At 41.0% G+C, this 57,671-nt stretch carries 47 protein-coding genes and 1 CRISPR repeat array; of the genes, 35 read left to right on the plus strand and 12 right to left on the minus strand.

The window, feature by feature from the left end; all coding sequences use genetic code 11:
- Positions 1 to 27 precede the first annotated feature (27 nt).
- Complete coding sequence (gene ssuD / locus ACYTXL_RS31870; RefSeq protein WP_461928096.1) at positions 28 to 1,155, minus strand: FMNH2-dependent alkanesulfonate monooxygenase; 1,128 nt, start codon at positions 1,153 to 1,155, stop codon at positions 28 to 30.
- 301 nt (positions 1,156 to 1,456) lie between these two features.
- Between ssuD and ACYTXL_RS31875 the strand changes: the two genes are divergently transcribed.
- The 5 genes from ACYTXL_RS31875 to ACYTXL_RS31895 all read left to right on the plus strand — a co-directional run bounded on the left by ACYTXL_RS31875 (position 1,457) and on the right by ACYTXL_RS31895 (position 7,530).
- Positions 1,457 to 1,630 (plus strand): hypothetical protein, encoded by a 174-nt coding sequence (locus ACYTXL_RS31875; protein ID WP_461928097.1) that lies wholly within the window; start codon positions 1,457 to 1,459, stop codon positions 1,628 to 1,630.
- A gap of 589 nt (positions 1,631 to 2,219) precedes the next feature.
- A complete protein-coding gene (locus tag ACYTXL_RS31880) occupies positions 2,220 to 4,034 on the plus strand; it encodes an iron uptake porin (protein ID WP_461928098.1) in 1,815 nt (604 codons plus the stop codon).
- A gap of 469 nt (positions 4,035 to 4,503) precedes the next feature.
- Positions 4,504 to 6,129 (plus strand): FAD-dependent oxidoreductase, encoded by a 1,626-nt coding sequence (locus ACYTXL_RS31885; RefSeq protein WP_461928099.1) that lies wholly within the window; start codon positions 4,504 to 4,506, stop codon positions 6,127 to 6,129.
- On the plus strand, positions 6,126 to 6,455 hold the full coding sequence (locus ACYTXL_RS31890; protein WP_461928100.1) for a 4Fe-4S binding protein: 330 nt from the start codon (positions 6,126 to 6,128) through the stop codon (positions 6,453 to 6,455). The genes ACYTXL_RS31885 and ACYTXL_RS31890 overlap by 4 nt, the downstream gene beginning before the upstream one ends.
- A gap of 19 nt (positions 6,456 to 6,474) precedes the next feature.
- Entirely contained in the window at positions 6,475 to 7,530 is a 1,056-nt protein-coding gene (locus tag ACYTXL_RS31895; RefSeq protein WP_461928101.1) for an ABC transporter substrate-binding protein, read from the plus strand.
- On the opposite strand, the gene ACYTXL_RS31900 is transcribed toward ACYTXL_RS31895, so the two are convergent.
- Positions 7,504 to 7,842, minus strand: coding sequence for a hypothetical protein (locus ACYTXL_RS31900; RefSeq protein WP_461928102.1), 339 nt, complete (start codon positions 7,840 to 7,842; stop codon positions 7,504 to 7,506). The two genes, ACYTXL_RS31895 and ACYTXL_RS31900, sit on opposite strands and share 27 nt — an antisense overlap.
- 60 nt (positions 7,843 to 7,902) lie before the next feature.
- Between ACYTXL_RS31900 and ACYTXL_RS31905 the strand changes: the two genes are divergently transcribed.
- From ACYTXL_RS31905 to ACYTXL_RS31955, 11 genes are all read left to right on the plus strand, one after another.
- On the plus strand, positions 7,903 to 9,384 hold the full coding sequence (locus ACYTXL_RS31905) for an amidohydrolase family protein (protein WP_461928103.1): 1,482 nt from the start codon (positions 7,903 to 7,905) through the stop codon (positions 9,382 to 9,384).
- Between the two features lie 101 nt (positions 9,385 to 9,485).
- A complete protein-coding gene (locus ACYTXL_RS31910) occupies positions 9,486 to 10,964 on the plus strand; it encodes an amidohydrolase family protein (RefSeq protein WP_461922349.1) in 1,479 nt (492 codons plus the stop codon).
- A 193-nt stretch (positions 10,965 to 11,157) separates the two neighbouring features.
- Complete coding sequence (locus ACYTXL_RS31915; RefSeq protein WP_461922350.1) at positions 11,158 to 12,339, plus strand: acyl-CoA dehydrogenase family protein; 1,182 nt, start codon at positions 11,158 to 11,160, stop codon at positions 12,337 to 12,339.
- A gap of 269 nt (positions 12,340 to 12,608) precedes the next feature.
- Positions 12,609 to 13,430 (plus strand): class I SAM-dependent methyltransferase, encoded by an 822-nt coding sequence (locus ACYTXL_RS31920; RefSeq protein WP_461928104.1) that lies wholly within the window; start codon positions 12,609 to 12,611, stop codon positions 13,428 to 13,430.
- A gap of 321 nt (positions 13,431 to 13,751) precedes the next feature.
- Positions 13,752 to 14,861, plus strand: coding sequence for an aliphatic sulfonate ABC transporter substrate-binding protein (locus tag ACYTXL_RS31925; RefSeq protein WP_461928105.1), 1,110 nt, complete (start codon positions 13,752 to 13,754; stop codon positions 14,859 to 14,861).
- Between the two features lie 41 nt (positions 14,862 to 14,902).
- Positions 14,903 to 15,766, plus strand: a complete 864-nt coding sequence (locus ACYTXL_RS31930) for a TauD/TfdA dioxygenase family protein (RefSeq protein ID WP_461928106.1) — start codon at positions 14,903 to 14,905, stop codon at positions 15,764 to 15,766.
- 832 nt (positions 15,767 to 16,598) lie between these two features.
- On the plus strand, positions 16,599 to 17,789 hold the full coding sequence (locus ACYTXL_RS31935; RefSeq protein ID WP_461928107.1) for an aliphatic sulfonate ABC transporter substrate-binding protein: 1,191 nt from the start codon (positions 16,599 to 16,601) through the stop codon (positions 17,787 to 17,789).
- A gap of 88 nt (positions 17,790 to 17,877) precedes the next feature.
- A complete protein-coding gene (locus tag ACYTXL_RS31940; RefSeq protein ID WP_461928108.1) occupies positions 17,878 to 18,966 on the plus strand; it encodes a sulfonate ABC transporter substrate-binding protein in 1,089 nt (362 codons plus the stop codon).
- A gap of 371 nt (positions 18,967 to 19,337) precedes the next feature.
- On the plus strand, positions 19,338 to 20,381 hold the full coding sequence (locus ACYTXL_RS31945) for an aliphatic sulfonate ABC transporter substrate-binding protein (RefSeq protein ID WP_461928109.1): 1,044 nt from the start codon (positions 19,338 to 19,340) through the stop codon (positions 20,379 to 20,381).
- Positions 20,382 to 20,706: 325 nt separating this feature from the next.
- Complete coding sequence (locus tag ACYTXL_RS31950; protein WP_461928110.1) at positions 20,707 to 20,991, plus strand: hypothetical protein; 285 nt, start codon at positions 20,707 to 20,709, stop codon at positions 20,989 to 20,991.
- 11 nt (positions 20,992 to 21,002) lie between these two features.
- Positions 21,003 to 21,173: a hypothetical protein gene (locus ACYTXL_RS31955; RefSeq protein ID WP_461928111.1), complete on the plus strand. Its 171-nt coding sequence runs from the start codon at positions 21,003 to 21,005 to the stop codon at positions 21,171 to 21,173.
- 58 nt (positions 21,174 to 21,231) lie between these two features.
- Here the strand turns inward: ACYTXL_RS31955 and ACYTXL_RS31960 are convergent, their stop codons facing one another.
- Complete coding sequence (locus ACYTXL_RS31960) at positions 21,232 to 21,339, minus strand: PKD domain-containing protein (protein ID WP_461928143.1); 108 nt, start codon at positions 21,337 to 21,339, stop codon at positions 21,232 to 21,234.
- On the opposite strand from ACYTXL_RS31960, the gene ACYTXL_RS31965 reads away from it, so the two are divergent.
- Entirely contained in the window at positions 21,290 to 21,460 is a 171-nt protein-coding gene (locus tag ACYTXL_RS31965) for a hypothetical protein (protein ID WP_461928112.1), read from the plus strand. The two genes, ACYTXL_RS31960 and ACYTXL_RS31965, sit on opposite strands and share 50 nt — an antisense overlap.
- Before the next feature lie 312 nt (positions 21,461 to 21,772).
- The gene (gene rnhA / locus ACYTXL_RS31970) at positions 21,773 to 22,681 is read left to right on the plus strand and encodes a ribonuclease HI (protein WP_461928113.1); all 909 of its coding nucleotides are present in this window, start codon (positions 21,773 to 21,775) and stop codon (positions 22,679 to 22,681) included.
- 50 nt (positions 22,682 to 22,731) lie between these two features.
- Here rnhA and cruG read toward each other — a convergent pair whose 3' ends face one another.
- Positions 22,732 to 23,961, minus strand: a complete 1,230-nt coding sequence (cruG, locus tag ACYTXL_RS31975; protein WP_461928114.1) for a 2'-O-glycosyltransferase CruG — start codon at positions 23,959 to 23,961, stop codon at positions 22,732 to 22,734.
- Between the two features lie 178 nt (positions 23,962 to 24,139).
- Positions 24,140 to 25,048 (minus strand): gamma-carotene 1'-hydroxylase CruF, encoded by a 909-nt coding sequence (gene cruF / locus ACYTXL_RS31980; protein ID WP_461928115.1) that lies wholly within the window; start codon positions 25,046 to 25,048, stop codon positions 24,140 to 24,142.
- 795 nt (positions 25,049 to 25,843) lie between these two features.
- Between cruF and ACYTXL_RS31985 the strand changes: the two genes are divergently transcribed.
- The 4 genes from ACYTXL_RS31985 to ACYTXL_RS32000 all read left to right on the plus strand — a co-directional run bounded on the left by ACYTXL_RS31985 (position 25,844) and on the right by ACYTXL_RS32000 (position 29,324).
- Positions 25,844 to 26,332: an RRXRR domain-containing protein gene (locus ACYTXL_RS31985; protein WP_461928116.1), complete on the plus strand. Its 489-nt coding sequence runs from the start codon at positions 25,844 to 25,846 to the stop codon at positions 26,330 to 26,332.
- Positions 26,333 to 26,498: 166 nt separating this feature from the next.
- Positions 26,499 to 27,584 (plus strand): ABC transporter substrate-binding protein, encoded by a 1,086-nt coding sequence (locus ACYTXL_RS31990; protein WP_461928117.1) that lies wholly within the window; start codon positions 26,499 to 26,501, stop codon positions 27,582 to 27,584.
- Between the two features lie 84 nt (positions 27,585 to 27,668).
- Positions 27,669 to 28,562 carry an ABC transporter permease gene (locus ACYTXL_RS31995; RefSeq protein ID WP_461928118.1) on the plus strand — a complete coding sequence of 298 codons (894 nt, stop codon included), beginning with the start codon at positions 27,669 to 27,671 and terminating at the stop codon, positions 28,560 to 28,562.
- 54 nt (positions 28,563 to 28,616) lie between these two features.
- Positions 28,617 to 29,324 (plus strand): Uma2 family endonuclease, encoded by a 708-nt coding sequence (locus tag ACYTXL_RS32000; protein WP_461928119.1) that lies wholly within the window; start codon positions 28,617 to 28,619, stop codon positions 29,322 to 29,324.
- Positions 29,325 to 29,341: 17 nt separating this feature from the next.
- On the opposite strand, the gene ACYTXL_RS32005 is transcribed toward ACYTXL_RS32000, so the two are convergent.
- The 6 genes from ACYTXL_RS32005 to ACYTXL_RS32030 form a co-directional block, all read right to left on the minus strand.
- The gene (locus ACYTXL_RS32005; RefSeq protein WP_461928120.1) at positions 29,342 to 32,962 is read right to left on the minus strand and encodes a hybrid sensor histidine kinase/response regulator; all 3,621 of its coding nucleotides are present in this window, start codon (positions 32,960 to 32,962) and stop codon (positions 29,342 to 29,344) included.
- Positions 32,963 to 33,142: 180 nt separating this feature from the next.
- On the minus strand, positions 33,143 to 36,451 hold the full coding sequence (locus ACYTXL_RS32010; RefSeq protein WP_461928121.1) for a GAF domain-containing protein: 3,309 nt from the start codon (positions 36,449 to 36,451) through the stop codon (positions 33,143 to 33,145).
- Between the two features lie 122 nt (positions 36,452 to 36,573).
- Positions 36,574 to 37,047, minus strand: a complete 474-nt coding sequence (locus ACYTXL_RS32015; protein ID WP_461928122.1) for a chemotaxis protein CheW — start codon at positions 37,045 to 37,047, stop codon at positions 36,574 to 36,576.
- A gap of 104 nt (positions 37,048 to 37,151) precedes the next feature.
- On the minus strand, positions 37,152 to 37,517 hold the full coding sequence (locus ACYTXL_RS32020) for a response regulator transcription factor (RefSeq protein WP_461928123.1): 366 nt from the start codon (positions 37,515 to 37,517) through the stop codon (positions 37,152 to 37,154).
- 648 nt (positions 37,518 to 38,165) lie between these two features.
- A complete protein-coding gene (locus tag ACYTXL_RS32025; RefSeq protein ID WP_461928124.1) occupies positions 38,166 to 39,386 on the minus strand; it encodes a response regulator in 1,221 nt (406 codons plus the stop codon).
- Between the two features lie 476 nt (positions 39,387 to 39,862).
- Positions 39,863 to 40,726 carry a WCX domain-containing protein gene (locus ACYTXL_RS32030; protein WP_461928125.1) on the minus strand — a complete coding sequence of 288 codons (864 nt, stop codon included), beginning with the start codon at positions 40,724 to 40,726 and terminating at the stop codon, positions 39,863 to 39,865.
- A gap of 265 nt (positions 40,727 to 40,991) precedes the next feature.
- Between ACYTXL_RS32030 and ACYTXL_RS32035 the strand changes: the two genes are divergently transcribed.
- From ACYTXL_RS32035 to ACYTXL_RS32095, 13 genes are all read left to right on the plus strand, one after another.
- Entirely contained in the window at positions 40,992 to 41,243 is a 252-nt protein-coding gene (locus ACYTXL_RS32035; RefSeq protein WP_461928126.1) for a DUF433 domain-containing protein, read from the plus strand.
- Complete coding sequence (locus ACYTXL_RS32040) at positions 41,240 to 41,599, plus strand: DUF5615 family PIN-like protein (RefSeq protein WP_461928127.1); 360 nt, start codon at positions 41,240 to 41,242, stop codon at positions 41,597 to 41,599. The genes ACYTXL_RS32035 and ACYTXL_RS32040 overlap by 4 nt, the downstream gene beginning before the upstream one ends.
- 111 nt (positions 41,600 to 41,710) lie before the next feature.
- On the plus strand, positions 41,711 to 44,404 hold the full coding sequence (locus ACYTXL_RS32045; RefSeq protein ID WP_461928128.1) for a CRISPR-associated protein Csc3: 2,694 nt from the start codon (positions 41,711 to 41,713) through the stop codon (positions 44,402 to 44,404).
- Between the two features lie 17 nt (positions 44,405 to 44,421).
- Positions 44,422 to 45,450, plus strand: coding sequence for a type I-D CRISPR-associated protein Cas7/Csc2 (cas7d, locus tag ACYTXL_RS32050; RefSeq protein ID WP_461928129.1), 1,029 nt, complete (start codon positions 44,422 to 44,424; stop codon positions 45,448 to 45,450).
- Between the two features lie 3 nt (positions 45,451 to 45,453).
- Positions 45,454 to 46,212: a type I-D CRISPR-associated protein Cas5/Csc1 gene (gene cas5d, locus ACYTXL_RS32055; protein WP_461928130.1), complete on the plus strand. Its 759-nt coding sequence runs from the start codon at positions 45,454 to 45,456 to the stop codon at positions 46,210 to 46,212.
- Positions 46,205 to 48,481, plus strand: a complete 2,277-nt coding sequence (gene cas3, locus ACYTXL_RS32060; protein WP_461928131.1) for a type I-D CRISPR-associated helicase Cas3' — start codon at positions 46,205 to 46,207, stop codon at positions 48,479 to 48,481. Before cas5d ends, cas3 begins: the two co-directional genes overlap by 8 nt.
- An 80-nt stretch (positions 48,482 to 48,561) precedes the next feature.
- A complete protein-coding gene (locus ACYTXL_RS32065; protein WP_461928132.1) occupies positions 48,562 to 49,182 on the plus strand; it encodes a 2OG-Fe(II) oxygenase in 621 nt (206 codons plus the stop codon).
- A complete protein-coding gene (gene cas6, locus ACYTXL_RS32070) occupies positions 49,172 to 50,017 on the plus strand; it encodes a CRISPR-associated endoribonuclease Cas6 (protein ID WP_461928133.1) in 846 nt (281 codons plus the stop codon). The genes ACYTXL_RS32065 and cas6 overlap by 11 nt, the downstream gene beginning before the upstream one ends.
- A 31-nt stretch (positions 50,018 to 50,048) precedes the next feature.
- A complete protein-coding gene (gene cas4 / locus ACYTXL_RS32075) occupies positions 50,049 to 50,642 on the plus strand; it encodes a CRISPR-associated protein Cas4 (RefSeq protein WP_461928134.1) in 594 nt (197 codons plus the stop codon).
- Between the two features lie 205 nt (positions 50,643 to 50,847).
- Entirely contained in the window at positions 50,848 to 51,852 is a 1,005-nt protein-coding gene (cas1d, locus tag ACYTXL_RS32080) for a type I-D CRISPR-associated endonuclease Cas1d (RefSeq protein ID WP_461928135.1), read from the plus strand.
- A 31-nt stretch (positions 51,853 to 51,883) separates the two neighbouring features.
- Positions 51,884 to 52,171 (plus strand): CRISPR-associated endonuclease Cas2, encoded by a 288-nt coding sequence (gene cas2, locus ACYTXL_RS32085; RefSeq protein WP_334905467.1) that lies wholly within the window; start codon positions 51,884 to 51,886, stop codon positions 52,169 to 52,171.
- 268 nt (positions 52,172 to 52,439) lie between these two features.
- A CRISPR array of direct repeats spans positions 52,440 to 54,491; the repeat unit is 37 nt; unit sequence ATTGCAATTCATCAAAATCCCTATCAGGGATTGAAAC.
- Positions 54,492 to 54,634: 143 nt separating this feature from the next.
- Positions 54,635 to 54,871 carry a UPF0175 family protein gene (locus tag ACYTXL_RS32090; RefSeq protein WP_461928136.1) on the plus strand — a complete coding sequence of 79 codons (237 nt, stop codon included), beginning with the start codon at positions 54,635 to 54,637 and terminating at the stop codon, positions 54,869 to 54,871.
- Positions 54,868 to 55,365, plus strand: a complete 498-nt coding sequence (locus ACYTXL_RS32095; protein ID WP_461928137.1) for a DUF3368 domain-containing protein — start codon at positions 54,868 to 54,870, stop codon at positions 55,363 to 55,365. Before ACYTXL_RS32090 ends, ACYTXL_RS32095 begins: the two co-directional genes overlap by 4 nt.
- 189 nt (positions 55,366 to 55,554) lie before the next feature.
- On the opposite strand, the gene nifH is transcribed toward ACYTXL_RS32095, so the two are convergent.
- Positions 55,555 to 56,445, minus strand: a complete 891-nt coding sequence (nifH, locus tag ACYTXL_RS32100; RefSeq protein WP_300423145.1) for a nitrogenase iron protein — start codon at positions 56,443 to 56,445, stop codon at positions 55,555 to 55,557.
- Between the last annotated feature and the right edge of the window lie 1,226 nt (positions 56,446 to 57,671).

Genomic DNA, 57,671 nt, shown 5'->3' on the forward strand with positions numbered 1-57,671 from the left:
TAGCTTAGGGATAGAGGGTATTGCAGTTTACCCATTCCGAGTAACACCGGGAAAAGTGGCTTGAGGACATTTGTCCATAAAGTTACTAACTGTAGGTTCGCTCTGCAAAGGTAGGCGTGGAAATAATAATTCAGCAGTGCGATACGCTTCTTCTAAATGCGGATATCCAGAGAAAATGAAAGTTTCTATGCCCAAATTGCGATATTCCAGCATCCTAGCGGCCACGGTGTCGGGATCTCCAACTAAAGCCGTAGCAGCACCTTCGCGCACTAATCCAATTCCTGTCCACAGGTTGGGGCTAATCTCTAAGGTTTTTCGACTACCACTATGTAGTTGACTCATGCGCCGTTGTCCTTCAGAATCAGAACTAGCAAAGTTTTTCTGAGCTTTTGCGATCGCATTCTCATCCACATATTTAATTAACTCATTGGCAGCATCCCAAGCAGCAGATTCGGTTTCTCGCACAATTACATGCAAGCGAATCCCAAAACGTACTGTTCTACCTTGTTGGGCCGCCAGTTGCCGAACTTCAGCAATCTTTTGGGCTACTTGCTGTGGTGGTTCGCCCCACGTCAGGTAAACATCTATGTGTTTGGCAGCAACTCGCTTGGCAGCAGCCGATGAACCACCAAACCATAAGGGTGGATAGGGTTTTTGAACTGGTGGAAATAAGAGTTTACCGCCTTTGATATCGAGGTAGTTTCCTTTAAAATCGACTGTTTCCCCACTGACAATACCCCGCCAAACTGTGAGAAATTCATCGGTTAAATCATAGCGATCGTCATGACTAAGATGCAAACCATCCCCAGCCAGTTGCACCGGATCTCCACCTGTCACGACATTAATCAACAATCTTCCTTTAGAAATTCGGTCAAATGTTGCTGCCATCCGTGCAGCCGCACCTGGGGAAGTAATTCCTGGGCGAATTGCCACGAGAAATTTCATCTGCTTGGTGACAGAGATAAAAGCGGCGGCGGTAATCCAAGCATCTTCACAAGAACTCCCTGTGGGTAACAATGCGCCCGTATACCCCAAATTATCTACAGCTTGGGCAATTTGCTGTAAATAATCAGGTGTTACCACACGAGAGCCAATATCTGTGGCTAAATAGCGTCCGTCATGAGATCCAGTAGGAATAAACCAGAGAATTTGCATATTTATCAGGGTATAAGGTTAAAATCTACGATTCTCCGACCGAATTACCGTGGTTTATAGTCAAGATTTTACCTGATATTACATAAAAATCAAGCTTAATTTAAGCATTAGTAAAAAATGGCTGCCTGAACAACTAACCCCTTAGTCACCAATTTTGATACTATTGTAACGGAATGACTGTGTTGGAAAATATAAGTTTTCACCCAGTAAACCACATTTCAGGAGTTCTGAGTAACCCATAGATAAATCTAGGGGATTGAAATAAGGACGCTTTCTCTTGAAAAGTTTGGATCTAAGGAAGGTGAAAAATCCAGAGCTTCGGAAACCCTCCGCTCCGGTTTTTCGCTCCGCCCAGACTTCTCTTCGTCCACGTACTGATTATCTGCGGCGATCGCCTACGGCACACTACGCGATCGCAGTTGGTGAATTGATACCATTTCTTTGTAAAACTGCGCCAAGGAGACGCTGCGCGTAGTTTGCTTGGACGTAGGAGTATGCGGTTCGTTTTCTTTCTTGTACTTAAATATCCTTTAGCGTATTTTCATACAGAATTGGTATGACTTACCCAATAATTTTGACATATTTTCATATTTTCACCTCATAAAAAAATACTGGGTCTTGCATTGTACCAAGCTCTATGCAAAGATAATTCTACACAAAATACGGTAATTCTATCGATTTATCGTATTTAGCTGACAATTGATGCTGTCAAAATCTAGCTGATTGCAAATTAGCGTTTTCAGCTAATGTTGATTGGCAGATAATAAATCGAATCCAAATCAAGCTCTAGTCAATGTCAGTAATCATTGATTAAGTTTGTGCAGTATAACCAATAAAAACAGGATTTCAAAGGTGGTTTTACTGCGGCTTTTGGATTCTAGATTCAACTGCTTAGTACTGGTTTCTATATCTATAGGAGATTGCTACTTTTCTCCCTAGTGAAACCTTTGCTCAGGTTATTCTCTAATGGTTGAGCAGCGACATTGCATCAAGTATTCCCACTGGTTTATCTGTCCAAATTAGAGCTAGTTTATTCATCATTAAGGTTGAGGAGTTGAAGAGTCATGTCTAATTTTCGCTGGAATTATAGATGCGTAATGTTCCTGTTTTCGTTGCTAGATATTCTAATTATCCTAGTTTTTTCTCCGGCAAAAAGTAAAGCTGAACTGCCTAAAACTGATGCATCTACTGTCCAAATAGAAGTGAATCAAGCTCCAGAAGCAGTTATCAATCAAACAGTAGAAAATTCAAATGCACCATTAAGTGCTAAAAAGGCTAGAAATAATCTTACCGAACGAGTAACACCTGTATCGCAATTGTTGGAAGTTGCACCGCCAACTAATAAAAAAGCTACAAATAATGTAGCAGGGCAAGTGACATCTGTCTCACAACTGTCAGATGTTAAGCCGACAGATTGGGCATTTCAAGCATTACAGTCTTTAGTTGAGCGCTACGGTGTAATTACAGGATATACAGATGGCACATTTAAAGGGAATCATCCCCTAACGCGCTATGAATTTGCGGCTGGGTTGAATGCAGCTTTAAATCGCCTCAACGAACTAATAGCAACTTCAACGACAGATTTAGTTAAACGGGAAGACTTGGATACTATCAAAAAACTACAAGAACAATTTTCTCCAGAACTTGCTCAACTTCGGGGACGCTTAGATACCTTAGAAGTGCGAAGTGCGAAGTTAGAATCAACTCAGTTTTCGACCACAACCCAACTTGTCGGTCGAGCCCAGATTGTTCTTGGCTCAGTTCTGGCGGGCAATAACGTCGTCACCAAGACACCCGTACCTCACAATCCCACACTTCAAGGTTTAACTTCTTTACGGTTAAACACCAGTTTTAACGGTAAAGATTCACTAGGTATAACGCTGGCAGGTGGAAGTATTCAATCATTGGGACAAACAAGAGCTGGATTATTCGGAACTTATGAGGGGAGAAGTGCTGATAACGCCAGTATTACTTTTCCACTTAACACTATTACTCTCGGTGGTGTCCGCTATCGGTTTCTACCTTATCCAAATACCCAAGTCAACATTTATGCCCTGTCTGATGGAGCTAGTGAGATAGGTCTTTCTGGTCCGATTAACCCATATTTTGAATCGTCTTCTGCGACTGGTGCTAATGGGATTTCACGATTTTCACGGCGGTCTTTGGTCTATAACTATGGAGATAGCGGTGCCGGAATTGCCATACTCCAGGGATTAGGCAAACAGGTTCAATTAGGATTAGCATACAGTGCACCAAACGGTAACAATCCGACAGCTAATAATGGCTTCTTTAAAGGTAGGTATTTAGCTTTAGGACAGTTAATATACTACTCTTCTGATCGGAATTTTCGGGTGGCGGCAACTTACGTTAATACCTATAGCCCACCAAATACCATAGGTTTTAGTGGAACAAACTTCGGTCCAGCAGACGGGAGTAACCTGATAAATAGCACCGTGGCCGGAGCGGGAACTCTGGGCAATCTTTATGGTCTACAGACGTTCTATCAAGTTAATCCCAAGTTGGCAATCGATGCGTGGGTAAGTTATGCAGCACACCGCTATTTGGGACACGGAGATGGCGAAGGCATGGATTGGGCGGTAGGACTGGCATTCCCCGATCTTTTTAAGAAAGGTGCTCTAGGGGGGGTTTTAGTTGGTATGGAGCCGAAAATGATCAGTCTCAGCAAGAATGTAGATTTGGGAGCAGGTGCCGGACAAGCGGACAAAGATACTTCTCTGCACATTGAGGCATTCTACCAATATAAAATCGGAGATAATATTGAGATTACGCCGGGTTTGATCTGGATTACTGCACCGAATTCTGATTCTAGCAATCCTGATAGTTTATTTGCTTGGGTTCGTACTCTGTTTAGGTTTTAAAACCTCACCCTTGCTTTACCCAAGGGTAAATCTTTCCCTCTCCTTACTAAGGAGAGGGACAGCTTTTGCGTAGCATAACCAGGGTGAGGTTTTTCAAGATTTTTGGGGATGACTTATGTGTACACCATAGGCAAGCGAGAAGCTGGCTCTGATGTACCTTATGTGATTAGGAAACGCTATAGTTTCCCCACTCCCCATTCATATAAATTTACGTTTGAATTTGTTTGTTAAAATGCTTGCTTTTTGTCGGAAACTGTGAAAGACTTTGTTATATTACAAACTACGGTTCATCGGTCAAGATAAAGTAGTTGACGAGTGCCAATCTAGTGGCAACCTGTCTTAAGGAGCCACAATTTAAGGCAACTAGTAAGCCGTCAAGTAGATAGACAAACAGGTTTATAAATATTTTGCAGCATTGATGGGGTGAAGACTTGATGCTTAAGACTTTATCGATGGGGGGAAATTGTAGATGCTGAAGACGTTAACAACCGATTTTGAACTCGACTTAGAAGCAGATGTGCTTGTGATTGGAGGTGGGCCAGCTGGAACTTGGGCGGCGTGGAGTGCTGCATCAAGTGGAGCGAGAGTAATTCTCGTAGATAAAGGATATTGTGGCACAACTGGTTGTGCTGCGGCATCTGGTAATGGTGTGTGGTATGTGCCACCCGATCCAGAAGCACGAGAAACAGCAAAGGCGAGTCGGGAATCGTTGGGTGGGTTTTTATCCGATCGCAATTGGATGGATCGGGTACTGAATCAGACTTATATAAACGTCAATCAGTTAGCAGAGTGGGGTTATCCCTTTCCTACCGACGATGAAGGTAAACCCTATCGGCGATCGCTACAAGGGCCGGAGTATATGCGGCTGATGCGGCGACAAATTCAACGGGCAGGAGTCAAAATTTTAGACAACAGCCCCGCCTTAGAATTACTGGTTGATGATGATGGTGCCGTTGCAGGTGCATCAGGTGTGAACCGTCAGACTGGTGAGAAATGGGTAGTGCGATCGCAGTCCACAATTATCGCAACAGGTGGCTGTGCATTTCTCAGTAAAGCGTTAGGATGCAACGTCCTGACAGGGGATGGTTATTTAATGGCAGCCGAAGCAGGTGCCGAGATGTCGGGTATGGAATTTTCCAATGCTTACGGCATCTCTCCCGCTTTTTCTTCAGTTACCAAAACCCTGTTCTATAATTGGGCAACCTTCACCTACGAAGATGGTACTGTGATTCCGGGGGCAAGTTCTCATAGACGTTCAGTAATTGCCGAGACATTACTGCAACAGCCAGTTTACGCCATCATAGACAAAGCGGCGGAATGGATGCGACCATCTATGCGTTTAGCACAGCCCAACTTCTTTTTACCCTTTGACCGTGCAGGAATTGATCCATTTACTCAACGTTTCCCTGTGACTCTGCGCCTAGAAGGAACTGTGCGCGGTACGGGGGGAATTCGGATTGTAGATGAGAGTTGTGCCAGTTCTGTACGGGGACTTTATGCGGCTGGAGATGCGGCTACACGCGAACTGATTTGTGGCGGATTTACTGGTGGTGGTAGTCACAATGCAGCTTGGGCAATATCTTCTGGCTATTGGTCGGGGAAATCGGCTGCTGAATATACCCGCAGTTTGGGAGAAAATAAAACTCAACGCCGCCTTCATGGTGTTGGAGAGGTAGGATTACAGAGTGGGAGCGATCGCTCCCAAACATTAGCAACTGATGAAGTGATTCAGGCAGTTCAAGCTGAAGTATTCCCCTACGAAAAGAATTATTTCCGTACAGAACAAGGCTTAACCGAGTCTTTGGGTAGGCTAAATCATCTTTGGCAAGAACTCCGCAGTAGCCAGGTAAGATCCGATAAAGAGCTAATCCGGGCGCGAGAAGCTGCGGCGATGGTAGCCACAGCGCGATGGATGTATAGCAGTGCGATTGAACGTAAAGAAACTCGTGGTATGCACAGACACTTAGATTATCCTGAACTTGATGCTAACCAGCAACATCACCTGATTAGTGGCGGATTAGATCAAGTCTGGGTGAAGAGTCAGCCTTTACAGAGTACAGAAAAGTCTTTATCTAAAATAGGAGCGTTAGTATGATTGAGTTGGTCAGCGATTCGCGGTGCATAAAATGTAATATCTGCGTGAACATTTGCCCGACCAACGTGTTTGACCGTGTGCCAGATGCGCCGCCAACCATTGCGCGACAGAGTGACTGCCAAACCTGTTATATGTGCGAATTGTATTGTCCAGTTGATGCTCTTTATGTTGCACCAGAAAGTGATATGAAGACTTCAGTCAACGAGGCAGAATTGGCAGAAGTCGGGCTACTGGGTAGTTACCGTGAAAACCTCGGTTGGGGACATAAACGTACATCAACAGCAAAAACAGATCAAACATTCCAAATTCTCAAGCAGATGAAATAGTAATGCGGAGAAAATAGTCATGCTGTCGATCGCAGTAGGAACAGGTTGTATGAGTAAAAATAAACTTCCTTCAAGATTATCAACCTCAGTGGCTTGTGTCCTACTGCTACTGACTACAGCGTGTAGCCAAGGCGAAACTAAATCAGCTCAATCCATTGATGCCAATAAAGCCAGTAATGCTAGCGTTGTAGCTGCATCTAATAACATTTCTACCCTACGAATAGGTTATGTAGGTAGTTCAGAACCTACAGGTCCACTTGGTTGGGCAAAGAAAAAGGGAATTTTAGATCGTGAGTTGCAAAAAGCGGGATTTAAAGACGTTACTTTTGCACGATTTCCTAATGGGCCGGATCTAAATGAAGCTCTTGTTGCAGGTCAATTAGATGTTGGTTCTTTAGGCGATACACCAGCCATAGTTTTGAGAGCTAGGGGTGTTGAAACCCGACTGCTGCGGATTACTCAGTTTAATACAACCGCGTGGTTAGTGGCGAAAAAGAATGGCGCGCGATCGCTCGCTGAACTGAAAGGTCAGACAATAGCTACCCAAAAAGGCTCTTATATGCACAGATACCTGTTGGGTCTGTTAGCTGAAGCTAAAATTGCCAAGGATGTAAAAGTTGTCCACTTGATGACTACTGAGGCAAAAGCAGCTTTAGAACGTGGCGATGTCGCAGCTTATGCAGCTTCAAGTGATCTGGGGCCTTTTCTGAAATCGCAAGGGTTTCCAGTGCTTGATTCTTCGGCGAATCATAAAGGTTTGTCAGGGACATCATTAGTTATAGCAACCGAAAACTTTCTGGCGAAACAGCCTGATTTTCCGCAGAAATTTAATGCAATTCTCACAGAAGCAACCAAGGATTTAAAAGCTAATTCTGAAGAATATTATCAGTATCACGCCCAAATTACTAAATATCCCATCGATATTATCAAAGTATCGTTACCACTCAAACAGATATCAGAAGAACCATTACCAGCCGAAGGTGTGAAACTTTTAGAGGGGACAAAGAAATTTTTAGTCTCGCAGGGTTTAGCAAAGTCCGACTTTAAATTAACTGATTGGGCTGTTGGAAAATAGGGAGTGGGGAGATGAGGGAGCAGAAAAGGCGGGAATTAGTAACTTTTCTGAGCAAGAGAAACAGATTTTTCTAATCAAGTCTTTCAAAAGCGCAACTTTCAGGCTCAAAGGTGCAACTTCCATGCTCAGAGGCTCAACTTCCATGCTCAGAGGCTCAACTTCCATGCTCAGAGGCTCAACTTCCATGCTCAGAGGCTCAACTTCCATACTCAAAGGCTCAACTTCCATGCTCAAAGGCTCAACTTCCATGCTCAAAGGCTCAACTTCCATGCTCAAAGGCTCAACTTCCATGCTCAAAGGCTCAACTTCCATGCTCAGAGGCTTGCTGCTTCCCTCCTGACCAATCCATTTGAAAATTCCAGGTAAAATGCTATGACTGTTGCGTTAGACCGTCCCCAAAAAACTAAGTCTGCTCAAATTCGGGAAAAACTGGGTTATCCGATCATTGACACCGATGTACATACCCAAGAATTTCCCCCAGCATTCTTGGACTATTTAGAGCAAGTTGCTGGAACTGCGATCGCAGAGCGTTTCCAAGAACACTTACCCGGTGCATCTCGCTCTAAATGGTTCAAGCAATCTTGGGATGAACGCCGCGCTAACCGCACCGCCCGCCCTCCTTTTTGGACTCGTCCCACTAACGACGCTTTAAATTTAGCTACCGTTAGCTTACCAAAGTTGTTGCATGAGCGCTTACAAGAAGCAGGTACAGACTTTGCCGTTGTGTACCCCAACTTGGCAACTTTGGCGCCACACATTGGAAATGAAGAAATGCGGCGGGCTGTTTGTCGTGCGGCTAATACTTATCACGCTGAGATTTTCCGCCCTTATAGCGATCGCTTAACACCCATTGCTTCCATCCCCATGAATACGCCCGAAGAGGCGATCAAAGAGTTGGAATATGCAGTGAAAGTGTTGGGACTCAAAGCCATTCAAATCCCCGGCCATATCCGCCGCCCGATTCCCGCCTTTGAGAAGTATGGCGAAGAAGTAGCCAACGAAGCCATCTGGATTGACACCTTTGGCTTGGATAGTAAATATGATTACGATCCCTTCTGGGCGAAGTGCGTAGAACTGAAAGTTGTACCCACCACCCACTCTTCCGGTATGGGCTGGATCAATCGGCGTTCCATTAGCAATTACCAATACAACCATATTGGTCACTTTGCATCGGCTGCGGAAGCATTATGTAAATCTTTATTTTTTGGTGGTGTAACTCACCGCTTCCCCACACTCAAGTTTGCTTTCTTAGAAGGAGGTTCAGCTTGGGGTGCTAGTTTGTACACCGATTTAATTTGGCACTGGGACACCCGCAATAAAGACCATTTGGTGGAAAATAATAATCCTGGCAATGTTAATTATGAAGAACTGCTAGAATTCTATACCCGCTATGGTGGTGAATTAGTACATGGTCGGTTGGATCAACTAGGCAGTGCTTTAGGTTTCCACGCCGACTTAGTATCTCCCCTAGAACCAGGTGATTTGGATGAATTCGCCGTTGCAGGAGTTACGAAACCAGAGGATATCCGCGATCGCTTCTTGAATCATTTCTACTTCGGGACAGAATCAGATGATACCCGTGTAGCCCAAGCCTTTAACCGCAAAGCTAATCCCTATGGCGATCGCGTTAAAGCATTCTTGGGTTCCGATTCTGGTCATTGGGACGTACCTGATATTACTGCGATCGCAGCTAATACGTATTCAATGGTAGAACGCAAAATTATCACCGAAGAAGATTTGCAATATTTCCTGTCAATTCATCCCTTGGAGTTGTACACCAGCCTGAATCGTGACTTCTTCAAAGGTACGGCTGTCGAGAAAACCGCAGATGAATTTTTGGCTAACAAAGTTTAGTGATTATTGTTCGTAGTAAGCACTTTAGTGCTGAAAAAAGCGCTGAAGCGCTTACTACATACCCAAATACCAATCTTTTGAATAATTTAGGGTAAAATATTATGACGATCGCTTTAGACCGCCCCCAAAAAACCAGGTCTGCTCAGATTCGGGAAAAACTTGGTTATCCGATCATTGACACCGATGTACATACCCAGGAATTTGAACCAGCAGTCTTGGATTATTTAGAGCAAGTTGGTGGAACTGCACTTGTTGAGCGTTTCAAAGAGAATTTACCAGGAGCTTCCCGCTTTAAGTGGTACAAGCAAAGTTGGGAAGAACGTTTTGCTTATCGCACCAATCGCCCTAACTGGTGGGGTCGTCCCACAAAAAATACTTTGAATTTGGCTACCATTAGCTTACCCAAGTTACTGCATGAGCGCTTGCAAGAAGCAGGTACAGACTTTGCCGTTGTGTACCCCAACTTGGCAACGATGGCTCCGAATATCGGTAACGAAGAAATGCGGCGGGCTGTTTGTCGAGCAGTTAACACCTACCATGCTGACATTTTTCGCCCTTATAGCGATCGCTTAACACCCATTGCCGCCATTCCCCTGCACACTCCCGAAGAAGGGATTGAAGAGTTGGAATATGCGGTGAATGTTCTCGGACTCAAAGCAATTCAAATCCCTGGTTACGTCCGTCGTCCAATTCCTGCCTTTGAAAAGTATGGCAAAGAAGTGGCTAACGAAGTGGTTTGGATTGATAACTTTGGCTTAGATAGCCAGTATGATTATGATCCATTCTGGGCTAAGTGCGTAGAACTGAAAGTTGTACCCACAACTCACGCTTCTAGCCAAGGTTGGACAACTCAGCGATCTGTCACCAACGCCCAGTATAATCACATTAATCACTTTGCCTTTGCAGCCGAAGCATTATGTAAATCGCTGTTCTTTGGGGGAGTTACCCGCCGCTTCCCACAATTAAAGTTTGCCTTCTTAGAAGGTGGTTCAGCTTGGGGCGCTAGTCTATACGCTGATATTATTTGGCATTGGGAAACCCGTAATAAACAACATTTGTTGACAAATAACAATCCTGCGATTATCGATAAGGAAGCCCTTGTAGAGTTGTACACCCGCTACGGTGGCGAACTTGTAGATGGACGCTTAGATAAAATTGGTGACGGTTTAGGATTCCACCATCAACTATTGGCTCCAGAAGATCCAGGCGAACTCGACGAATTTGAGCTAGCAGGAATTGAGAAACCAGAAGATGTGCGCGATCGCTTCTTGAATCATTTCTACTTCGGTACAGAATCAGACGATACCCGTGTATCCCAAGCTTTTAATCGTGCCGCTAATCCCTTTGGCGACAGAGTTAAAGCCTTCTTGGGTTCAGATTCTGGTCACTGGGATGTGCCTGATATCACCGCCGTTACTGCCAACGCCTACTCAATGACAGAACACGAAATCATTACTGAAGAAGACCTCCGCTACTTCCTCTCAATCCATCCTTTGGAGTTGTACACCAGTCTCAATCAAGACTTCTTCAAAGGTACAGGTGTTGAGAAAGCCGCAAACGAATATTTAGCTGGGAAATAGGGAATGGAGAATGGGGAGTAGGGAAAGAATGACTATGCCCCATATCCAATGCCCAATACCCATCTTTGCAACGTTCCATGTTCCATTTCCTCTGTTCGCTTGTAGGGTGGGCCTTGCCCACTCTACATTTCTCTTAAATAACGTTTATTTGGATAATTTATTGCTTTGAAATTCCTAAAAGGATGATTTGACTATGGTGCTAGATATTACAAAACTAAAGGATTACATTGACCTAGCAACTTCACTATCCAAGGAACTTGCTAAATCCGCAGTTGAAAGGGATGCCCAAGCCGGAATTCCAGAAGAAGAAATTAATAAACTGCGTGAGAGTGGACTGCTACCACTGATTGTACCCAAGCAATATGGTGGCATTGGCGCAACTTGGATTGATGCCTTAAAAATCGTCAGAAAACTGTCAAAAGCTGATGGTTCAATTGGTCAATTGTATGGTAATCATCTCAATTTGACAGCTTTGGGTCACGTTTCCGGCACACCAACCCAAAAGGAAAAATATTATAGAGAAACTGCTAAGAAGAACTTATTTTGGGCAAATGCCATTAATACGCGGGATACTAGGCTGAAAATTAACCCAGAAGGCGAAAATTTTCGTGTTAATGGTGTTAAAAGCTTTGGTACGGGTATTTCCGTTGCAGATTTCCGGGTATTCTCTGCTTTAGAAGATGGCGTAGAATTGCCTTTTATATTCATAATTCCCAAAGAGAGGGAAGGGTTAATTTCCAATCAAGATTGGGACAACATCGGGCAACGTCGCACTGATAGCGGTAGTTATACATTTAACAATGTTCTAGTAGAGAAAGATGAGATTTTGGGGCCAGCAAATCCTCCTGATAGTGCCTTCTCAACTTTTCTTGGTATTATTGCCCAGCTAACAAAAACCAACGTTTATCTGGGAATTACTAAAGGAGCTTTCGCCGCCGCTCGTGAGTACACTAAAACTACTACTAAACCGTGGATTACATCAGGGGTAGATAGTGCTACTCAAGACCCATATATTCTGCATCATTACGGAGACTTTTGGATTGAAATTCAAGCTGCGATCGCTCTAGCTGACCAAGCCGCCGAAAAAGTGCAAGCAGCATGGGACAAGGATGCAGAACTCACTTATCAAGAAAGGGGAGAAGTAGCGATCGCAGTTTCCGCAGCGAAGGCATTAGCTACCCGTGTAGGTATAGATATTACCAACCGCATCTTTGAAGTTACCGGAACCCGCGCCACAGCAACCAAATATGGATTTGACCGTTACTGGCGGGATTTACGAACCTTTACCCTCCATGATCCTGTGGACTACAAATTGCGAGCGATCGGCGATTGGTTACTCAACGATCAGCTACCCGTGATCACACAATATTCTTAAAACATTGGGAATGGGGCATTGGGCACTTGTACTGACTTGTACTGAGCGGCGTCGTTGGCGCAGCCTAAGAAGAGAAGTAGCGTTCGCGTAGCGTCTCGTAGAGAAGTCGTTGGCGTAGCCTAAGAAGAGAAGTATTGGGCATTAGTTATTAATTATTCTCTTCTACTCCCTCATCCTCCTCATCCCCCACTCTTCCATTCGTAAATCCAAAATCTAAAATCGTTCGACTGAGCGAAGTCGAAGTCCAAAATCCAAAATCCAAAATTGATATGACTCAACTAAAAACACTTCCTACCTACGACCCAAGTTTATTTGAGGGAGCTGCTGAGGCCTACGCTCAATATAGAACCAAATACCCACCTGTTGTATTCGATAAACTAGCCGAAATCTTTAATCTCAATGGTCAAGGACGACTCCTTGATTTGGGTACTGGCCCTGGATTAATTTCAATTGCTCTGCGAACCAGATTTCAGGAAGTTGTGGCGATCGATCCCGATCCCGATATGATTGCCGAAGCTAAACGGCAAGCAGCAGCAGTCGGAGCAAATAATATTACTTGGTTAGAACAAGGAGCAGAATTCATTGACTCTAGTTTAGGGACATTTAAGTTAGCCACTATTGGTAGAGCCTTCCACTGGATGGAACGCGAACTAGTACTTGAACGCCTTTATGAATTGCTCACTGATGATGGTGGACTAGCACTGCTTCAGACTGGTGACAGCCCTTGGGAAAGCAATCTACCTTGGAAACAGGCTGCTGTTGGAGTAGTGAAGAAATGGTTAGGTGAAGAGCGGCGGACTGGACAAAGAGGACAAGGCATTCGTAAGCCAGTCGATCCTCCCCATGAAGTCGTAATTGGCAATTCGGCTTTTACTCATCAAGAAGTCTATGAAGTGCCATTTGAAAAATCTTGGACTGTCGATAGCTATCTCGGTTACTTATACACTACAGCCTTCTCTCTCAAAATTTTCTATGGTGATAACGCCCCAGCATTTGAAAAGGATCTCAAAGAAGCACTACTAGCAGTTGAGCCGTCTGGACATTTTACAGAAGAACTCAAAGCTACAATCCTAGTCGCTTGGAAGCACTAACAAAATTGAACAGGAACAAGCCAGAGTTTCACTCACAAATTTCAATCTTCCACTAGCAGGACATTGGAGTGAGAAAGGCTCACTCCACTTCCTAAATTTTCCCCTCCTCACTATTAAATTTTCAGTTCATCGAGTCGTTGCAGGGTGGGTTATACCCACTCTATTTCCTAATTTAATAAGTAAAGTTTTGAAAACTACAAAAAAATAATTATTGTCGTTTTCAAATAAATTAGTAGATAAGATTTTTTGGTTTTTATATTGCAATTAATCATATAATCATAATTGTTATAACCACCTAGAAGAGAATAAATAAAACAACCCATGTCAGCTTTAAAAGGAAAGTTTGAATTCAGGAAAAGCCAGAGAACAACACGTCGTTCCTTGTTGTTTGCTCTGGGCTACTGCTTAATGCTATCGACAGCCTTATCGAGTTGTAGTGAACCCAAAAATAACACTCAGCAGTCGGCAGCTTCACCTGAATCGGTAGCTTCATCTAGCACTACAGAGAAATCAACTCAAAAGCAGCAAGTAGTGCGGATTGTGCGTTCCAAACAACTTGCAGCTCTAGCAGTTTTAGAAAAGCAAGGTTCCTTGGAAAAGCGATTAGAGCCTCTGGGTTTTAAAGTACAGTGGCCTGAGTTTGCGGCTGGGCCACAACAGCTAGAAGCCCTGAATGCAAATGGATTGGATATCGCATCTACAGCCGAATCACCTCCTGTATTTTCACAATCAGCAGGAGTGCCCATTGTTTATTTAGCTACTACATATCCCAGTGGGAAAGCTATTTCACTTTTAGTTCCTGTAAACTCTCCGATTAAAAGTGTTGCCGATTTGAAGGGCAAAAAAGTGGCTTTCCAGAAAGCCTCCATCGGTCACTACTTATTAGTTAAGGCATTAGAAGATGCGGGGCTGAAACTGAGCGATGTCAAATCAGTTTTTTTAGCACCTGCAGATGCAAATGCGGCCTTCAGTCAGAACAAGGTGGATGCTTGGTATATTTGGGAGCCATTCGTTACCAGAAATGTACAAAATAAAATAGCTCGTGTTTTAGCAGATGGTGGTAAGTTGCGAGATACTGGCAACTTTTACTCAACCTCACGCCAGTTTTATCAGGCTCATCCTGACGTGATCAAAGTGTTTCTAGAGGAGCTACAAAAGACAGAAATCTGGACTAAGGATCATCCCAAAGAAGTAGCACAACTGCTTGCTCCTGTAACTCAGCTAGATCCACCGACTCTAGAAATAATGCATGATAAATATGACTATGGACTGGTACCAATTACCGAGAAAGTCATCATCAAACAACAGGAAGTTGCAGACAAATGGTACAGCTTGGGACTTATCCCCAAGAAGGTGAATGTTAGAGACGGGTTTTTGACACCTGAAGAGTACGCCAAAATTACTCCCTCAGATGTGTTAGCGAAGAAGTAGTTATCCCCAAGAAGAAACAAACTAAAACACAGGAAAATGTTATGTCTACCTCGACTTTAAGAAAAGTTCAAATTAGGTCTATTGATGCCCCTTTGGGAGCCATAGTTACTGATCTTGAAGCCAGTCAACCGATCGCACCTGAAGTCATATTACAACTTAAAGAAGCTCTGCGCGATCGCCATATCTTGGTCTTCAAAGACCAAAAGCTTTCTGATCAAGAACTTTTGAACTTTTCGTTATACTTTGGCGCACTCTTTGTACCATCTGATCAGACTCCAGTATTGGCTTCTAAACCAGGAGAAACTCCGGTGGTGATTCCGATTTCCAACGTCGATGGTGGCTATACCGGTACTGGAGAACTCACTTTCCATTCTGATCACAAATGGACTCCCACCCCATCTAGTGGTTCGCTTCTTTATGCCTTGGAAATACCATCTCAAGGTGGAGATACTTATTGGTTAAATACCAATTTGGCCTATGAGGCGTTAGATGAAACTACCAAAGAACGAATTACAGATTTACAGTTAATTACCTACAACCCATTTTTGCAAGACCGGAATGCACCCCGCTCTTTGTATCGTTTAGATAAGAGTATTCCTTTAATAAGTCCGATCTTTCCCCATCCTTTAGTTAGGACACATCCAGAGAGTGGTAAAAAGCATCTTTATTTAGATATTGCTACGGAAGTGGAAATTGTTGGGCTAGAGCCGGAAGAAGGATCTAAACTGATTGAACAGTTGCGTCAGCATTTGAATCAGCCCCGATTCTACTACCAACATAAATGGTCTGTAGGTGATATTGTCTACTGGGATAATCAAGCTACCCTGCATTACCGTCAAGCATTCAATCCAAATGAGCGACGAGTATTGAAGCGGGTTAGCCTTGCAGGTAGTCGTCCCTTTTAGGCTTTATCGCTCAGAAAATTAAGCTCATAGGTGTTTAGATTCTACATTTTCTTAAGGCAGTCAAGAGTCAAGAGTTATTCTGGACTCTTGACCCTAGACACAGATCACGAATAAGTTTGCATTTTAAAGACATATAGGATGTAGGACTCGTATTTGATTTTTGAAATGCACGTAGTGGACCCTCTAGGCTAAAATAGGCAATTAGACCTAGACGTAGGTTGGGTGGAGCGGAGCGCAACCCAACTGATTATCAGGATGTTGGGTTACGCAAAGCCTCCACCCAACCTACAATTTTTTTGCAACATTACTACCGAGATTTTTTCAGAAATCAAATATGATTCCTATAGGACTCGTATTTGATTTTTTAAAAAAATCAGTACACCCCGAAAAGGCTTCTTCCCATTCGGCTACGCTCACGGCAAGCCCCCTCCTTACTCCCTGTCTACGCAAATAATTATAGCTACGCCACGCTGCGCGAACAAAAATCAAAGCAGACTGCTATAGGAATACTGAATCATTCGTGAAAAACAAGATCCCCGACTTCTTTGAGAAGTCGGGGATCTTGGGCTGCAATTCTCACAAATCGAATAGGATTGGTATAGATATCTTTATTTATATAAACAAATAAAAACCTAATAAAACTTGTCTAATTTTCACATTATATGCTTATAAAAATATAAGCAACTCAATGTATTATTTTTTTAAACTAGTGTTGATGAATACTTTATTTTAAAAATAAATCCGATAAAATCTAGACTGAAATTGATTGTTGTTGTCACTCATTAAAAACGCTGCGACAAAAATTTTTAAATTTAAATATAGAAAAAATGTTATGGCATTTTTCAAATCTTTGCATAGCCTCAAGTTGTCTATTAAGAAGCCGCTACAACCAAATAGAAAAAAGACAAAATCGGTATATGAATATAGCCTAAATACTAAATCTATAGAAGCAAAATATAAAATTGATCGTAAACATATATCTTTACTGATGGCTACTTGCTTCCTCACAATACCAATGGCCATATTTGGTTGCAGCCAAGAAACTAAAACTACTCAAAACGAACCAGCCCCAATTAGTACACAATCTCAAAGTCAAACAGTTTCTAATATTGCACAAAAGCAAGAGCTACGAGTTGTTTATTCTAAGCTTGGTTCTCTTGCAGTGATGAGAAACCAAGGAACTCTAGAAAAGCGTTTAGCAGCAAAGAATTTTACTGTAAAGTGGCTAGAGTTTGCTGCTGGACCGCAAGCTTTAGAAGCGTTAAACGCTGGTTCTCTTGATATCGCAGCCACAGCTGAGTCACCACCTATATTCGCTCAAGCCGCAGGCACACCTCTTGTGTATGTTGCAACGACCCCATTTAATGGTAAAGGAGTTTCTTTTTTAGTACCAAAAAACTCTCCAATTAAAAGTGTTGCTGACTTTAAGGGCAAAAAAGTTTCCTTTCAAAAAGCCTCTATTGCCCACTATGTTTTACTAAAAGCGCTACAAAAAGAGGGACTAAAGCTGAGTGATATAAAATCTCTTTTTCTGCCACCTCAAGATGCAAATGTGGCTTTTAGCCAAGGAGGAATTGATGTTTGGGTAATTTGGGAACCTTACATTACTAGAAATGTCCAAAAAAATCTTGGACGTGTATTAATAGATGGGCAAGGACTCCAGGATCTTGGTGGCTTTTATACCACCTCACGTCAATTTGCCAAAGAGCATCCTGAGATTCTCAAAGTTTTTCTAGAGGAGTTTATCAAAGCCGAAGATTGGTCACAGAAAAATATTGATAAGTTAGCAGAACTTGAGACAGGTAATGTTGGTATTGATGTACCTACTCTGAAAGCAATTCATAGTAAAGCAGTATATGGTCTGCTACCAATAACTGATGAAGTTGTTAATAAACAACAACAAATAGCTGATTTATGGTATGCACAAGGACTTCTACCAAAAAAGGTTAATGTCAAAGATGGAGTACTTACTCCAGAAGAATATGCAGCATTCACACCTGATTCCATTAAATCTAATAAGTAAATAATTGTAATCAATTAAAAAAATGGAGGATTTACGTTGTTAGCTGATGTTTTTCTATCAGTAGTTAATCAAAAGTTGGGGTGCAAAAATGTTTAATAATTTCGTGAGAACTCAGACAACAATAATCGGTAAATTAGCCTTATTTGTAATGCCTGGTTTTCTAGCTTTGTCTACTACTTTAATCAGCTGTACGTCAACTGTATCTAATACAAATACAGGAGCTGATCCGAAAGCAGATCCAGCCGGGCCAAGGACTATAACTTTTAAAACAAAAGTGCTGCGAGTTGGGTATCAAAGCTCTGGTGATTTAGTTAGAGTGACAGGAGTTTTAGAAAAACGTTTGGAACCCTTGGGTGTGAAAGTTGAGTGGGCACAATTTGCTCAAGGGCCGCAACTAATGGAAGCGATGAATGTGGACAAAATTGATATTGGATCAGTTGGAGAAACTCCTCCCATTTTTGCTCAAGCTGCTGGTGCGAGAATCGTCTATCTTGCTGGTAGACGAATTACTGCTACTTCAGGTAAAGGGAGTGCGATCGCAGTTCCTAAAGGTTCTCAAATTAAGACTTTAGCTGATATTAAAGGACAAAAAGTGGTCTTTCAAAAAGGTTCTGCTTCTCACTATTTTATCATCAAAGCTTTAGAAGAAGTCGGGTTGAAATACAGTGATATTAAAGTCTTGAGTATGCCCAATGTCGAAGCTCGTGGTGCATTTATTCAGGGCACTATTCCAGTTTGGGTAACTGGTGATCCTCACTTAGCTTTAGTGGAAAAACTCCACGGTGCGCGTGTGCTGAGAGATGCGACAAATATTGGTACTCCAGGTGGATATTATGTAGGAACACGTCAGTTTGCTAAGGAAAATCCCGAATTACTTCGGATTATCCTGGAAGAGATTGATAAAAACGGTCAATGGGCAGAAGCAAATCGTAAAGAGGTAGCCAAACTAATAGCACCGGTACTTAAAATTGATCTCCCCATTCAAGAAATAATTTCTGGACGCGCTAATTATCGACTTAAAGGAATTACTCCAGAATTGATGAAAGCTCAACAAAGTGTTGCAGATTTATTTTATCAGCAAAAAATATTACCCAAAAAGATTGATGTTCAAGAAGCTTTACTTACATCCAAAGAATATGCAGCTATTACTCCACCAACACTTATAAGTGAAAAGTAGAAAATAATCAGATATGAAGACTGGGGATTAGGAAATAGTTTTCCAATATCAAATCTCGAATCCCTTGAAATGCTTCATGCTAAACAAGCCTAATTGAGGAAAAGCCACTTTTTGCAAATCTCCAGACTTGATTCTTTAATAAATGCGAATCGTTTTAGAAATAGCTAAAAAGATCGCTAATTTTTTTCAAACCAACTAGAATACCAATTTACTAAAGCGAAAAACAGATTTGTTCAATTAGTGCAATCTCGAGTTTTAATACTAAATTGGTGTTCTAGGAGGTTGAGAAAACAACTTCTGATTATCTTACTTGCTTTTGAAAGTAAGACTTACAACTTAAAAGCTAAAACTTACGAGGACAATCACAACTGATGAATAAGCCATTTCAGCCACAACGCCGCACAGTTTTAAAGCGTATTGTCCAATATTCAGCACTAGGACTGGTTGCTTTATTATCTCCTTTTGCGGGTAGCCTTATGCAAAGCACCCAAGCGCAAACAAACGCCAAAGTAATTAACTTGGCCTATCAAAGTTCTGGTGATATTGTCAAAGCCAGAAAAATTGTTGAACCACGTTTCAAAGCATTGGGTGTAACTGTGAATTGGGTTGGCCCATTTGCAGCAGGGCCACAATTGATAGAAGCGCTAAATGCAGGTAAGGTGGATATCGGTAATGTCGGAGAGACACCTCCAATATTTTCCCAAGCCGCAACCACAGGCGCCCCTCAATTTGTCTATATTGCTGGACGCACGCCCAGCGATGGGACAAACCAAGGTATTGTAGTGAAAGCTAATTCTCCCTTTAAGACAGTAGCCGATCTTAAAGGTAAGAAAATTGCTTTTCAGGTAGGGTCGAATGCACAGTATTTACTAGCAAAAGCTTTGCAAGAGGTAGGGTTAAAAATTAGCGATATTCAAATCGTTGCTTTGACTCCAACTCAAGCCCGCGACGCCTTTCTTCAAGGCCAGGCTGATGCCTGGGTGGGTGGCGATCCCTTGTTAGCTGTTGTGCAAAGTACTAATACTACTCCGATTCGGATTTTGAGAAATGCAGCCGGAATTAACACTCTAGGCGGATTTTATCTTGGCAGGCGTTCATTTGTCACCCAAAATCCGGCATTGGTGCGAGTGTTTTTAGAGGGAGCAGAGACGGCAGGAGAATTTGCTGAAAAAAACCCAACCATAATTGCCAACGAGTTAGCTCCTGATCTGAAATTAGATGTATCAATTGTAGAAAAGGTGGTACGCCGTAGTGCTTATAGATTGAGAAGACTGACACCTGCGATCATTGCCCAACAGCAGAGCGTTGCTGATTTTTATTTTGCACAAAAAGCCATCCCGCGTAAGATAGATATCAAGCAAGGGATTCTTCCTACTCTACAATATCAAGCCATCACACCTGACAATATCAAGTAACGGTAAACAGGTAGAGGCAGGTTTATCATGATCGGACAACGGCTCTCGTGAGGGAGTCGTTGGCTTTAATCAACTATTAAGTTAGCGATCGCTTCTACTAACAAAGGTTGGCTCTAGTGACAACTCTCACCGCTAACTCCAAGCAGTGTGCGTTAGGCTCTCAAATTCACAAATGAGACTTGCTGCATCACGGTAAGTGCGATCGCCCCGATCATTCTGACTGCATCTATTTGGGGTTATCGGGGTTGTGATTATGTACTACATCAACTATCATGCAAGCTATTTAAGCTAGTAATAGAGTTGTTTCAATCCAGGTTATGAGAATATGAAGGTTTGGCTTACCTGCTTCTTCGTGCTGTTTGCCTTGGCAGAACTGTTTGACTGGTTGCAAGAATTTAATTTGCCATTACCTATCTATATTTTGGGTGGCGCTTTTTTAGCTGTTGCTTCTAACTATGATAAAATGTTTGGCTCTTATTTTGCTGATTCAAACATTGAAGCATCACTCGAACAACCCCAGCTAGATTCACTAACCCCATCTATTAATCCTATTTCTTTCCCAATTGCCAGTCCTGTTGAAGATGCTCAAACATCTCAAACAGATGATTAGCCGCCCGCATAGTGCGTACTTCTCTACGAGACCCTTCTCTACGAGACGCTGCGCGTAGCTTGCTTCTCCAAAGGAGTACGGCAAGCTCAGGGCATCGCGCTGCGCGAACGGCAAGCTCAGTAACCATCGTAGACATCGCTTGTCTTATTCTGGTTGCAGCCTTGGGAGTTGAGAGTTTATGATCAGATGTTGCGATCGCGTCCAGCACAAGCATCCATCGGCGGATTTTGCTGGTAAAAATCACTGAGCTGTTTGACCGGAACTTAAGTTTGTACCATCCCCAAAGTCCCAGATGTAGGTGAGGGTATCGTTTCCTGGGTCAGTAGCGATCGCACTGAAGGTGGCAATTGCACCTTCTCTAATATTTCATTTTACTGTAATGCGGCCGATTATGGGGGCTATGTTGTTGATGTTGCCTGTGACTGTTGCCTCGTTGGAGATGGCGTTGTCGTTGTCTAGGACGATGTAGTTGATCTGAAGGAGAAATGATATGTCGCACCAAAAGATTCTCATAGGAGATATCATCAGTCGTTACGCGGCTGGGGAAAGAGACTTTAGCGACTTTTCCGACAGACTCTACCATACCAACACTATTTAATTTTGACCAAACTGAATCACACACCTGAAAAGTCAACTTAGTCTTGCCGAATATTTATTACTTCAACTTTTAATTACCGTGCTGCAATCTGCGAGATAAACTATAATAACCTGGATATTGTTTAAAAAAATTCGCCGCTAATAACTCTTCCCTTAGCGTCCTCTGCGTTTCCATGCCCTAACCATGTCCACCCAACCGACAATTCAAAGCATATACACTGATGGTGCTTGCACCGGGAACCCTGGCCCTGGCGGTTGGGGTGTCGTCGTCTATTTCAGCGATGGCTCAATCCACGAAATTGGCAATGCATCCCCTCATACCACTAATAATAAAATGGAAATGCAAGCTGCGATCGCCGCCCTGCAATTCCTGCAAACATCTCAACAAGCCCAAGCCATCACCCTTCATACGGATAGCGAATACCTGATTAACTGCGTTACCAAATGGGTGAAAGGCTGGAAAAAGAAAGGCTGGAAAAAGTCAGATGGTAAACCCGTCCAAAACCAAGACCTTTTGGAAACTCTTGATGAACTTAATACCCAACAGGTAAAATGGCAACACGTCAGGGGACATTCTGGTAACATAGGTAACGAACGTTGTGATGCGATCGCTCGCACCTATGCCAGTGGCAAAACCCCTTCCCTACAACAATTATCTCCCACAGATTTTTACAACTCTTTACCTGATTCTGGCGAACTAAATGTAGCAAAAGTAGCTGATGATCAAAAAAACTCTAGAATAATTAACCAAAATACCCAACAAGTCAATACTTCTGCACCAGAAATAACTGTTATGGAACCATCAACTGGGCCTAATGCGATCGCAACCGATGAAAAACCGTCAGAAATTAGGGTTTCGCAACTCCGCAGCTTGGTCGAAACTCTGCGTATCGCTGACGAAATATCTGAAAAAGGCTACTTAATTACCAGTTCTGAGTTAGCCGACTTGATGGATGTCCACGCCAGCGCTGTTACCAGTCGGGGAGATCAATGGCGCTGGCGAAACTGGATAGTGTCACGGGTGCGTCGTGAAGGAAATCAAATTCTTTGGGAACTGGAACGCGGGGATCAAATAGGAAGTGAAGAGGAGTAAGGAGTTATGAGTAAGGAGTTATGAGTTATGAGTTATGAATTTTTAACTCCTCACTCCTCACTATACTTGCGTCCCCGCCACTCACGCGGGGTGCGGAACGCAGATAAGAAAATTCGCAGCACAGCTAATGGATCAGCCAAAGGGGAAAGCCAGAATAACCAACTACCTTTGGCGGTTGTGCGATCGTAGGAAGGTGCGATCGCTATTAGCATAGCAAAGCGAATCACCAGCAAGAATAAATTCAATCCCAGGAGAAGAAGTGGGGGAGTGGGTAGAGACGCGATTAATCGCGTCTGTAGCAAGTAAGCGAGTGGAGGAGAAATCAACAAAAAAGTTAGGACAATAAAAAGGGGTAGACCCTGAACAGATGTAAGTAGCCATAAATCTCCCCACAACTGAGAACGAGAAGTTGCATCTTTGAGATCGAGACTCCGCCCCCATTCCTTCCACGTCTCCATCGCCCCTTCATACATCCGAACCTTCAGCACCTTTGCGCCATCTAAAAAGCCCACCTTATACCCTTGAATAGCAATATTTCGTGCCAAAGTGACATCATCACAAAAAGAACCACTCGCACTGGTATAACCACCCACAGCAGCTAAAACGGAGCGACGACACAAAAAACACTGCCCATTTGCCATCACCCGTTCTGGCTGCTCTGTATTGATCCCGGCGGGGTCAAATCGGTAAAGCAGAGTCATTAACAAAGCCGGTTGTAGCCAGCACTCGCCAGGATATTTGAGGATGAACTGGGGTGAAAGGGAAACGAGATCATAACCTTGTGCTTCGGCCGTCTTCACCAAAGCAGCAACCAAACCAGGATGTGGTTGGATATCAGCATCCAGTCCGAGAAACCACTGACTCGCTTCAGAGCTATATAGAAAACCGTTATGCAACGCCCAAGGACGCCCCACCCAACCAGAGGGTAAGGGATCATCTGTCATCAGGCGAAAGCGCGGATCTTTCTGCTGTATCGCTTTTACCAAGTCAGGGGTGCCATCACCAGACTTACTGTCTACAACAATTATTTCCCGAACTTCGTAGCTTTGCTGACTTAAACCAGCTAACAGAGGACTAATGCGAAGCGCCTCGTTCAATGTGGGAACGACGACACTAACCTTACCCAAAAGTTCCAGCGTTGGCTGTTGCGGTTCTATTGGGGGAAGGCGTCTTGGCCCCTTTAGCAGACGTGAAAACAGAATCGCCGTTGCTGGTACTTGGATAAGTAGCAATAAAAGGGAGATGGCGCTTTCTACTATCAAAGCGTTGTCATTAGTCATTTGTCATTGGTCATTTGTCATTGGTCATTTGTCATTGGTCATTTGTCATTTGTCATTGGTCATTTGTCATTGGTCATTTGTCATTGGTCATTTGTCATTGGGCATTGGGCATTGCTTATTTCTCCCTTGTCTCCCTTATCCCCCTCATCTCCCCCTACTCCCCACTCCCTAAATAAGCTTATTTCAAGGCAACTTCAACCTTTGCCACTGAGACTTCCTTGCTTGCTGGTTCAACAGCAACTTGAGTGGGTGTGGCTGAACTGCTTAACCACAGCGCCACGGCAGGAGTCACACCTAGCAATAAGCCGAGCAACACAGGGATGGAGAACCCAGCCGCCAAGCTTAGTGCGGCTGCGAAGATAAAGTTAGTTAAATATACGACTAAGGGTAGATTGAGTTGCGATCGCTCTAATTTAATCGAGGTATTTCTCCACAATAATCCTGCCACACTCATAAACAGGGCGCTAGTGCCAAACCAACCTGCATAGTTCTGGTAAGGTGTCCCAAAGAAAGCTCCTGGTTGTTCCCAATACCAAAAGGGCAGAGAAGATTGACTCATCGCTGGTTCAAGGGCAAAATCCCAGCAAGTGAAGAGCAAAGCACCAACGGCTATAGCAGCAATATGGCGTCCCCAACTGGGTTTTTGAGCCACTTTCAAACCAGTTCTCGCAATTAAGTAAGACGACAGCCCAACATAAAACCAAGATAAAGGAATTGTGAAAGGAACTAGCCCCGCAATCTTATAACCTAAGCCACTCAAGTAGCTATAATCACCAAATGGAAAACCCGTACTGGTTCCCAGTAGTTCACTCCCCAAAGAGATAAACACAGCCGGCAGCATAAATGCTAGCCAAGTTCCCAATCCCAACGTCCGGTAGGCATAAATAGAGACAGCTATTGTCCCCAAAATGATATCAACTACACCCCCACCTGCCATACTTAACTGGATGGCATTTTCTCCAACCTGCGATAAGTTGAAAATTCTTTCGGCATTAGGTATGACCAGTAGCATCCCTGCCAGTCCAAAGGCTTTTGACACGATATGACCAATGAGGCATACGCGTTCAGCAATAACAAGTTGTCTCATGATAATTCCTTAACAAGATGTGACACGCGGCTACTCGGCTGCTAATAGTTTACAAATGTTTAACAACATATTTAACTACTTTGTACCGCAATTCTCTACAAACTTGTTTGGCTTTCTTGGGAAGAGCATAACAGCCTATTGAAGCTATAAAAAATATGATGATAGACTTACTAGTTTAAGCCATATAGTCAAAATATACATAACTTCATCTGTAAAGACTTCTGGTTTCTTGTAAATCAAAGGGTTTAAGACCCCTACCTCTATAGGTAGTACCAGTTTCAGTCGGGGTTAAAATCCCCGTCTGAAAATGTCTTTAATTTTGAATTTTGAATTTTGAATTTTGAATTGTTAATGTCCCACTGATACCCCTATGATGAAAAACTCCTTCCATGCCGGGATCTCCTTGAGGGAGTTTGATCAAATAAGGGATACTGTCTAACCAGGCGATCATTTTCACTAACCGTTGTGCCAGGAAAAATGTTGTATATGATGTAACATTTTGATAGTAAGTGTGAACAATGACACATTTACCCCAAAAAATCACACCAGTGGCTACGAGGTATCCCGTAATCTAAGTCACAAACCCTGCTCTAAAGAGACAGGGCTTGTAAGAGAAAGACTAACCACCTTTTCGATACAAGATTAAAAAAGTGTCTAGCTTACAGGCTTAAAGCCTAAACTGAATTGCCTGGGCGTGGTAGCCCACAAAACGTTAAGAATGCTTCCCAAGTTTTTAACCTCTTAGGCAATCAGTAGCGATGGGATATACACACCTAGCAATAGGATTCATCGTAAATGTTTGTACCAGTAGTTGACAAAAATAACTGTCCTCTGATGCCAACGACACCTAGTAGAGCAAAGCGTTGGATTAAATCAGGTAAAGCTACACCATTCTTCAAAAAAGGAGTATTTTGTGTTCGACTAAATAAAGAACCAAGCAATAGAAACACTCAGCCAATAGCAGTAGGTGTTGACCCTGGCAGCAAGCGCGAAGGGTTCACGGTTAAATCGAAGATGCATACATATCTCAATATTCAAACTCATGCCGTTGATTGGGTAAAAGACCATTTGTTGGTTCGCGGTAATATGCGACATGCTAGGCGATTTCGTAATACCCCTTGCCGACAGAATCGCAAAAATAGACTTGTAAACAAACAAAAATTACCACCATCGACTAAAGCCAGGTGGCAATGGGAGTTGCGTATTTGCAACTGGCTGACGTTAATATTTCCTGTCTCAACTTTTGTGGTTAACAAAAAAAGCTCCAAGCAGAAAAACAATTAGCTTACACAGTTTAGACACTGGTAAACGATTAACACAAAATGCACTTTCAAATGATTGTTTATTCAAAGCATATTCTTCATGGAGAAGCACGGCAGTTAAAACTACCGTTCGGCTTTCCTCCACGTAAGAAAGTCAAGTGGTTTCCAGCCGTATTGAGGATTTTCTTATGACTAGCAGACGCCAATTTTTAAAAGAGGTGGCAGCGCTTTCTAGCTTATCTTTAGCTGGTTGTGGCTGGAGGCTGGCTGAAGTACGTGCTAATTCTAATCCGAATGGTCAACGTGACCAACTTTATATTTTTACCTGGACGCAATATACTGACAACCAATTACTGAAAACTTTTAGCACCCAAACCGGCATGAAAGTGCTAGCGGATGTATATGATTCCAATGATGTCATGCTGGCTAAGTTGCAAGCTGGAGGCGGTGGCACTTACAGCATCATCTACCCATCCGATTATATGGTGCAGAAGATGGTCAACAAAGGTTTGTTAACAGAAATAAATCACGATCGCTTAATCGGGTTAGAGAATTTATTCCCCCGGTTTCAGAATCCTAGTTATGACCTCAATAACCGATATAGTATCCCTTTTAACTGGGGGACAACAGGTTTAGTTTACAATTCCGAAAAACTCAAAGATGCACCACAAGACTGGGATTACCTTTGGCAAAACAAAGAGCAACTTAATCAGCAGATGACCTTGCTGAATGATGTTCGAGAAGTAATGGGTGCAACGTTACGGATGCTAGGTTATTCTTACAACTCAAAAAATGAAGAACAAATCAAACAAGCTTATGAAAAGTTGAAGCTGCTAAAACCTGCGATCGCACGTTTTGACACCGACGCTTGGCAAAATCAAATTCTGGCAGGAGATTTACTATTGGCAATGTGTTATTCAGCAGATGCGGTGAAAATCTCTCAAGAAAACCCTAAACTAAAATATGTGATTCCTCGCAGTGGTTCTTCATTATGGACAGATACTATTGTTATTCCCAAAACAGCCCCCAATCAGGCTGGAGCCTATGCTTGGATTAACATGATTCTGCAACCAGAATTAGCAGCCCAAATTAGTCAACGCCTGAGTATTTCTACACCTAATAGCGCTGGATTCGAGCAATTGCCAAAAAGAATACAGAACAACGCTAATTTCTTTCCCTCAGAGTCGGTTTTAGCAAATTGTGAACGTGTTAGTCCTGTAGGAAAATTTGAAGAGGTTTACGATCGCTATTGGACTCAATTAACTAGCAGCTAACTAAATTTTGGATTTTGGATTTTAGATTTTTAATTCAATCCAAAGTTTAAAATTAAAAATCTAAAATTGACAGAGTTATAAGTGATGAATTTTCAAAAAAATGATAATTCTAAAATGGAAGCATTACATCGTCTGCGAGGAAATTGGCTCCAACCTTTGGTATTACTTGCACCATCTGGGATTTGGTTATTACTTTTGTTGGTGCTGCCAAGTTTGATAATTTTTGAGTTGAGTTTAGTTGCAGACATCCAACCGGGAGATTTAGTTAATCCCAACGGATTCAAAAACTACATCCGAATATTTGACCCCCTTTATTTGCAAGTAATCGTGCGATCGCTATTTTTTGCGTTTGGCACCACAATCATTTGTTTAATTATGGGCTTTCCCGTTGCCTATTGGATTGCTCAGATAGCACCGCAGCGTTGGCGGAATTTGCTGCTATTAGGCTTCATATTGCCTTTGTGGACTTCCTCGTTACTTCGTTCCTATGCTTGGATTACAATTCTTCGTCCGACTGGTTTATTAAACAGTTTACTCAGCAATTTAGGCTTGCCTACTTTGGAATTACTTAACCAGAGTCAAGCTGTATTTATTGGCATGACTTACAGCTTATTACCCTATATGGTTTTGATTTTATATGCTTCTCTCGAAAAGCTAGATAAGCGGTTGCTAGAAGCGGCGGCTGATTTAGGTGCAAATCCGGTGGAAACTTTTTGGCAAGTAACCGTACCGCAAATTTTACCGGGAATTGCGGCTGCTTCCATGCTTGTATTCATCACAGGCTTGGGGGATTTTGTCGATCCAGAATTACTTGGTGGTGCTTCTAGTATGACGGCGGCACGGTTAGTTTATAACCAGTTTCTGGGAGCAACCCAAAATTGGGGATTTGGTTCAGCTTTGAGTATGACGTTAATTTTGCTTGTTAGTATTGCGATCGCGCTTTTGATTAAGTTTGGTGAAGCTCCACCCAAACGCTAAACTTTTTGTCACTCACTTATAATAAAGGCATCAAACGCCAGCGAGACAACGGTTATGCTCTCACCTGATCTCAAAAATGCGTTACCAACTACTGATGAACTTCCCTGTTCAGACGATACGCCAGTGGATAACGAAGACCAAAACTTTTTGCCCAACATTTTACTTTTCCTACTCAACTCTATTTGGGCAAATCGCATGGATTGGTACTTCGGAGTAGATATGGGAGTGTATCACACCACAGGAGTAAATCCCAGAGTACCTGTAGTGCCAGATGCTTTTTTGAGTGTGGGAGTAGAACGGAAAAAGGGTGGTAAATCACGCAAAAGTTACGCGGTTTGGGAAGAAAATGGGATAGTTCCAATATTCACATTAGAAATGGTATCCCACACCCCAGGAGGTGAATACGACGAAAAGCTAGATATATATAGAAAACTCGGTGTATTCTACTACGTAATTTATAACCCGGAGTTTTGGCGACGGGACCAACATCAACCCTTTGAAGTATATAAGTTGATAGATGGAAACTACCAACTACAAATAGGTGAACCCTATTTGATGCCACAGGTAGGGTTAGGTATTGGGCGACACCAAGCTGTAATTGGCGGGATACAACAGGAGTTTTTATGTTGGTATGATCAGCAAGGAAACCGCTATTTGACAGATGGAGAACAGGCACAACAGGAGCGATCGCGGGCTGAACAATTAGCGCAGTATTTACGTTCTCTAGGTGTAGATCCAAATAATCTACCTAGTAATTCGTAATTCGTAATTACGAATTCTCAATGATTTGTCACCATGAGTAAATACTTAGAATCATTGGTATTACCGTTAATTAACCCCTGAATTAGAGAAAGAAACTCATGCTCTAAATAAGGCTTGGTCAAGTAAGCCTTTGCACCCAATTCTTGGGCAAGCTGGCGATGTTTTTCAGCGCTGCGAGAAGTGAGAATCAGTACAGGTATTTTTGCTAAATTTGGATATTGCCGGAAATTGCTCAACAACTCAAAACCATTCATTCGTGGCATCTCTAAATCGGAGATGACAACTTGTATTTCTGGATGTAACTGCAACTTTTCTAGAGCTTCTATACCATTTTGAGCTTGTATTACTTGATAACCAAATTTTTGCAGAGTCAGAGAGATAGTTTGCCGGAGACTAATTGCGTCATCTACTACTAAAATAACTTTTGGTGATTTATTATCTCGTTCTTGAGAATAACTGGGCTGGGTTTCTATAGTTGTTGTGCAAGTAGATGCAGTAAGTAATGGTGTAGATGAAAAATTGTGTCCTGATATCGGCAAAGCTTTTTTATTTGACGAAGAAGCTATTGGTAGCGGACTGATATCAAGTGTTGTTTGTTGAATATCGCTAGAATCCACCAGCAATGAAGCATCAATCACTAAGATGAGATTACCATTAGCTAAACTACTACAACCATAAATGTATTTTGGCGGTGCGATCGCATTTCCTAAAGGTCTAATTACCAGTTCTTGTTCACCAATTATTTGATCAACTTCTAAAGCAACCTTTCCCTGATTTCGTCGGAGCAAAAGCACCGGATTTTTCCCTATGCTTGGATCGTGAGTATTTGATGTCTTGTATGCAGTAGCACTATTAAAGAATGAACCATTATAATCAATCAACTTTGAAAGTTGACGGAGGCTGACCATAGTCTCATCATTCTCTGTCTTCCAATGCAAGACTTTTTTGCCTTCAATTTCTTTAATCTGTTGCTCAGAGGGAATCAATATTTTTTCGATACTATCCAAAAGAAGGGCATAAACAACACCTTTGGCTTGAACTAGCATTAATTCTTCTGTAGTCATAGAAAAAGGAATTTTGAGTATGAATATTGTTCCTTGGTTGGGGAAGGATTGTACTGAAACTGAGCCGTTAAGTGCGTGCATCTGAGTACGCACAATATCTAAACCCATACCGCGTCCAGAAATTTCGCTCACTTTGCTAGCAGTAGAAAATCCAGGCGAAAATATCAAATCTAAAAGTTCATGATCAGCCAGATTAGAAGTAGAACTGCTAGTTTTTTCTTTAGTTTCTATGAGACAAAATTCATCAGCTTTTCTGCGAATTCTGTCTAAATTCAATCCCTGACCATTATCCCGAACTTCGATAACAGTTTGGCTACCCTGATGATAGGCGCAGATTTCGATTAAACCTTGTTCTGGTTTACCAAACTCTCGGCGAACTTGCGGAGTTTCAATCCCGTGGTCAAAAGCATTACGCACTAAGTGTAATAAGGGATCGTAGAGCTTTTCAGCGATCGCTTTATCCACTAGTACCGCAGTACCAGTAAGTTTCAACTCTACAAGTTTGGCATAAACATTCCCCAACTTATTTACCATATGGGGGAAGCGATTTAGAATATTGCCCAAAGGTGACATTCGTGCTTCTACTAAGCTATCTATAATATTAAGAGTTAAATTCTCTTGTTTGTCACTAATTTGAGTAGCTTGCATCAGAAGCAAGTCAAGAGACTCTGTGGTTTCTTGTAGTTGCAGGGTCTCTTCTATTGCTTCATGCAATGTCATATGGAATTCTGTATATATATCCATTTCTAGAGAGTCAAATTTCACTGCAAAATCTTGCGTTTGTTGTGAGCTAATATTTTGTACTTGTAATGGTAAATCACGTAATTCATTTAAAGTTGTTTGGTGTCTAATGAGTTGCTGTACTAATTGCTCAATTATTTCTTTGACTTGTTCATCTCGCAAACTACGTCGGTTTTGGTAAATCAGCAATTCTCCCGCTAGATAATTGAGGTGTTGCAGTCTCTCTGTATCTACTCGAATAAATGAAGGTTGACGTAAATTTTTAGTTTGAACATACTGTGATTTTTCTTCTATTTCTTTGTTAATTTGTGTAGCTAAATCAGGCATGACTTCAATAGCTGTTTCAGAAACTACTGGCTCAATGACAGTTAATGAATTAAGCTTTTCTGAAGAATCAGCAGTCTGGATCGTCACGACTTCAGCTGCAAGGTTTTCGCTAAGTTCTTCTCCCCATATTGCTTCTAGTAAGTTATCAGTTGCTTGAGGAGATACCGATTTAGATATTTTTTTAAAAACTAACAGTGTTTGTAACTTGGGACTATCAAGCCAATTTTTCTCTTTGCCAGTAACAGGAAGATAATTTTTATATTCTTGTGCTAATGTATGAATTTGCTTCTGTAAGATTTTAATTACTAACAGGTAGCTGTCAGATGGGTTAACAGAATATTGAAATTTTGCAACTGCAAATAGGATAATTAAGATAATCCCACGCCGATAAATACAAAGACTTTGACTATCGCCTTCATCTTGAACAAAATCAAGAAAGTTTTTCAGCCAGTTTTCGATATAATTAAGTATACTTGTTTTTTCTAATCTGGGAATCAGTAAAGTCAAGCTGATCTCTGGCTCTGGTATTTCCATCTGGTGATTAAACCAGCCAAAAATGTAGCGAATTACTTTTAAATAAAACTGGGCAGTTGTTGGCTTTACCGATTCATTTTTAGTATTATCAGATGTAGTGATAAACTGGTAAAATTGTTCTTCATTGATGATAAATGTGCCAGCAGATGAATTATTTTTTAATTCTCCAGATAACTCATTATTTGCAACTGTCGTGAGTTTTCGCAAAGCTGGAGAACTTTCTCCCCCAGATGTGCGATCGCCTTCTAATACTAATTTTTGTGCTTGTTGCAAATCTGCAAGGGCAATTTCTGCAATTTGCTGCACCTGGGTGGGATTTGCTTGCAGCGCTGACAGAATTGTTTGGGCAATTTCTCCCAATCCAGGTAAATTTAGAGATTCTGCCAAGCCGAAAAACACCTCAGCTTGAGAGTGTAAAAACTCAATAAATTCGTCACTATTTGGTGGATTGTTAACAGTGTCAGCAATAGTGTTTAGACGTTGTTCTACACCCACTTCAAAAACGGACTGCACAATATCAAATCCTAATTCTTCAGAAGTGGGAATATCAGACTCAGCACCAAAAGCATTACCCAGTTTTCCTTGCAACTGTGCAAACACTGAAGTTGCTCGATGCATCAGTTCTTCATCATTAACAGTACTGCCTATTAGCTCGGTATTTAATGCTATCCTCAGACAGTCATAAGCTTGTAACAAAAGCGTTTGTAATTCGGCATCAACTACCACTTTTGGATTATATAGAGCCTTAAATACATCTTCTAAAAAATGGGCTATCATCTTAATTACTTCTAGCCCAACATTAGCAGATCCACCTTTAAGTGTATGAGTAGCCCGCATTAAGTTGTGAACTTTAGCAATGCTATAACCTTCCGATAAGCTAAATAGTTCTTGTTCAATAATTTGGACTAATTCTGGGGCTTCCGCCAGAAAGTAGATGTATCCTTGTTCGCGAATTACGTTATCTGTGATCATAAGTGGGGAATGGGGAGTGGGGAAGATTGAAATTTACGTATAATGTGAATTGAGAGTTAAAAACCTTTCAGTTTCGTTAATGATTCCAAAATGATGGTTTTGTCTAAGCCTGGAAACCCTTATGGAAAAATGGGATTTTTTAATTCACATCAGGCGTAATTCCTACTCCCTACTCCCTTCTTAGTTCACTTTAAACTTACCAGCAGTTGTTAATAAATCTTTTGCCATTCCTGATAAATCTTGAAACACAGTAGCAATTTCTTGAGATTCAGCAAAAGTTTTGTTAGCAATTCCTGCTACATCTTGCATTGATTTAGTTACTGTTACAGATTGCGTCATTTGTTTTTGAGTCGCTGCGGTAATTCGCTCGATTAGTTGACTAATTTCGGCAGTTGCAGAAACGATCGCATTTAAGTTTTGACGAGTGTCATTGACAAGATTTGTACCTTCTACCACCTGTTGAATGCCAGTTTCCATCGCTACTGCAACTTCCCCGGTTTCTGCTTGAATCTCCTGAACTAATTTTTCTATTTCGATGCTGGCTGCTGCTGACTGGCGAGATAAAGAACGGACTTCATCAGCTACAACTGCAAAGCCTTTGCCATATTCACCTGCACGCGTGGCTTCAATCGCTGCATTCAAAGCCAATACGTTTGTCTGTGTGGCAAAATTACCAATCAAATTCACCACTTTAGAGATTTTTTGCGAGGATTCACTGAGGCGTTTAATCTTTTTGCTGGTTTGAGCAACGGTTTCACGAATTGCTTGGATTGCTTTGACAGTCAGGTTCATCGCAGTATCGCCAGACTCTACAGTTTGATTGGCTTGTTGCACTGCTAGTTGCACCAACTCAGCATTTGCCACAACAGCTTGAGTAGAGTCCACCATCAGTTGAATTTCGCCTAAAGCTGCGCTAATTTCCTCAGATTGTTGTTGCGCCAGATTGGTCAATCCCGCCAGTGAAGCGTCGCTATTGGTAGAAGTTTGGGCAACTTTTTGAGCAGCCCCCTGTACCTGAATAACGATTTGTCGCAGTGCTTGCAGGGTATTATTATAGACATCGGCGATCGTGCCTAGCTCGTCTTCTGTAACCGGTGCGCGTACCGTTAAGTCGCCACTAAGGGCAGGTTGAAGGGCTATTAAGAGTTGAATAGACCGTTGTTGTAATAATTCCTTGGCTGCCTTTTCCCGTGCTGCTGCTTCTGCTAATTTTGCTGACTGCGCTTCTACTTTTTGCAAATATTCTGTCTGTTGTAATCCCAACCCTAACTGGCTACCAATACGTGCTAATAAGGTGACTTGCGATTCTTCCCAATCACGAGTTCCCGAATTTTGATAAGCTCCTAGCAATCCCCACAATTGTTCCCCAGCAAATACAGGAACAATTACATAAGCTTTGACTTCAAATTGCTCTAAAATTTCAATATGGCAAGTAGAATGACCTACCTGATAAATGTCATTTACAACAAAGTTTTCACCTTGGGCATATCGACCTCCCTGAGTTTCTTGTAAGTGGGTATCTTCCCAGACAGTTTTGATATCGGGTCTTACCACTTTTACCCAACCCTGAGCTACTGATTCAGACACAAATTCACCACTCCAGTCGGGATTAAAACGATAGACTGCAACGCGATCGCATCGCAATAATTGCCTTACTTCTTGAGTGCTTATTTTGAAGATTTCTTCTACATCTAAAGATTGCCGGATGCGGTTACTGATCTTGGTAAGAGCTTTCTCTTGTTCCGCTATCTGAGCTAGTTTCTCAGATTTCACCCGAACTAATTCCAAATAATCTATCTGTGATTTAGCTAGGCTAAATTGCAAGCTAGTCTGAACCAAAAAGTTCACTTCCCAGGTTTGCCATTCACGAGGGTAAGAATTTTGATACGCTGCCAGCAAGCCCCACAATTTATCCCCGAAGAATATAGGAACAATTATGTAAGCTTTGGCTTCAAACTGCTCTAAAATCTCAATGTGGCAGGGAGTAAGCCCTATTTGATAAATGTCATTAACAACAAAGTTTTCACCTCTGACATACCTACCTCCCTTAGTTTCTTGCAAGTAGGTATCGTCTAAAACGGTTTTAATATCAGGGCCTACCAGTTTTGTCCAACTATTACCCACAGACTCAGACACAAATTCACCACCCCAGTCAGGGTTAAAGTGATAGACACAGACGCGATCGCATTTTAGTGATTGACGCACTTCTTGAGTGGTTGTTTTGAAGACGCTTTCTACATCTAAAGATTGGCGGATGCGGTTAACTATCTTAGTGAAAACTTTCTCTTGTTCAACTATCTGAGCTAGTTGATCAGATTTCGTCTGCACTTGCTCGACATATTCTTTTTGTGATATGGCCACACCAAATTGCAAGCCAATCTGAGTCAAAAAGGTTTCTTCCCAAGGTTGCCAATCACGCGGCCCAGAATTTTGATAAGCTGCCAGCAACCCCCATAATTTCTCTCCAATGAATATAGGCGCAATCATGTAAGCTTTCATTTCAAACTGCTCTAAAATATCAATGTGGCATTGGGCATGACCCATTTGATAAATGTCCTTAACCACAAAGCTTTCACCCTTGGCATAACGTCCTCCTTGAGTGTCTTGTAAGTGGCTATCTTCCCAGACCATTTTAAAATCAGGTCCGACCATTTTTATCCAACCATTACCTACTGTCTCTGTTATAAACTCGCCACTCCAGTCAGGTTTGAAGCGATAAACAGCTACGCGATCGCATTTTAGTAATTGCCGTACTTCTTGAGTAGTTGTTTGGAAAATCTTATCAAGATTTGATACCTGGAGAATTTTTTCGATAACTTTAGTTACTGATTTCTTTGCCTGTGTTTGATTTTGTAGTTCTTTGTGAAATTCAAAGCTCTGTAATCTGTATGTGAGTTCTGTTGTAATTTGAGATAGGAGACTAATTTCTACTTCTTGCCACTGCCGCACTGAAAAACAATTATTTACTGCTAATAATCCCCATATTTTACCTTCCACTAGAATCGGTAAACTCAAACTAGATTTAATTTGAAATTTATCTAGCAGCTGCTTTTGATAAGGAGTAAGTTGTATCTTATTGATATCGTCAATAACTACAGGTTCTACATAGTCTTGATTGCTATATAAGCCAAAAATAATTCCGGAAATATTTTCACCTAAAGTCGGTGTCCAACCTAGTCCTCTGGATTCTGCTAAAACATTACCTGATTCCAGAGAAGTAAACTGATAAATCAAGGCGCGATCGCAGCTAATCTTTTCTCTAATTTGCGCTACAGTGATTTTGAGTAGTGTATCAAGTTCTGGAGCTTGGCGCATATGAGTTGTGATATCTTGCAACTGTCGGCGCCAACTTTTAAATTCCTGAGCGATCGCATTTAATAAAGATATTTCATGACTGGCAATATTTGCTATATTCGCGTCACCATTAATATTTTGTACTTCCGAGATTATATTTTCATTTTCTTCGCTATTTTTATAAAAAAATGTCATTTTATGCACCTCTAAACTTGTGATTGCTAATAATTTGAGATTCGGCAGATAAGAAATAGTCTTTGATCATTAAGGATTAGTAATTTTCCCAATACTATGCCTAATCACGCATTACTAAAGTTTCAATTGTGAATCCGCCACATAGGAGCTTGGATAATCGTTATGGCATCCAAATTAAAAATCATCTGGTCTGAATCATTAATGAAGTATCCCTGTAAGAAAGGTGAGCTTTCAGGATAAAATAATTCACTAGTGGGGGGCTTCATTTGCTTGGTATCCAGCCATTCAATATCTATAAGCTGTCGCACCAATAGTCCCAAATGCTTACCTTTGTTTTCCAGAACAATCCCCATCATTATTGAAAGTAAATTTGCTCCTTGCGAAATTGGAGGATAACCTAACATTGCCTCTAAATCTACCAACCAAAGCATTTCACCCCGCCAGTTATAAATACCCAAGACGCTATTGGGCATCTCAGGAACGCCACATATTTCTGGTAATGATACTTGCAAAACTTCTGTAATGTGTTGTAACGAAATTACGCCTGTGTCCATTACTCCCAAATTAAAACTTAAAAACTTTTCCTTGGTTTCCAAAGTTATTAATCTTTTATCCTTGATGATTTATCTTTAGCTACTATTTGTAATTATTATTTAATTTAGAAGCATTGACTCTTCTTGACCGTTTATTTATTGCATTATTACTTATTAATCAATCGGTTCAATATTACTATTAATTCCTCTCGTTCAATCGGTTTTGATAGATAGCCATCAGCGCCCAACATATTACCCCAAATTTTATCTACATCAGTATTTTTGGTAGAGCAAAAAACCACAGGTATTTTGCTAGTGTTGGGATTGCTTTTCAGCTCTCGGCAAATTTCAAAGCCACTTTTACCCGGTAAAATTACGTCGAGTAATATTAGGTCTGGCTTATTTTTCTCTATTTTGTCTTGAGCCTCTTCACTGCTTCTGGCGCTCATCACAGAATAGCCTGCCTGTTGCAAGTAACGGCTGATTATTTCCATATCGGTTAAGCCATCTTCAACAACTAAAACAGTATTCATGGCAATTACTCGTTAAATCTTTCTCAGAATATAAATAAAATTAGACATACAAATCCTAAATGTTTCTTCAACAAAGACATGGAAGGGACTAGAGACTAGCCCCTTTGCCTTAACCACTATTTCACAACTCAAACAGGACTAGTATAAATACAAAAATTTGTATTTATCTAATTCTGATTCAATCTTTACCTATCAACCTCAGAGAAAATACGTACTAAACATAACTTAATATAGGAATTGGAAATTGTGTTTGAAAAAATCTTAGTAGTCTTGTAGGGTGTGTTAGACGAGAGTACGGCACAAAAGCTTGCAATTATATCATACTTTCTGTGCTAACACACCCTACACTTAATATTTTATTTATAAATAAGTAAGGAACGTAGATTAAATAAAATGGAAAACTTCATCCTGTCTCTAGCTTCCCTCTCCTTTATAAGGAGAGGGATTGAGGGTGAGGTTAAGCCAGGGACATAAATTGTATATTATTTAAATCTTATTCCTAAGTGAGCGTAAACAATTCAAGGTGCGTTAGCCTACGGCATAACACAACGCCACTTGCTTTAACGCGGGGAACCCGCGTAAGGCAGTGGCTCCTCTAATTCAAATTTATATATCTTTATATACATTTAATTTTTCTCGCCTACTTACTTATTTAGCCTCTAATTCCCTCTTATTAAAAATTTCTAAATTAGATTTATTCTTGTCGATGGGTACACTCAGTGTAGGTAAATATTTACGTATTATAGCCATCACCTTATCAGGCACTACGGGTTTAGTGAGAAAATCTGTAGAACCGACTACCTTCGCACGAACTCTATCTAAAAAACCATCATTGCCCGTTAATATAATTATTGGTGTGTTGGCAAAGGTAGATATTCGTCGCATCTGAGTGCAAATTTCGTAACCACTGGTAACTGGCATAATTAAATCTAAGAAAATCAAGTCTGGTTTATCCTGAATGAGAATTGGTAAAGCTTGTACAGCATCTTGAATCTTGACAAACCTCAATCCATTGGAAGTGATAATATCCTCTAGCATTTTACATACCTGAGGGCTATCATCGACGCAAGCCACGAGTGGAGCAATCCGCTTCTTTGCTTGTGTGGTAGTAGAGTTATTGTTGACTTCATTAACTGCAAAAGGTAAGTCAGGTGCTTCCACCAATACAATGATTCCTTTAAGGATATAAGGAAGCAACGAACAGGTAAGTGGCAATACACCCTGGTTCATTTTCACGGCTAAATCTTGTAGAGTAAATTTGCCGTTGATTAAATTGACAAAGTTTTTGTATACAGATGGATTTATCACCTGCTGGAGTATTTCTGCTCGCCACAGAAATGGTGCCAAGTCAGGAGAAAAATTTGCTAAACCAGCTTCTGACCAAATTTTCCAGGAGTCTTGCATCAGCTTTACAGACATTTCTGTACTTGTAAAGCTCATTGGTGCTTCTAAGATAACTTCTTGGCTGCGATTGCAACTTATAGAAGCAAAATTTTCTTGCATAGCTACATCAAATAATAGTTCTGCTATCGTGTTATCGACAATAGTATTAATCTGTTCCCGATGAATTTTCTGTTTTTTATACAAGATTTCTAAAAGGCGATAATCCCAGTAATCGATTGATAGGTCTTGCAAATGCAACTGCAACTTATCAACATCAATCTGGGGACAATTTTGAGCCATCTGTCTACGCCAGCGTCGGAAGGGATGAGTTCCACCTGTTGCCCAAACTATGCGTCCCAGCCGATAGTAAAAAGTCCATTTGTTGCCCTTTGAACTCTTAATATTTAATTTGCCATTATATTGCAGCTGAGTACAAGTTTGAAATTCATTTACTAGATTATTTGAAATAACTTCCCGGTGGGACATAGTTTGTTCCTTTTATTAAAAGCCAACCCTTGAAAAACGCACATTAGCTATATAGTGGTCAGCAGATAGATAAATCGCATCTATTTTGAGAACTAGAAGGGAGAGCATCTTGCTAAGATGCAGGTACTAGCCGATATCTTGTCCGTACTACTTACTCCATATGTGAAAATGGACGAACTTTATGTCAGTAAGTGGAAATACATTTGGGATATAGCAGCCTAAATCAAGATTATTAAAAGCAAGGGAGATGGAAAAGATAGAAAAAATCTTGCTAGTAAATAAGCCATCTATTACAGAGTTTATTATTGGCAAGACTTTAATTTTATGCTAATATTTCGTCACTCCAGTAGGTTGCTATAGTCCAGATGATGAACAATTTAGTATTAATAGATTATTTTAATAACTTCCGTACTCAATTATATCCGTATAACTCCTGAATTTTCGTTTAAAAAATAAGTTGACAGGGCTACTAAAATTCAACTCTTAGTTTCGATATTGTACAACTGGCAGAGGGTGGAGAGTTTTTGTTTTAGGCGATCGCGCAGACTCTCTGGTGATACAATTACGCAATCTTCCCAGTAACGTGCAACTTCTCGAATCAGCCAAAACTCGTTGACAACTCGCCGCACCACTTGACGCACATCCCCAATCATTTCGTCTTCTAAGTCATCTTCCCTACGTTGATAAGACTTTAGCATCCAACCTCGAAAGTGTAAGTATACTTTTATATCGTCTAATCCTTCTCGCCATTCGCCGCTTGCAGGTAGGATTGAGCGGATCTTATCAAAGATTAAATTGCGGTTGTGCCAAAGTTCTGGCAAATCAGGAATCAAATTTTCTACATCCTCTGTTTCTTCACACCAAATCATTAAATAAAAGCGTTTATCAAAGAAGCGTGGTTCTGCGTAACGTACTGTGTACTGTAGTTCTTGCCCTTGGGAATTTTCATAAAGCAGGTAAAAAGGCTGTTGATTTTGCCTATATTCATCTATTTGACTTCGCCATGCTTGTACGAGTTTACTTGCTTGCTTAAGTAAAGATTGGCGGATTGCTACATCTAAATTTCCTCGTTCCAGCAAAAGTGTAAGTATAGTTTGAGCTTCCCCTATCTGACCTGCATCACTCAGGGCTTTTATCGCTTTCTGTAAAGCATTAACTTGGTTAGAGTCAAGCGTGAAGAGTTTTCCAAGCTCTACGGATTGTTGGGCGATCGCCACTATTAACCCCGAAATACTGGGTTCTTTGCCCCAAGTGATATTCAGGCGGCGAGCGATCGCTTCTAGTTGTTCCTTAGTTCCTGGAGGGATTGACAGTGTAATCGTTTCTTTTTTTCTCGGCATTGCTTATTTGTAATTACACTATTGACATGAATGGTATTTAAAGTTATTTTATATGTATACCAAGTTAATCAATAATTTCAATACCAAAAAACACAATGCTATTCGTATTTCTCACCTATCGGGGGTAGTTAGTACTACTGCCATTTCCTGAAAAAGCAGCTAGTGAGGTCAACGACCATGACCGATGATCATTTGCTGTCCAGAATTTCCCTTGACTCCAATATTTATTTCGGTAAACCTTGTATTAGAGGTCATCGTATAAACCATGAACGAACAAACATTACTAGAAAGAATCACATTTAACCCCCAAATCTTTGGCGGTAAACCAATTATTCGAGGTCGTCGTCTAGCTGTTGAACATATTTTAGGAATGTTAGCAGTAGGAGATACTATTGAAACTTTGCTAGAAGCTTATCCCTGGTTAGAACGGGAAGATGTACAAGCCTGTTTAGTTTATGCACGAAGGTTAGTTGGTCATGAACGAATTGAACCTTTATTGATACAGTTCCCAAGGTGAAAATACTACTAGATACTTGCATTAATGCTAAGGTGCGTACCGATTTCCAAACGGCTGGGTATGATGTTGTTTGGTCTGGAGATTGGCCAAAAGATCCAGGTGACGAGAAAATTTTAGCAACCGCCTATCGTGAAGGTAGGATTTTAGTCACCCTTGATAAAGATTTTGGAGAATTAGCAATTCTGCGGGGAAATCCTCACTGTGGTATCTTGCGCTTAGTTAATCTCTCAACCAAAGAGCGATCAATAGTTTGTTTGCGGGTACTTCAGCTTTACGGAAACGAATTATTCTCTGGTGCAATTGTAACTGCTGAATTAGATAGAGTTAGAATTCGCCCACCTGAAAATAGGGCTTGAAAATTCATTCAATAAAAACTCATACTAGTGGCGCAACAAATTAAGACAGACTATGGTGATTGTTGACGACTTGGTGAGAGTGAGTTTGGTATTAAATCTATATCTTTCAATATGATTAAGCGCAATCGGCTTTTAAATGCTCCTCCCAAAACCTTGGAGGAGATTTATTTCAGTGAAATTCGCCCCCAGCTTTACGAAAACCATGCACATCGTCATCAAACTGGTGTGAGAACGGGTACAACCCTTGCAGAACACCTCGATTCTGCGTGTCAGTTCATTTTGACAGTCAGCCGAATAGCAGAAGTTCCAGAAGATAAAAGACCTTTGCTACTAGCTGCAACGGCTGTTCATGACCTGAATAAATTAGATACCCAAGGACGCAATGTTAAAACTCTGGCTAGAAATCAAGAATTTTTACGAGAACAACTTGAAAAGGCTTGTGTACTTAGCTTTGTTGTCTCAGAAGATGATTTGGAGTTAGTCAGAAAGCTAATTGAGCGCCATTCAGGTCATAACGTCAGCGATGGAGCAAGATTTTTACCAGAAGACCCAAATATTGAACGTTGGGCGGCGATGCTTACAGCTGCGGACTTATTTGATTTAGGAATTCCAGATGCACAACGTTTTTGCAAACTGGAAAAAGAATTAACGGTTGCTTTTGGGCGAAGCTGTAACCTTTTTAGAATTAGCATTTCTGAAGACAAAGGCTATATTACAGCCCTGTTGCTGGGTGCTTGTGAAGAGGTTTTGCAAAAGTATGGCTTAAATCCTTTAGCAATTTTCCCTGATGGCGAACTTTTTGAAGGGGAAGCATTATCAAACGTAGATTTTACAAAAGAAATAGCTGCTGTTTGGCAAAGTAAAATTGACCAAGTTTTTGGGAATAATATCGAAAGACTTGTAAGAGCTACTAAAGATGGTATTAAAGTTACTTATCAAGCCATCCAACAAAATATTGAGGAAGTTTTGGTAAATGTTGAGGCTCTTTTAGAAAGGAAAAAAGCTGGTTATAAATCAGACAAGATTGCTAAAGATATAACTAAGTGGGGTGAAGCGGCTGGTGCAGATGCACTAATAAAAGCGGCTGAACTTCAGTTATTACCTGTTAGCAATGCAGAAGATTTTGGTATATCTGAAGGTTTAAAGGCAGCTTACCTCAGTTATAGAGAAGCCGGATTAAGCCCTAAAGAAGTTTGGGATAAAATCGCTCATCATACAGGTATATCCGAACTTCAGCGTACTGCAATTGAGCCGTTTAATGGTCAATATGGGCGACCTTTATTTGCTGCTAAGGCTGCTGTTAAAGGAATTGAGGGTATTAAAGAAGCTCTACAAGAATCTTTCCAATTAAGAAAGGAAAGTACACAAATATCTGAAGAAACAGAAGTATCTGAAGAAATGATTGCAGCCGTTAGCAGAATGGTAAATTTACCTTTTGCTATTCGGCTAAATGGAGCCGATGATTTAAATGCTTATGTAGAAGCAAATCCCAGACAAAGATGCTCTTTAGGTTCTACTTCCACTGATATAGATGAGCTAATTTCAGATAATATGCCTCCTGGTACAAAAGTACAAGCTTTTTCTAACCGCTTACCGGGTGGTATCAGTGCTGAACCGAAAAGACAAGCAGATTCAATTGCAGCTTTAGCTTACCAATTAATGGCAGTTGGGGCAAACTTTCCTGCTGTTAAAAAACAAGACCCGCTTTATTTGCACTTAGCATTGCCTAAAGGTTCTGCTCCAGAACTGTTGAGAATTTGGCGTGGACTTTTAAAACAACTTGCAGCGACAAATGCTGAAGGTGGTACTGTCACTATTGATGAATTGAAATTGTATAGAGATAACCAGCTTGAATTTAAAGCTAACAAAGTAGTTGGTTTAGCATTGCCAAAGCGTCCTGATTTTGTTCACACATCTGTTATTATTCCTTTACTTTGGGGAGATGTTAATAATTCTTTAGCTTTACTAAAATCACTGAGGCTTGCTTTAGAAATTTCTTTGTCTTTAGATATTGGCTTTCCTTTTACCTTGAGTAGCAATCTAGAGGTGGAGTTATCTAATGATGTTTACGGGCGAATAGAGGGAATTCCTTCTGCACTGCAAACTTTATTAGGAAATGGACAATATCAGCAACGCCAAGATGCAGAAAAAATTCTTGAGCGACTACGTTGCATTGGCAAACTAGCAACATCTGTTGCAAGTATTCAGAAAGCTGATGATTGTTTGTATGATTTGGCTCGTGCTTGTGTCAGACCAATTGAACTTTATTATGTCTTGTTACGTTGGACTCTGCGAGAACAAGACGAACCAAACTTGAGTGTTATTTGGAGTCGGATTTGTGAGCCGTTAAATATTTTACTGGAGAGCTTTATGCCTGATGAAAACTTACTCTTAACTAAATATCTTAAAGAAGCTGCTCAAGTTGCAGCAGAGGGAAAAATTTGGGGAAGTTCTTTTAAACGAACTGCTCAAGCAGAACCGTTTACAGCTTTTATTGCTGCTATTCGTTCTCAAAAGTCTTATTTGGGATTAGATGTAATTTTTGCCGCTTTAGTACAGCAATATCATACTCGCTTAGACCGTATCCGTGAGCATGGCGTAGGTGCAACAAAATATGAACAGGTCAAGCGTTATTACGAGCTATTACGAAAACTATATGAGGAGGTTTATTCAGCACGTCCTGAAAAGTTTTTATCTGACCAAAAAACTTTAGAAGCTGCTTATTTATTCTTCCTTGAGGAAGCACGTAAACAACTTAAAAGTCAATCTGAAGATGATTCTGTCGAAACAACTACAACTGTTTAAATAATTAGGAGTTTATCATGTCTATTTCAAAACTTTCCTCAGTTCTAGCAACAAGTTATGAGAACTTCCCCAAAGGACGTTTTATCACTTTAGTTGTTTTAAGAACAACCCATTCTGAAACTATCTTTCGCACAGAAGGTTCAGGCGAACCAATGTGTAGCGAATTTGTCCAAGCTGGTTTAGAGGGTGAAAATCAAAAAACTATAATTCAACGCTTGGTAATGACTAAGCGTAAACAAGTAGCACCAGAAAGACGCTACGGACGAGAACATTTAAGAGCGCATGAGCTTTTATATCCCAACCCTAAAGATGGCTCTCTTTGTGCTTTAAATACTAATGCACCTTGTGAAATGTGTGTAGATTGTTTCCTCTACGGCTTCGCTGCTGGTGGGGGTGGCGCTCAAAAAAGCCGGATTTGGACTGAAGATGCTTTTAGTATTTTACCTGCTAGTGATGTTGTAGGCGATCGCACCATAAACGCCATCTACGAAACTGGTACAATGCGCGATGAAAAAGGTAACGCCTCAACAGCTTTAAATACCAGCGAATACATCAAACCAGGCGTGCATTTTCTGGATGTCGTCACCCTAAAAGATGTAACTGCTGATGAACTCCAGTATATCATCGGTAATATTCTGTTCACAAGTCGTTATGGTGCGGTTTCCAGTCGTGTTGGACGCATGGAAAACCAAATATTAGGTGTATTTGGTAGTATTACCGAACTTCCTAGTTCTCTGGAACTTGTACAAGCTACTTATGATGTATTAGGTAAGCCTTTAGAACACCCTTTGAATATTAAACAATTAATTACAGCAAGTAAACAAGTAATTGCTAATTGGAAAAATAAGAGAGGGGTTTCTGTGCAGCTATCTGAAGAAGAATTAGCAAATTTACTGACTGATGTAGAAACTAATTGGTCAGAAGCAGAACGTGATAATTTTCTCAAGCGTTTAACGCAATCCTATGAATCCTTCCGTCAGGTTGCGCCTGAAAAGAAAAAGGCTAAGGCGAAAGGCAAGAATACACCAGTTGAAGTAGAGATTTAGATTATGTCAACAATTCCTTTTCAGCAGGCAAAACTTGTTGAATTATACTGTCTTGAACCAGTCTTTTTTGCCTCTAGGGAGTTGTCTGATACCTATTACACCGAGGGGGTAATTGGGAATTATGCTCTTACTTATGCTTTAGGTAAAGTAAATTCCCCCTATCGCCTCCAAGGTAAGGCTACCGGACGACCAACCTACAAAGAAGATTTACAACCAATCGCACAAGATTTTTATATATTACCAGCTTCACCAGTAGGTAGAGTTACATTCAGATTTGAACGTTTCAATGCTCTTTCTGATTCTTACTGGTATGCGATGACTAATAATCGTGTTGCTACGGCGCGGGAAGATTTACCATTACAACGCCAAGGGAAAAAACCAAGTTCATTTAGACCAAGTAACTTTCCGCAAACCGGAAGACTGCGGATGATTGAACGCAGAAACAAATTTCAAACTTTGGTATTTGGAAATAATCAATTACCAAATTATATTCGCCTTGGTAAGTTCATGAGTAAAGTCAAGGTGAATGTGCTTAATGAATTTCCTGTGACTTTACTACCAGAAGGTGAATATCAAAGTCAATATTATCTAAATGCTGCTGATTTACCACAGCAAATAGAGGCTTTAGCGTTCGATTTAATTTCTATTCCTCCTGCACCCATCATTAAAAATCTTCGTTTTCGGGGTACTGCTTGGCAAGTTGGGGAAATGGTTATACCAGCAGGGTTACATTTTTGCGGTAGAGAAAGTAACAATGAGTAATCAAAGATTAGTTATCAGATTAGAACCGCGCAGTATTTCAGCTTGTGCATCTTTGCCACATGAACTCTCTTTTATGGGGAATGCGCTGCAACATCAAGTTGATGTATTTGAACAATCTAAGGATGCAGATATTATCCTTGATTTAGCACCAACTGGTACAGGTAAAACCAATGCAGGACTAACAGTATTAAAACATCAGCCAAATAAAAGTGCTGTTTACATTGCTCCAACTAATGCTTTAATTGAACAGCAAACAGAAGCAGCAAAAAAGTTTGTTAGTGATGCTAACTTACCTCATGTAGTCAAAGCAGCTTCCGCGAAAGATATTAAAAGCTGGCCTGACGATAAAGTTGGCAGGCGTTCAGGAAAAAAACTATATAGTGTTTTGCAGAATCCTGCTACCGTTTTTGGTGATGTTGGGGCAAATAGACCAATTCTATTGGTAACAAATCCTGATATTTTCTATTATGCAACTTACTTTGCATATAATCGGCTAGATAGAGGTAATATTGCTAGTGGTTTTTACACCAAATTTTCGACAGTCATTTTTGATGAATTTCACCTCTACGATGCTAAACAGCTAGTAGGAATGTTGTTTTATCTCGCTTATTCTCAAGTTTTCCGCTTTTTTCAGGACGGACGCAAAGTAGTATTGCTGACAGCTACACCAGAACCAGCTTGTGAATTAGCGTTGCAGAATTTAAAACAGGCTGGTGTTAAGATAGCAAGAATTCATGGAGAAGCAAGTAATACTAATCTTTTACCGTCACAAACAGCAGTTAATCTGGAATTAAGAGCAAAACCAGATAGTAAGGAAGAGTGGTTAGCAGAGTTAGCAGCAGAAATTGTCCAACGTTTTCGAGAAAAACCTAATGAAAATGGTGCTGTAATTCTTGACTCTCTTGATAATATTAATCGTCTATCAGATTTACTGCGACAGCAAGGAATTGGTGATTACATCGGGCGTATAACTGGCCCTGCACCCAAAAAAGATAGACAAAGGGCTATGCAGTGTCAAATCATTTTGGCTACTAGCACTGTAGATGTAGGATTTAACTTTGAAAGACATCCTGAACCGAAACGGCAAAATTTAGATTGGTTGATTTTTTCAGCACGCGATCGCGCCGCATTTTGGCAGAGAATAGGTAGAGTAGGGCGTGTTTTAGGTAAATCGGAAACTAACATTGATTCAGAAGCCATTGCTTACTTACCTGCTGATGCTTGGAAAGAAGGCTTAACTTCTCTTGAAACTAGTGGGGGACGTACAACCCTAAAAGAGGTACTTGATAGACTTCCTTGTTTAGATAAGCCTTTTTTAACAGCTTACTGGCGCTCAGAAGCATCTCTAGAAATCGCACGTCCTTTGTTAGAACTGGAAGAAGTTTTTGAGAATCTAGCAGGTGCAGAATTAATTCCAAAACTTTTTGAGACTTTAAAATCGGTTTTGGAAGGTAAACGCACTTGGGAAGACTATCGCCACAGAATGAAAGTTTTACGAGGTGCTGAAAACATAGCTAAAGTGTCTCTAGAAAACTTAAAAAAAGATTGGAAATATATCAAAGGTGGTCGGGCTTTCGTCAAAACCTATATCAAGGTAAAATCCCCTGAAGAATGGGATGATTTCAAAGCTGGACTCACAACTTTAGAAGCTTACGACGATGTATTTAAAAAAAATGATGTACTGGTTGAACTAAAAGAATTTGCTGAAGTTTTTAGTACAGCCTATGCACCATTATTTAGCTTTCGTTATAGTCTCTTTGAAAATTTGCCAATTCGTGACCCACATAATTTAGTTACAGATGAATCTGAAGAAACACAGCTAGAACCTTTTCATCTATTGCGTTATTACGAATTTGCTCAAAATGGTGACTTTATCGAAATAAAAAGTCGTGCTACCGAAACCTATAAACTGAGCTTTAGAATGCGTTATATTGGTAGTCGACAAGAGTTTGTTAATACAGAGCTAAATAAGTTAACAGCGTTTAAAAACTGTGAAGTTGTCCGCAGTATTGGAGAAGCAGTACGACCAACGCCTGAATTACAGGCATTGTCAAAACACTTGTTACCAGGAGTAATTATTTGCCCCATAGCTAATGCTGCTGCTCTTTTCCAATTACGTAAACAAGGAATTATTTCCTATCCCATAAATGTTGTTTGCGATGATGCTGAAAAACAATATGAGTTTTTAGCAGGATTGTCAGGAATTTTAACAATGGCAATGAAGTTTAAACAGCTACATCTCCCAGATGATGAGGTTTTTATTGTGTGATAAGTAATTAAATTCTCGCACCAATGGTGCGAGAATTTGTAGAACATTGATTTATAAGTATATTTTTCTCACATTCCCCAGTGAAACACTATCAACAACAAACCAACGCCTTCCCCAGCGACTACCTAAACAACTTGTGGGGAGAAATCCAAGCTTGTCCTTACTTTGCTATCAACAACCTCAACCGCGATTTTGTCGCCACCAAAGGATTTTCTGTAGTGTTCCAGCGTTCTGGATTAGCAAAGATAGAACAGCAGTTTCCCTACTTCAAGCCTTACCTAGATTTGGCTCTCCAGCCAAGTTGTAATGCTTTTTATCTCAATCCTTTACAGCTAAAGGAAGGCTCCCGCGTTGATCCGCATATCGATCGCTCTTTACGTTCCTATAGCAAAACCATTGAACCACCTGCGGTTGTCAGCGTCCTTTATGTGCGACTACCAGCAGATATGGAAGGAGGAGAACTGGTATTGCGATCGCACAAACGCCAACTTGGGCAAATTAAGCCCCAAATCAATACTTTAGTTTATTTTCAAGGTGATTTAACCCATTCGGTTAACGCTGTGAAAACTCCAGGAAATCGCTTAAGTTTAGTTTGTGAACAGTATAGTTTGAGTGAAGCTGAACTCCAGGAAATTCCAGAGTTTACTGTAGAGTCAAGAAGCACTCAGTCTACAACCAAAAAGAGAAAGTATGCCTCATAGTTTAGTGTTGAATTTGCTACCTCAATCGCCCATTACACCACAATTTCTCACAGGTAGACATCTCCACGCCCTATTTTTAACCCTTGTTAGTTCTGTAGATACCACATTGGGCGATCGCTTGCATGATTCTACTGCTGATAAAGCTTTCACCCTCTCCCCTCTACAAATTAGTAATACAAACTCTCCCCTTTTAAAGGGCAGTAAAGGGGGATCTAAATTGCAATACTCATATCAACAACCCATTCCCGCCGGAACACCTTGTTGGTGGCGCATCTCTTTATTAGATGACACTCTATTTAGCAAACTTACCCAACTCTGGCTAAATCTTAATCCCAATCGCCCTTGGCATCTTGGCCCGGCTGACTTGTATATTACCAGCATTCAAGGCACACCCCAATCTATTCAACCTTGGGCAAATGCTAGCACCTACGCTCAATTATACGAAGAAGCCAGCGATTGCAATTCTTCCATTAACCTTACCTTTTCCACGCCTACCGCCTTCCGTCAAGGACAGTATGACAGTACCCTTCCTACCAGAGAATCTGTGTTCAATTCCCTACTTTCGCGGTGGAATAAGTACAGTGGCATAGAATTTAATCACATTGCGATCGAGTCAATCTTTCCATCTTTTGTCAACATTCATACAGAAATATTAGCTGACTCTCGTAGCAAATTTATTGGCATTCTTGGCGAAGTTAACTACAAGGTTTTGGGAGAAATTCAACCGATACAAATTAAGCAAATTAACGCATTAGCTGACTTTGCTTTATATGCAGGAATTGGACGAAAAACAACAATGGGTATGGGGATGACGCGGCGGCTGTATTCTCCCTAGTTTCAATAATCATTTAAAAAACACCTAAGTTATGAATAACATTGACTATGTTTCCATTGCGGCATTGAATCAATACGCCTATTGTCCGCATCGCTGTTGGCGGATGTTTTGTGCAGGCGAATTTACCGATAATCAATACACAATTGAAGGCACAACTTTACATGATCGCGTCCACACTACAGGCGATATACAGCGAGGGGAAACTTGGCAAGTTCGGGCAATTTGGCTGAAGTCAGAAAAATACAAACTCATTGGCAAATCTGATTTGATTGAAGCAGAATCAGGTGAAATTTACCCAGTTGAATATAAGCGGGGACGCAAAGGCGAATGGGATAATGATGAGTTGCAAGTTTGTGCCCAAGCTTTATGTTTAGAAGAGATGACAGGACAACCAGTTAACACTGGATATATCTATTATGCCCACTCCCATCAACGGCAATTAGTAGAGATTAATCAAGAGTTACGGCAAAGTGCGATCGCTACTATTCAATCTGTCACAAATCTCCTAGAAACAGGAATGATGCCAAAATCAGTTTATAGCAAACGTTGCCAAGGATGCAGTCTTTATTCGCAATGTTTACCTAAAGCAACTGATAAAGTCAAAAGTTATCAAGAAGTCAATTAAATTATACCCTAGCGAATTCTAGTTTGAGGACATATTGAGTTCAGATAAGATCCCCCCGCCTGTGGCGACCTCCTTAAAAAGGGGGTAAAGGAGTAATATAGCCCCCCTTTTTAAGGGGGGTTGGGGGGATCTCCGCGCACTAAACAAGCTAACCAAACCGTATTGTATTGAGTTTGACAATTTTCAATTAATTAAGGATGAAATCATGGGAACAGTTTACGTAACACAAGCCGATGCTTTTATCGGCAAAGTTGACGAACGTCTCACCGTCAAAGCTGAACAAAAAACAATCTTAGATATCCCTTTAATTAAAATTGAGGGAATTGTAGTACTAGGTCGGGCTACCGTTTCTCCCGCCGTTATCAGTGAACTTTTAGATCGTCACATTTGTTTAACTTTCCTCACACAAAACGGACGATATTTAGGGCGGTTAGAACCAGAAGTTACCAAAAATATCTTTGTTCGTAAAGCCCAATGGCAAGCTGTGGGAGAATCACAACCAGCAATACATTTAGTTAGAGGATTTGTGCGGGGGAAATTGAAAAATTACCGCCATAGCTTACTTCGCACCCAGCGAGAACATCCTGATGTTGATCTGAATAATAACATCACTCGATTGGAACAGGCGATCGCACCAATAGAAAAAACTAGCAGTATTGATTCTCTCAGAGGCTTAGAAGGTGCTGGTAGTGCAGCTTATTTTGGTTGCTTTCAACAGCTAATTAGAACTTCAGAATTTAAATTTGAAGCCAGACGCCGCCGCCCACCAACTGACCCAGTTAACGCCCTACTAAGTTTTGGGTATACATTGCTACGCCATGATGTGCAAAGTGCTTTAAATATTGTTGGTTTCGACCCCTATCTAGGATACTTACACGTCGAGCGTTATGGTAGACCTTCCCTAGCCTTGGACTTGATGGAAGAGTTTCGCCCTTTAATAGTGGATGCTCTAGTGTTGTCACTTATTAACAAGCGATCGCTCACCTTAACTGACTTTACCACCGAACCCCTCAGTGGTGCCGTGACTTTAACCAAAGAAGGACTGCATACATTTCTTCGCGCTTATCAACAAAAGAAACTATCGAATTTCAAACATCCAGTCATGGGAAACAAATGCACCTACCAAGAAGCCTTTGAAATTCAGGCGAGGTTATTAAGTAAGTACCTCATGAACCAAATCGATAAATATCCCCCCTTAATTCTCAAATAACTTGTCATTTCTCCCTCTTCCCCACTACCCCATGTATATTGTTGTCAGCTACGATATTCCAGAAGATAAGCGTCGTACTAAAATCCATTCGGTTCTCAAGTCTTACGGACAATGGATGCAACTGAGTGTGTTTGAGTGCGATATCACTTCCACTCAGTATGCTAAACTGCGATCGCGTTTAGCTAAATTGATTAAACCCGACACTGACAGCGTTCGCTTTTATTTTCTCTGTGCCTGTTGTCAGCGAAAAGTCGAACGTATTGGCGGAGAACAGCCACGGGACGAAACAATTTTCTTTGCTGAGTCCCCTTCTAGCTAGGTTTCTGCATCTCAAATGCGCGGAGGGGTAGGTGTACAAATTCCACAGCCCCAAAAAAGTGCTTCTATCCCAACTCCAGCAAGGCTTTCAACCCATTATTCGCCTAATCCTCATCCGCGCAATCTCTGAAATACTTATCAAAATAGGGTTTTAGCTTTTAAACTTTCCTAGCACTCTTGCCAAACAAATTCTGTAATGCTATTATTGCTCTTGAATCGCGCAACCGCACCTTGAAAACTAAATACAGCTTGGCTTTCAGCCTCCCGTCATTGCAATTCATCAAAATCCCTATCAGGGATTGAAACCCAGATTCCCAGTATTAATCTGAGTATAGTCAACAATTGCAATTCATCAAAATCCCTATCAGGGATTGAAACTTCGGCTAACTTGTACTCTCTCACTGGTTGCGGCGAATTGCAATTCATCAAAATCCCTATCAGGGATTGAAACATTTAGAAAACATGGTAATGTTATTCACCCCGTTTATTGCAATTCATCAAAATCCCTATCAGGGATTGAAACTTAATTATTTGCTCGACCCTTCGAGCTTCTTGGAATTGCAATTCATCAAAATCCCTATCAGGGATTGAAACTTATGTTTATTCGCAGTGGGAAAGTGGGAAGAGAAAATTGCAATTCATCAAAATCCCTATCAGGGATTGAAACTTTTTTTTTTACTATCCTATTGCTCAGTAGAGTATCATTGCAATTCATCAAAATCCCTATCAGGGATTGAAACCTGAATACTTTGCTCCGCTTCCTTTCTTCCTTCCATTGCAATTCATCAAAATCCCTATCAGGGATTGAAACTAAGCATATTTAATCCTTTGATTTTAGTTACAAAATTGCAATTCATCAAAATCCCTATCAGGGATTGAAACCCTGAGCTTCTTGCTGAGAATCTTTCTAGAATATTATTGCAATTCATCAAAATCCCTATCAGGGATTGAAACAAAACTATCTTCAGGAAAAATAATCAAGTTGGCAGAGATTGCAATTCATCAAAATCCCTATCAGGGATTGAAACTTGATTCTTTCTCAAGATTAGAAAAGCAAAAAGAATTGCAATTCATCAAAATCCCTATCAGGGATTGAAACAGCAGGCTTTAAAGAAAAACCTAAAATAAGAACGGATTGCAATTCATCAAAATCCCTATCAGGGATTGAAACAGAGACAAAAAGAGCACGAACTTTGAAAGATGGAATTGCAATTCATCAAAATCCCTATCAGGGATTGAAACAAAGAACCGCCAATAAGGACAACAGTTTCAGCAGGAATTGCAATTCATCAAAATCCCTATCAGGGATTGAAACCCTCCTACTCCCGCACAAGCTGCTTACTCTATAATTGCAATTCATCAAAATCCCTATCAGGGATTGAAACCACATCATCACAGAATAAGCGCTAAAAAAGATACATTGCAATTCATCAAAATCCCTATCAGGGATTGAAACATAATTACACTTGAGGCTAATATTACCCAAATCCAATTGCAATTCATCAAAATCCCTATCAGGGATTGAAACTCTGAGCAAATTTACTCATATCTTGAGCAGAGAAGATTGCAATTCATCAAAATCCCTATCAGGGATTGAAACGCTAATTCTGCTTATAATGCTGCTGCTGCCGCTGATTGCAATTCATCAAAATCCCTATCAGGGATTGAAACCTTGCCAAATCCTTGTTGGTAATGTTTTTATTGCCATTGCAATTCATCAAAATCCCTATCAGGGATTGAAACGATAAATGTCACTAGCATAGACCCGGCGACACTTTTATTGCAATTCATCAAAATCCCTATCAGGGATTGAAACGCGATTGTGTTAGCATGAAGGCACAAATTTGGTATAGATTGCAATTCATCAAAATCCCTATCAGGGATTGAAACGGAAGCGATCGCTTGAAGCCAAAGTAATAGTCGAAGAATTGCAATTCATCAAAATCCCTATCAGGGATTGAAACCTTTTTTACAGACGACTTACGCCGCCAGCTATGGAAATTGCAATTCATCAAAATCCCTATTAGGGATTGAAACGGATCGGAGTGCGATCGCGTGATCCACCCAAAAATTGCAATTTACCAAAATCCCTATTAGGGATTGAAACGAATATTAACACCCGTATTTAAATAGGCATGGGTATTGCAATTTACCAAAATCCCTATTAGGGATTGAAACGACAGACTAAACCCTGTGCTACTAGAGGAATGTATTGCAATTTACCAAAATCCCTATTAGGGATTGAAACAGACCAAACCTGCTTGAACAAATGCTGGAAACCGATATTGCAATTTACCAAAATCCCTATTAGGGATTGAAACCAAACTGAGACAGGAGATGTATTCGATAAAGCCATTGATTGCAACAGCTATCGCTGTAACTTTGCCAGATTCTAGAGCGATCGCCTAATATGAGACAAGAATTAGAATAAACTTAAGACTTGGAATTTTCCCTTGTGAGCATCATGATTCCTGATGACATCCTCCGAGCCTCAAACATGACCGAGGATGAACTGAAATTAGAAATTGCCATCTTACTTTATCAGCAAGGTAAAATTAGCAGTGGCAAAGTCCGAGCCTGGACAGGAACCACAGTACTTGAATTCCAGCATGAACTGGCCAAACGCGGTTTACACATCAACTATGATGTTGAAGACTTCCAATCCGATGTACGGACACTGCAATCAATGGGTTTGCTGTGATTATAGTTAGCGATACATCACCAATTACAAACTTGGCAGCCATTGGCCAATTAGATTTACTGCGTCAGTTGTACACTAGCGTGATTATTCCCAAAGCTGTTTATAGTGAAATGGTAAATGTAGATAAAATTGTTCCTGGCGCAGTAGAAGTACAACAATTTTCCTGGATTAAGGTTCAAACTGTTGTTAATTCTCAAGAGGTTATAGAAATTCAAAAAAATCACAACAATATTGATTTAGGAGAAGCCGAAGCGATTATTTTATTTAAAGAACTCAAAGCTGACTTGCTATTAATGGATGAACGTCGAGGACGAGCAGTCGCTACCAGTTATGGATTCAATGTAACAGGGCTATTGGGAGTCTTGTTACAAGCCAAAAAACAAGACGTAATTCCAGCAATTCAACCATTGATTGAGCGATTAATTGCTACTGCTGATTTTCGGGTCAGCCAACAGTTGTATACACTTGTCTTGCAAACAGCTAACGAAGATTAAGATGTTGATAGAACAAACGCCAGCAATTGCTTGCATTTGCATAATTACTCCCAGTCTGCGTACTGGAGTTGACATCTATCAATTATATCCGGGCTGAGAAAGCGATCGCAACTCTCAAATTTTATCCCCTACAAAAATGAAAGGGTAGGCTGCAAGCCCACCCCAGACCATTATTTATTTAGCAATACTTTATACTGCTGCTTCAGTAGCAGTTTTGCCAACCAGCATTGCGGTATTTTCGTCGCTTTCGAGGATACCGAATTCAATCAACAACTCTTCTAACTCTTCCATCTCAATCGGGGTGGGGATAGTGAGGTTCTTGTTGTCAACGATCTTTTGAGCCAATGTCCGATATTCGTTAGCTTGATTGCTGTCAGGTGCGTACTCGTTAACAGTCATCCGGCGCAATTCTGCGTGTTGTACAATGTTGTCACGAGGTACGTAGTGAATCATTTGGGTGTTCAAGCGTTTTGCCAGGGTTTCGATTAGGTCGATTTCCCGGTCAGTATTACGGCTATTACAAATCAAACCACCCAAACGCACGCCACCAGTGTGAGCATACTTAAGAACACCACGAGCAATGTTGTTAGCAGCATACATTGCCATCATTTCACCGGATGTGACGATGTAGATTTCTTGGGCTTTACCTTCGCGGATAGGCATAGCAAAACCACCGCACACAACGTCACCTAATACGTCGTAAGATACAAAGTCTAGGTCTTGGTAAGCACCGTTTTCTTCCAAGAAGTTGATGGCGGTAATGATACCACGACCTGCACAACCTACACCGGGTTCTGGACCACCAGATTCTACGCAAAGAACGTCACGGAAACCCTTGAGCATCACTTCATGGAGTTCTATATCTTCTACTGCGCCACGTTCAGCAGCGAGGTGAAGAACGGTTGTTTGAGCCTTGCTATGTAGCATCAAACGGGTAGAGTCAGCTTTGGGGTCGCAACCGACAATCAGAATGCGTTTACCCATTTCAGCCATAGCTGCTAGGGTGTTTTGAGAGGTGGTAGATTTACCAATACCGCCTTTACCATAGAAAGCTATTTGTCTAATCTTTGGGTCAGTCATGGTTGTGTTTTCCTACAATGATTTATCGATGAATCTGAAGCTTGATGGTAGTTGTTGACCCTTGGCGCTTTAGGGAAGTAGAGCCTGTTGGCGTAGATGTGTAGCAGTGAGGGGGTCGCAGTCTTCTCCCTTCGCGTAGCGTCTCGCAGAGAAGGGGAGACGCTAAGAGCGATGGCGGTTCCCGTCAATTGCGGTAGCGACGAAGGAGCGTCACCCCCGAACCTGTTGGCGCAGCCTCTCGTAGAGAAGGGCTTCTCGCTAGACATCGCACCCTGGCAAAAACAGTTAAAATCAGAACATATTTACCCACGAAGTGATGGCTTAAGGGATAAAAAAATCTCTATCTCCTAATAACGAAGCCTTTAAAACTTTGACTTCAGCATTATCGTTGTAACAGAATCCAAATGGTTGCTCAAGCCTCAAGAGTGGTTACAGCAGGAATTGAAATCAACGCAGATTTATCCCTTTAACCACACAACCAACTTGTATTGCAATCCACTCTTAAATGGTCGCTACAACTTTTCTGATTTTGCAGATATCAAGTCGCCAAGAACATCTATAGCGCTTCTCATTTCGTGATTGATGTAGCATGATAAATTCCAGCCCAAAAGTTGTAGCTACAGGTGCAGTGCGATAATACTTGCACAGGCAACTCCTAACACTCTGGCTGAAACAATATCTTGGTGACTTTTGACAGTATGGTTAAATTCCTGAAAATTGGGGAACGACACCATTCTGCTTGGAGTTTTTGTTCCAAAAGTCAGCAACTGCCTCAACTTAGTTCGCGGTTGAAAATGTTTGCTCCCGCTTAGACTAAGTTAGTAAATATTCTCGATTTTTATGGATTTGTCAGGCTGTACTAAGAGTCTTTCTTCCCAGACTCCAAGAGTAATTACCTTTGGCGGATAATGCTCTAGCTAGGTTAGCCAACTCTTATTGGCTCATACCCAGATAAATTTTGATTGACTTCAAGTTGTTACAAAGGCTACTATCCTACTCAATCTAGTTTTAGATTTTCGTTGCAAACAGATGTAGCGAATTGAAGTGGACTTACCAGAGCAAAAAAACTTTATTGAGTTTGCCTCAAACTTGTCTTGAAGTCTTTTTGTGCTTTTACTTTTTTGATTCCTATAAAAACCATAACATACATCTCACTAATTTATTTGCCGAATCTCTAATTATTTATCTCCTCGCCAGAAGATTATCCTTAGGATCTTTAATAGTCA

The organism is Nostoc sp. (genome assembly GCF_054880495.1).

What these genes read in the sequence shown, in the direction of transcription:
- ssuD (WP_461928096.1), bottom strand. Translation starts at nt 1,155, where the DNA reads ATGCAAATTCTCTGGTTTATTCCTACTGGATCTCATGACGGACGCTAT.
- ACYTXL_RS31880 (WP_461928098.1), top strand. Translation starts at nt 2,220, where the DNA reads ATGTCTAATTTTCGCTGGAATTATAGATGCGTAATGTTCCTGTTTTCG.
- ACYTXL_RS31885 (WP_461928099.1), top strand. Translation starts at nt 4,504, where the DNA reads ATGCTGAAGACGTTAACAACCGATTTTGAACTCGACTTAGAAGCAGAT.
- ACYTXL_RS31890 (WP_461928100.1), top strand. Translation starts at nt 6,126, where the DNA reads ATGATTGAGTTGGTCAGCGATTCGCGGTGCATAAAATGTAATATCTGC.
- ACYTXL_RS31895 (WP_461928101.1), top strand. Translation starts at nt 6,475, where the DNA reads ATGCTGTCGATCGCAGTAGGAACAGGTTGTATGAGTAAAAATAAACTT.
- ACYTXL_RS31900 (WP_461928102.1), bottom strand. Translation starts at nt 7,842, where the DNA reads ATGGAAGTTGAGCCTTTGAGCATGGAAGTTGAGCCTTTGAGCATGGAA.
- ACYTXL_RS31905 (WP_461928103.1), top strand. Translation starts at nt 7,903, where the DNA reads ATGACTGTTGCGTTAGACCGTCCCCAAAAAACTAAGTCTGCTCAAATT.
- ACYTXL_RS31910 (WP_461922349.1), top strand. Translation starts at nt 9,486, where the DNA reads ATGACGATCGCTTTAGACCGCCCCCAAAAAACCAGGTCTGCTCAGATT.
- ACYTXL_RS31915 (WP_461922350.1), top strand. Translation starts at nt 11,158, where the DNA reads ATGGTGCTAGATATTACAAAACTAAAGGATTACATTGACCTAGCAACT.
- ACYTXL_RS31920 (WP_461928104.1), top strand. Translation starts at nt 12,609, where the DNA reads ATGACTCAACTAAAAACACTTCCTACCTACGACCCAAGTTTATTTGAG.
- ACYTXL_RS31925 (WP_461928105.1), top strand. Translation starts at nt 13,752, where the DNA reads ATGTCAGCTTTAAAAGGAAAGTTTGAATTCAGGAAAAGCCAGAGAACA.
- ACYTXL_RS31930 (WP_461928106.1), top strand. Translation starts at nt 14,903, where the DNA reads ATGTCTACCTCGACTTTAAGAAAAGTTCAAATTAGGTCTATTGATGCC.
- ACYTXL_RS31935 (WP_461928107.1), top strand. Translation starts at nt 16,599, where the DNA reads ATGGCATTTTTCAAATCTTTGCATAGCCTCAAGTTGTCTATTAAGAAG.
- ACYTXL_RS31940 (WP_461928108.1), top strand. Translation starts at nt 17,878, where the DNA reads ATGTTTAATAATTTCGTGAGAACTCAGACAACAATAATCGGTAAATTA.
- ACYTXL_RS31945 (WP_461928109.1), top strand. Translation starts at nt 19,338, where the DNA reads ATGAATAAGCCATTTCAGCCACAACGCCGCACAGTTTTAAAGCGTATT.
- ACYTXL_RS31950 (WP_461928110.1), top strand. Translation starts at nt 20,707, where the DNA reads ATGAAGGTTTGGCTTACCTGCTTCTTCGTGCTGTTTGCCTTGGCAGAA.
- rnhA (WP_461928113.1), top strand. Translation starts at nt 21,773, where the DNA reads ATGTCCACCCAACCGACAATTCAAAGCATATACACTGATGGTGCTTGC.
- cruG (WP_461928114.1), bottom strand. Translation starts at nt 23,961, where the DNA reads ATGACTAATGACAACGCTTTGATAGTAGAAAGCGCCATCTCCCTTTTA.
- cruF (WP_461928115.1), bottom strand. Translation starts at nt 25,048, where the DNA reads ATGAGACAACTTGTTATTGCTGAACGCGTATGCCTCATTGGTCATATC.
- ACYTXL_RS31985 (WP_461928116.1), top strand. Translation starts at nt 25,844, where the DNA reads ATGTTTGTACCAGTAGTTGACAAAAATAACTGTCCTCTGATGCCAACG.
- ACYTXL_RS31990 (WP_461928117.1), top strand. Translation starts at nt 26,499, where the DNA reads ATGACTAGCAGACGCCAATTTTTAAAAGAGGTGGCAGCGCTTTCTAGC.
- ACYTXL_RS31995 (WP_461928118.1), top strand. Translation starts at nt 27,669, where the DNA reads ATGAATTTTCAAAAAAATGATAATTCTAAAATGGAAGCATTACATCGT.
- ACYTXL_RS32000 (WP_461928119.1), top strand. Translation starts at nt 28,617, where the DNA reads ATGCTCTCACCTGATCTCAAAAATGCGTTACCAACTACTGATGAACTT.
- ACYTXL_RS32005 (WP_461928120.1), bottom strand. Translation starts at nt 32,962, where the DNA reads ATGATCACAGATAACGTAATTCGCGAACAAGGATACATCTACTTTCTG.
- ACYTXL_RS32010 (WP_461928121.1), bottom strand. Translation starts at nt 36,451, where the DNA reads ATGACATTTTTTTATAAAAATAGCGAAGAAAATGAAAATATAATCTCG.
- ACYTXL_RS32020 (WP_461928123.1), bottom strand. Translation starts at nt 37,517, where the DNA reads ATGAATACTGTTTTAGTTGTTGAAGATGGCTTAACCGATATGGAAATA.
- ACYTXL_RS32025 (WP_461928124.1), bottom strand. Translation starts at nt 39,386, where the DNA reads ATGTCCCACCGGGAAGTTATTTCAAATAATCTAGTAAATGAATTTCAA.
- ACYTXL_RS32030 (WP_461928125.1), bottom strand. Translation starts at nt 40,726, where the DNA reads ATGCCGAGAAAAAAAGAAACGATTACACTGTCAATCCCTCCAGGAACT.
- ACYTXL_RS32035 (WP_461928126.1), top strand. Translation starts at nt 40,992, where the DNA reads ATGAACGAACAAACATTACTAGAAAGAATCACATTTAACCCCCAAATC.
- ACYTXL_RS32045 (WP_461928128.1), top strand. Translation starts at nt 41,711, where the DNA reads ATGATTAAGCGCAATCGGCTTTTAAATGCTCCTCCCAAAACCTTGGAG.
- cas7d (WP_461928129.1), top strand. Translation starts at nt 44,422, where the DNA reads ATGTCTATTTCAAAACTTTCCTCAGTTCTAGCAACAAGTTATGAGAAC.
- cas5d (WP_461928130.1), top strand. Translation starts at nt 45,454, where the DNA reads ATGTCAACAATTCCTTTTCAGCAGGCAAAACTTGTTGAATTATACTGT.
- cas3 (WP_461928131.1), top strand. Translation starts at nt 46,205, where the DNA reads ATGAGTAATCAAAGATTAGTTATCAGATTAGAACCGCGCAGTATTTCA.
- cas6 (WP_461928133.1), top strand. Translation starts at nt 49,172, where the DNA reads ATGCCTCATAGTTTAGTGTTGAATTTGCTACCTCAATCGCCCATTACA.
- cas4 (WP_461928134.1), top strand. Translation starts at nt 50,049, where the DNA reads ATGAATAACATTGACTATGTTTCCATTGCGGCATTGAATCAATACGCC.
- cas1d (WP_461928135.1), top strand. Translation starts at nt 50,848, where the DNA reads ATGGGAACAGTTTACGTAACACAAGCCGATGCTTTTATCGGCAAAGTT.
- cas2 (WP_334905467.1), top strand. Translation starts at nt 51,884, where the DNA reads ATGTATATTGTTGTCAGCTACGATATTCCAGAAGATAAGCGTCGTACT.
- ACYTXL_RS32090 (WP_461928136.1), top strand. Translation starts at nt 54,635, where the DNA reads ATGATTCCTGATGACATCCTCCGAGCCTCAAACATGACCGAGGATGAA.
- nifH (WP_300423145.1), bottom strand. Translation starts at nt 56,445, where the DNA reads ATGACTGACCCAAAGATTAGACAAATAGCTTTCTATGGTAAAGGCGGT.